Annotated in this window: 52 protein-coding genes (1 of these 52 running past the window's edge); 27 read left to right on the top strand and 25 right to left on the bottom strand. The window is 40.1% G+C overall.

Translation table 11 applies throughout. The features are described from left to right. The 3 genes from H9X96_RS09140 to H9X96_RS09130 form a co-directional block, all read right to left on the bottom strand. A protein-coding gene (locus H9X96_RS09140; protein WP_187665995.1) for a Gfo/Idh/MocA family protein crosses the window boundary here: on the bottom strand, window positions 1–507 show its 5' portion. It extends 654 nt beyond the left edge of the window; only the first 507 of its 1,161 coding nucleotides appear in the window; the start codon lies at window positions 505–507; its stop codon lies beyond the left edge, outside the window. 102 nt (window positions 508–609) lie between these two features. Then, entirely contained in the window at window positions 610–2,313 is a 1,704-nt protein-coding gene (locus H9X96_RS09135) for a GMC oxidoreductase (RefSeq protein ID WP_187665994.1), read from the bottom strand. Window positions 2,314–2,332: 19 nt separating this feature from the next. Beyond that, complete coding sequence (locus H9X96_RS09130; RefSeq protein WP_187665993.1) at window positions 2,333–2,992, bottom strand: gluconate 2-dehydrogenase subunit 3 family protein; 660 nt, start codon at window positions 2,990–2,992, stop codon at window positions 2,333–2,335. 405 nt (window positions 2,993–3,397) lie between these two features. Here H9X96_RS09130 and H9X96_RS09125 point away from each other — a divergent pair, with 405 nt between their 5' ends. Together H9X96_RS09125 and H9X96_RS09120 are read left to right on the top strand one after the other, a co-directional pair. Then, entirely contained in the window at window positions 3,398–4,348 is a 951-nt protein-coding gene (locus tag H9X96_RS09125; protein ID WP_187665992.1) for an NAD-dependent epimerase/dehydratase family protein, read from the top strand. Between the two features lie 28 nt (window positions 4,349–4,376). Further along, complete coding sequence (locus H9X96_RS09120; protein WP_062546875.1) at window positions 4,377–5,102, top strand: YebC/PmpR family DNA-binding transcriptional regulator; 726 nt, start codon at window positions 4,377–4,379, stop codon at window positions 5,100–5,102. A 6-nt stretch (window positions 5,103–5,108) separates the two neighbouring features. Here H9X96_RS09120 and H9X96_RS09115 read toward each other — a convergent pair whose 3' ends face one another. From H9X96_RS09115 to H9X96_RS09065, 11 genes are all read right to left on the bottom strand, one after another. Then, window positions 5,109–5,900 carry a dienelactone hydrolase family protein gene (locus H9X96_RS09115; protein WP_187665991.1) on the bottom strand — a complete coding sequence of 264 codons (792 nt, stop codon included), beginning with the start codon at window positions 5,898–5,900 and terminating at the stop codon, window positions 5,109–5,111. 77 nt (window positions 5,901–5,977) lie between these two features. Then, window positions 5,978–8,275 (bottom strand): beta-glucosidase BglX, encoded by a 2,298-nt coding sequence (gene bglX / locus H9X96_RS09110; RefSeq protein WP_187665990.1) that lies wholly within the window; start codon window positions 8,273–8,275, stop codon window positions 5,978–5,980. Between the two features lie 23 nt (window positions 8,276–8,298). Continuing rightward, window positions 8,299–8,958 carry a GDSL-type esterase/lipase family protein gene (locus tag H9X96_RS09105; RefSeq protein ID WP_187665989.1) on the bottom strand — a complete coding sequence of 220 codons (660 nt, stop codon included), beginning with the start codon at window positions 8,956–8,958 and terminating at the stop codon, window positions 8,299–8,301. Between the two features lie 106 nt (window positions 8,959–9,064). Then, complete coding sequence (locus H9X96_RS09100) at window positions 9,065–10,414, bottom strand: glucoamylase family protein (protein ID WP_187665988.1); 1,350 nt, start codon at window positions 10,412–10,414, stop codon at window positions 9,065–9,067. 12 nt (window positions 10,415–10,426) lie between these two features. Further along, entirely contained in the window at window positions 10,427–12,055 is a 1,629-nt protein-coding gene (locus H9X96_RS09095) for a glucoamylase family protein (RefSeq protein ID WP_187665987.1), read from the bottom strand. Window positions 12,056–12,128: 73 nt separating this feature from the next. Next, window positions 12,129–12,956, bottom strand: coding sequence for a LamG domain-containing protein (locus H9X96_RS09090; protein ID WP_187665986.1), 828 nt, complete (start codon window positions 12,954–12,956; stop codon window positions 12,129–12,131). A 19-nt stretch (window positions 12,957–12,975) separates the two neighbouring features. Next, complete coding sequence (locus H9X96_RS09085) at window positions 12,976–14,463, bottom strand: RagB/SusD family nutrient uptake outer membrane protein (RefSeq protein ID WP_187665985.1); 1,488 nt, start codon at window positions 14,461–14,463, stop codon at window positions 12,976–12,978. Between the two features lie 11 nt (window positions 14,464–14,474). Continuing rightward, window positions 14,475–17,507: a TonB-dependent receptor gene (locus H9X96_RS09080; RefSeq protein ID WP_187665984.1), complete on the bottom strand. Its 3,033-nt coding sequence runs from the start codon at window positions 17,505–17,507 to the stop codon at window positions 14,475–14,477. 249 nt (window positions 17,508–17,756) lie between these two features. Then, window positions 17,757–20,660, bottom strand: a complete 2,904-nt coding sequence (locus H9X96_RS09075; RefSeq protein WP_187665983.1) for a triple tyrosine motif-containing protein — start codon at window positions 20,658–20,660, stop codon at window positions 17,757–17,759. 15 nt (window positions 20,661–20,675) lie between these two features. After that, window positions 20,676–21,614 (bottom strand): rhodanese-related sulfurtransferase, encoded by a 939-nt coding sequence (locus H9X96_RS09070; protein ID WP_187665982.1) that lies wholly within the window; start codon window positions 21,612–21,614, stop codon window positions 20,676–20,678. A 73-nt stretch (window positions 21,615–21,687) separates the two neighbouring features. Continuing rightward, window positions 21,688–22,473, bottom strand: a complete 786-nt coding sequence (locus H9X96_RS09065) for an SDR family oxidoreductase (protein ID WP_187665981.1) — start codon at window positions 22,471–22,473, stop codon at window positions 21,688–21,690. 148 nt (window positions 22,474–22,621) lie between these two features. Here H9X96_RS09065 and H9X96_RS09060 point away from each other — a divergent pair, with 148 nt between their 5' ends. Continuing rightward, complete coding sequence (locus H9X96_RS09060) at window positions 22,622–23,818, top strand: aminopeptidase C (protein ID WP_187665980.1); 1,197 nt, start codon at window positions 22,622–22,624, stop codon at window positions 23,816–23,818. A 106-nt stretch (window positions 23,819–23,924) separates the two neighbouring features. Further along, window positions 23,925–24,896 (top strand): D-glycerate dehydrogenase, encoded by a 972-nt coding sequence (locus tag H9X96_RS09055; RefSeq protein ID WP_187665979.1) that lies wholly within the window; start codon window positions 23,925–23,927, stop codon window positions 24,894–24,896. On the opposite strand, the gene H9X96_RS09050 is transcribed toward H9X96_RS09055, so the two are convergent. Beyond that, window positions 24,887–25,573, bottom strand: a complete 687-nt coding sequence (locus H9X96_RS09050; RefSeq protein WP_187665978.1) for a helix-turn-helix transcriptional regulator — start codon at window positions 25,571–25,573, stop codon at window positions 24,887–24,889. The genes H9X96_RS09055 and H9X96_RS09050 overlap by 10 nt on opposite strands. A gap of 122 nt (window positions 25,574–25,695) precedes the next feature. On the opposite strand from H9X96_RS09050, the gene H9X96_RS09045 reads away from it, so the two are divergent. Further along, window positions 25,696–26,430 carry a hypothetical protein gene (locus tag H9X96_RS09045; protein ID WP_187665977.1) on the top strand — a complete coding sequence of 245 codons (735 nt, stop codon included), beginning with the start codon at window positions 25,696–25,698 and terminating at the stop codon, window positions 26,428–26,430. Between the two features lie 58 nt (window positions 26,431–26,488). On the opposite strand, the gene H9X96_RS09040 is transcribed toward H9X96_RS09045, so the two are convergent. Then, complete coding sequence (locus H9X96_RS09040; RefSeq protein ID WP_187665976.1) at window positions 26,489–28,939, bottom strand: DUF5686 and carboxypeptidase regulatory-like domain-containing protein; 2,451 nt, start codon at window positions 28,937–28,939, stop codon at window positions 26,489–26,491. 141 nt (window positions 28,940–29,080) lie between these two features. Here H9X96_RS09040 and kbl point away from each other — a divergent pair, with 141 nt between their 5' ends. The 7 genes from kbl to H9X96_RS09005 all read left to right on the top strand — a co-directional run bounded on the left by kbl (window position 29,081) and on the right by H9X96_RS09005 (window position 34,900). Beyond that, complete coding sequence (kbl, locus tag H9X96_RS09035) at window positions 29,081–30,268, top strand: glycine C-acetyltransferase (RefSeq protein ID WP_187665975.1); 1,188 nt, start codon at window positions 29,081–29,083, stop codon at window positions 30,266–30,268. 104 nt (window positions 30,269–30,372) lie between these two features. After that, window positions 30,373–31,410, top strand: coding sequence for a phenylalanine--tRNA ligase subunit alpha (pheS, locus tag H9X96_RS09030; protein ID WP_187665974.1), 1,038 nt, complete (start codon window positions 30,373–30,375; stop codon window positions 31,408–31,410). A 5-nt stretch (window positions 31,411–31,415) separates the two neighbouring features. After that, window positions 31,416–31,829: a hypothetical protein gene (locus H9X96_RS09025; protein WP_187665973.1), complete on the top strand. Its 414-nt coding sequence runs from the start codon at window positions 31,416–31,418 to the stop codon at window positions 31,827–31,829. Continuing rightward, the gene (locus tag H9X96_RS09020; RefSeq protein ID WP_062546894.1) at window positions 31,829–32,404 is read left to right on the top strand and encodes a TetR/AcrR family transcriptional regulator; all 576 of its coding nucleotides are present in this window, start codon (window positions 31,829–31,831) and stop codon (window positions 32,402–32,404) included. The genes H9X96_RS09025 and H9X96_RS09020 overlap by 1 nt, the downstream gene beginning before the upstream one ends. A 284-nt stretch (window positions 32,405–32,688) precedes the next feature. Next, entirely contained in the window at window positions 32,689–32,799 is a 111-nt protein-coding gene (locus H9X96_RS09015) for a phenylalanyl-tRNA synthetase subunit alpha (protein ID WP_187665972.1), read from the top strand. Window positions 32,800–32,977: 178 nt separating this feature from the next. After that, window positions 32,978–34,486: a 23S rRNA (uracil(1939)-C(5))-methyltransferase RlmD gene (gene rlmD / locus H9X96_RS09010; RefSeq protein ID WP_187665971.1), complete on the top strand. Its 1,509-nt coding sequence runs from the start codon at window positions 32,978–32,980 to the stop codon at window positions 34,484–34,486. A 6-nt stretch (window positions 34,487–34,492) separates the two neighbouring features. Next, a complete protein-coding gene (locus H9X96_RS09005) occupies window positions 34,493–34,900 on the top strand; it encodes a hypothetical protein (RefSeq protein ID WP_062546896.1) in 408 nt (135 codons plus the stop codon). A gap of 66 nt (window positions 34,901–34,966) precedes the next feature. Here H9X96_RS09005 and H9X96_RS09000 read toward each other — a convergent pair whose 3' ends face one another. Continuing rightward, a complete protein-coding gene (locus H9X96_RS09000; RefSeq protein WP_187665970.1) occupies window positions 34,967–35,683 on the bottom strand; it encodes a head GIN domain-containing protein in 717 nt (238 codons plus the stop codon). Window positions 35,684–35,817: 134 nt separating this feature from the next. Between H9X96_RS09000 and H9X96_RS08995 the strand changes: the two genes are divergently transcribed. The 5 genes from H9X96_RS08995 to hemH all read left to right on the top strand — a co-directional run bounded on the left by H9X96_RS08995 (window position 35,818) and on the right by hemH (window position 39,977). Further along, window positions 35,818–36,327, top strand: coding sequence for a phosphoribosyltransferase family protein (locus H9X96_RS08995; RefSeq protein WP_182961830.1), 510 nt, complete (start codon window positions 35,818–35,820; stop codon window positions 36,325–36,327). A gap of 136 nt (window positions 36,328–36,463) precedes the next feature. Continuing rightward, window positions 36,464–36,988, top strand: a complete 525-nt coding sequence (locus H9X96_RS08990) for a 1-acyl-sn-glycerol-3-phosphate acyltransferase (RefSeq protein WP_255431062.1) — start codon at window positions 36,464–36,466, stop codon at window positions 36,986–36,988. Continuing rightward, window positions 36,985–37,944, top strand: a complete 960-nt coding sequence (locus tag H9X96_RS08985; RefSeq protein WP_187665968.1) for a hypothetical protein — start codon at window positions 36,985–36,987, stop codon at window positions 37,942–37,944. Before H9X96_RS08990 ends, H9X96_RS08985 begins: the two co-directional genes overlap by 4 nt. Before the next feature lie 77 nt (window positions 37,945–38,021). Further along, a complete protein-coding gene (locus tag H9X96_RS08980; RefSeq protein WP_187665967.1) occupies window positions 38,022–38,870 on the top strand; it encodes a 4-hydroxy-3-methylbut-2-enyl diphosphate reductase in 849 nt (282 codons plus the stop codon). Window positions 38,871–38,960: 90 nt separating this feature from the next. Further along, on the top strand, window positions 38,961–39,977 hold the full coding sequence (hemH, locus tag H9X96_RS08975; protein ID WP_187665966.1) for a ferrochelatase: 1,017 nt from the start codon (window positions 38,961–38,963) through the stop codon (window positions 39,975–39,977). 45 nt (window positions 39,978–40,022) lie between these two features. On the opposite strand, the gene H9X96_RS08970 is transcribed toward hemH, so the two are convergent. Further along, window positions 40,023–41,240: a 3-deoxy-D-manno-octulosonic acid transferase gene (locus tag H9X96_RS08970; RefSeq protein ID WP_187665965.1), complete on the bottom strand. Its 1,218-nt coding sequence runs from the start codon at window positions 41,238–41,240 to the stop codon at window positions 40,023–40,025. Between the two features lie 63 nt (window positions 41,241–41,303). On the opposite strand from H9X96_RS08970, the gene H9X96_RS08965 reads away from it, so the two are divergent. The 5 genes from H9X96_RS08965 to rfbB are packed head-to-tail and all read left to right on the top strand — an operon-like array spanning window position 41,304 to window position 46,292. Next, on the top strand, window positions 41,304–42,614 hold the full coding sequence (locus H9X96_RS08965; protein WP_187665964.1) for a UDP-glucose/GDP-mannose dehydrogenase family protein: 1,311 nt from the start codon (window positions 41,304–41,306) through the stop codon (window positions 42,612–42,614). Next, entirely contained in the window at window positions 42,614–43,603 is a 990-nt protein-coding gene (locus H9X96_RS08960; RefSeq protein ID WP_187665963.1) for a UDP-glucuronic acid decarboxylase family protein, read from the top strand. Before H9X96_RS08965 ends, H9X96_RS08960 begins: the two co-directional genes overlap by 1 nt. A 9-nt stretch (window positions 43,604–43,612) precedes the next feature. After that, on the top strand, window positions 43,613–44,635 hold the full coding sequence (gene galE, locus H9X96_RS08955; RefSeq protein ID WP_187665962.1) for a UDP-glucose 4-epimerase GalE: 1,023 nt from the start codon (window positions 43,613–43,615) through the stop codon (window positions 44,633–44,635). Next, a complete protein-coding gene (locus H9X96_RS08950) occupies window positions 44,636–45,202 on the top strand; it encodes a hypothetical protein (protein WP_187665961.1) in 567 nt (188 codons plus the stop codon). A 34-nt stretch (window positions 45,203–45,236) separates the two neighbouring features. Beyond that, a complete protein-coding gene (gene rfbB, locus H9X96_RS08945; RefSeq protein ID WP_187665960.1) occupies window positions 45,237–46,292 on the top strand; it encodes a dTDP-glucose 4,6-dehydratase in 1,056 nt (351 codons plus the stop codon). Between the two features lie 74 nt (window positions 46,293–46,366). On the opposite strand, the gene H9X96_RS08940 is transcribed toward rfbB, so the two are convergent. Together H9X96_RS08940 and H9X96_RS08935 are read right to left on the bottom strand one after the other, a co-directional pair. Next, window positions 46,367–47,599, bottom strand: a complete 1,233-nt coding sequence (locus H9X96_RS08940; RefSeq protein WP_187665959.1) for an ABC transporter permease — start codon at window positions 47,597–47,599, stop codon at window positions 46,367–46,369. Window positions 47,600–47,710: 111 nt separating this feature from the next. Next, complete coding sequence (locus tag H9X96_RS08935; RefSeq protein WP_062546909.1) at window positions 47,711–48,064, bottom strand: iron-sulfur cluster assembly accessory protein; 354 nt, start codon at window positions 48,062–48,064, stop codon at window positions 47,711–47,713. 88 nt (window positions 48,065–48,152) lie between these two features. On the opposite strand from H9X96_RS08935, the gene H9X96_RS08930 reads away from it, so the two are divergent. The 3 genes from H9X96_RS08930 to dnaA all read left to right on the top strand — a co-directional run bounded on the left by H9X96_RS08930 (window position 48,153) and on the right by dnaA (window position 51,855). Next, window positions 48,153–48,680: a hypothetical protein gene (locus H9X96_RS08930; RefSeq protein WP_187665958.1), complete on the top strand. Its 528-nt coding sequence runs from the start codon at window positions 48,153–48,155 to the stop codon at window positions 48,678–48,680. 2 nt (window positions 48,681–48,682) lie between these two features. Next, window positions 48,683–50,230, top strand: coding sequence for a methylmalonyl-CoA mutase (locus H9X96_RS08925; RefSeq protein WP_187665957.1), 1,548 nt, complete (start codon window positions 48,683–48,685; stop codon window positions 50,228–50,230). A gap of 194 nt (window positions 50,231–50,424) precedes the next feature. After that, on the top strand, window positions 50,425–51,855 hold the full coding sequence (gene dnaA / locus H9X96_RS08920) for a chromosomal replication initiator protein DnaA (protein WP_187665956.1): 1,431 nt from the start codon (window positions 50,425–50,427) through the stop codon (window positions 51,853–51,855). Window positions 51,856–51,939: 84 nt separating this feature from the next. Here the strand turns inward: dnaA and H9X96_RS08915 are convergent, their stop codons facing one another. The 5 genes from H9X96_RS08915 to H9X96_RS08895 form a co-directional block, all read right to left on the bottom strand. Next, on the bottom strand, window positions 51,940–52,491 hold the full coding sequence (locus H9X96_RS08915; protein ID WP_187665955.1) for an NUDIX hydrolase: 552 nt from the start codon (window positions 52,489–52,491) through the stop codon (window positions 51,940–51,942). Between the two features lie 8 nt (window positions 52,492–52,499). Then, the gene (locus tag H9X96_RS08910) at window positions 52,500–52,892 is read right to left on the bottom strand and encodes a hypothetical protein (RefSeq protein ID WP_187665954.1); all 393 of its coding nucleotides are present in this window, start codon (window positions 52,890–52,892) and stop codon (window positions 52,500–52,502) included. A 5-nt stretch (window positions 52,893–52,897) separates the two neighbouring features. Next, on the bottom strand, window positions 52,898–53,671 hold the full coding sequence (locus tag H9X96_RS08905; RefSeq protein ID WP_187665953.1) for a YgcG family protein: 774 nt from the start codon (window positions 53,669–53,671) through the stop codon (window positions 52,898–52,900). Beyond that, window positions 53,668–54,117, bottom strand: a complete 450-nt coding sequence (locus H9X96_RS08900; protein ID WP_187665952.1) for a TPM domain-containing protein — start codon at window positions 54,115–54,117, stop codon at window positions 53,668–53,670. The genes H9X96_RS08905 and H9X96_RS08900 overlap by 4 nt, the downstream gene beginning before the upstream one ends. Window positions 54,118–54,198: 81 nt before the next feature. Then, entirely contained in the window at window positions 54,199–54,780 is a 582-nt protein-coding gene (locus tag H9X96_RS08895) for a LemA family protein (protein ID WP_187665951.1), read from the bottom strand. A gap of 308 nt (window positions 54,781–55,088) precedes the next feature. Here H9X96_RS08895 and H9X96_RS08890 point away from each other — a divergent pair, with 308 nt between their 5' ends. Together H9X96_RS08890 and H9X96_RS08885 are read left to right on the top strand one after the other, a co-directional pair. Continuing rightward, on the top strand, window positions 55,089–56,630 hold the full coding sequence (locus H9X96_RS08890) for an NAD(P)/FAD-dependent oxidoreductase (RefSeq protein WP_187665950.1): 1,542 nt from the start codon (window positions 55,089–55,091) through the stop codon (window positions 56,628–56,630). Window positions 56,631–56,823: 193 nt separating this feature from the next. Next, a complete protein-coding gene (locus H9X96_RS08885; protein ID WP_187665949.1) occupies window positions 56,824–57,183 on the top strand; it encodes a CoA-binding protein in 360 nt (119 codons plus the stop codon). Window positions 57,184–57,671 lie beyond the last annotated feature (488 nt).

Raw genomic sequence — 57,671 nt, 5'->3', positions numbered from 1 at the left:
AGGATATTCTACCATTATTTTTCTAATGGCACCCAATTTACCTTCTTTCACCATCGCTTTGGCTTGTTTCACCATTGGATAACCAGAATAAGTATGGGTAAGGCACAAGATCAATCCTGTTTCTTTAACTTTTTCCTGTAATTGTTTAGCTTCTTCCAGCGATAAAGCAATTGGTTTTTCAATCACTACGTTAAAACCATGGTCCAATGCCATCATTGCAGGTGCAAAGTGGGCAAAGTTAGGCGTCACAATTGTGACGAAATCCATGCGTTTATCAGCTGGCAGCTGACTTTCTTTTTCAATCATTTCCTGATAATTCGCATAAATGCGGTCATCATCCAGGAAAAGCTCCTTTCCGGATTGTTTACCAATTTCTGGGTTGACGCTCAAGGCGCCACAGCAAAATTCAACCTGACCATCCATGTTTGCCGCAATGCGGTGAACGGCTCCGATGAAGGCATCTTTGCCACCACCGATCATCCCCATTCTCATCTTTCTGTTGTTCATCAGAATATTTTGTTTTTTGTTGTTTTTAAAGTATCTAAACCGACTTAGCAGTGTTTAAACATAAAACCCGCATACCGGCTTTTACCAGTATGCAGGTTAATATTAAAGGTTTCCTTTTTTAAGTTCACTAACTGCAAAATCACAAGCTCTTGCGGTCAATGCCATATACGTTAATGAAGGGTTCTGACAAGCAGCAGAAGGCATACAAGAACCGTCAGTTACGAATACGTTTTTCACTTCATGCATTTGGTTCCATTTGTTGAGTACTGATGTTTTAGGGTCTAATCCCATACGTGCAGTACCCATTTCATGGATCGCCATACCTGGGGTAGAACCGTTATCATAAGTATTCACATCCTTGATTCCTGCGGCTTCCAGCATTTCAGCAGCATCGTTCATCATGTCTACGCGCATTTTCTGCTCGTTTTCTTTGAATTCACAATCAATTGCCAACACAGGCTGTCCCCATTTGTCTTTTTTACTTTTGTCGATATACACACGGTTTTCATGGTAAGGAAGAGATTCTCCGAAACCACCTAAGCCCATATTCCAGGTACCAGGGACTGTTTGCAGATCTTTGAACTCACCGCCAAATGCCATTTCTGCCACATCAGCATGCCAGTTTCCACGACTTGCACCACCCTGGTAACCGAAGCCCCTTACATAGTCACGTTTGTCGCTGCCAACATTTCTATATCTAGGTACGTAAATACCATTGGCTCTTCTGCCATAAGTGTATTTGTCGTCAAATCCTTCTGCTCTTCCTGAAGCACCGCAACGGAAATGGTGGTCCATTAAGTTGTGTCCTAGCTCACCACTTGCATTGCCTAATCCATTTGGATGTTCTGCTGAAGTAGAGTTTAACAATAGGAAGGTAGAGCCTAAAGTAGAACCGTTTACGAATACAATTTTTGCATAGTATTCAATATGTTCATTAGTTTCAGAATCAATGATCACTACACCTTTCGCTTTTTGTGTTTCTTTATCATAGATGATGGTGTTCACCAATGAATAAGGACGAAGGGTTAAGTTACCGGTAGCTACCGCAGCAGGAAGGGTAGACGACTGCGTGCTGAAATAAGCACCAAATGGACAGCCCCTGCTGCAAAGGTCACGGTATTGACATTTACCTCTACCACCATGCTCTACGGTTAAGTTAGCCGTACGGCCAATGGTCAGGATTCTTGACTTATTATATTTACTTTCAATTCTTTTCTTTACATCTTTCTCCACACAGTTCATATCCATTGGCGGTAGGAACTGTCCGTCTGGGAAGTGAGGATAGTTTTCTGCCTGGCCGCTGATTCCTGCAAATTTCTCTACATAATCATACCATGGAGCAATGTCTTTATAGCGGATTGGCCAATCTACACCATGACCATCTTTTGCATTTTCTTCAAAATTCAGGTCACTTAAACGGTAACTCTGACGGCCCCACATTAATGATTTACCACCTACATGGAAGCCTCTGTACCAATCAAAACGCTTTACTTCAGTATATGGGCATTCCAGGTCATTCACCCAAAAGCTCTCATTGAATTCCTGATAAGGATAATCTCTTTTCTGTACCGGATGGGTTTCTTTCTGCGCTTCGGTTAATCTGCCGCGGTGCTCAAATTCCCATGGCTTTTTCATGGCCGTAGTATAGTCCTTGATGTGTTCTACATTTCTGCCTCTTTCCAGCAATAGAACTTTTAAACCTTTCTCGGTTAATTCTTTTGCAGCCCAGCCGCCACTGATTCCTGATCCTACAACGATAGCATCATAAGTATTCTGCGCCGTTGCTTTAGTATTTAAATTGCTCATGTTTAATTTTTAAAAAGGTTTATGCCCAAACTTTTTGACCTGGTTTTAAATCCACACAACCGTCGTAACGGCCAGGAATCTGCACATAGGCTTTAGCCTGTGTCGCACCAATTTCCGAAGTAAAGTAACCCAGTAAGGTTAAATCTCTCGCAATAGCGAAGAACTGAGGTTTTGTTTTAGGTTTATCCTTTGGCGTCATTGCGTTGCCTGGAGCCTCCTTTTCAGATTTTTTCTGAGTAATGTTTTCTTGTTGTTTCTCTAATTCGTCTTTTTCCGTCTTATTTGCTGCAATAGTCGCTTCTCTTACTTTGCCCAATAGCTCATTGCGCTGTGGTACAGAGATTTCAAGGAATGACTTTTTGTAGGTGTCCTGACATTGTTTTTCAAGATCTTCAAGACCTTTCACGAATGCTTGCTGCGCGTCTTCCGGGTAGCATTCCTTAACCATCATGGCGATGAAAGGACCCACACCAGCTGCTTTTGCTCCTGGCGTACTCGTGGTAGGGATGATGATATCCGCAACTTCCGTGATGACCTTTTCCTGATCGGCAGAAAATAAGTTGGCGGCTGTTTTATTAGATGGTGAAGTGCAACTATCTAAAAATACTCCGATAGTAGTTGCAGACAATGCGCCTCCCATTAAAAAGGCTACACTTTTCACTGCTTCTCTTCTATTCATACTTGGCTGTTTAGGTGTTTTTATATGGTTAAAGTGTGTTTTGTTTTGTAATAATAAGCAAAAAATAATGGTTAGTGTGTGAAATACACAATAAATCTAATATATCATGTTTTTGTTACTTAATCAAGTTTTTACTTGTCAGGAGCAGGAAATGAACAGAAAATGAGGCCAACTTTTACTTGATTTTCAGGCTTTTCCGTATTCCTAAAACGTTATTTCCCTGAAAATAGTCTGCTCTATTTTTTTGAGCAAAATTCTGTCGGTTTATCCCCAGGTCTTAGTTGTTTTTTACCTATAAATAGGGGGCCAAAGGGAGGGTGAAAATTACAAAAACAGATAAATCATAAACATTTTATAGAGGTTTGTTTCGTTTTTTTAACTTTGTCAAAATCCATACAAAAATTCATGATTGAGAAAATATTAGTATTAGGTTCTAACGGTCAGATCGGCACTGAATTAGTAACCGCATTACGTAAGACTTACGGTGAAAGTAATGTCGTTGCTTGTGACATCCGCAGACCAGATTATGACATCAAAAATTCAGGGCCATTTGAGTTCGTAAACGTACTTGAGAAAGACATTCTGAACAGCATTTTTCAAAAGTATAAACCTACTCAGGTTTACTTATTAGCGGCATTATTATCCGCTACGGGCGAGCAGAATCCTAAATTAGCCTGGGACCTGAACATGAATGGCTTATTGAATATCTTGGACCTTTCCATCGTTTATAAAACAGCAAAAGTTTACTGGCCAAGTTCTATCGCTGTATTCGGACCAAATTCTCCAAAAGACATGACGCCGCAATACTGTGTAATGGACCCGAATACGGTTTATGGAATCAGTAAATTGGCAGGTGAACGCTGGTGCGAATACTATCACCAGAAATTTGGCTTGGATGTACGCAGTATCCGTTACCCAGGATTGATCAGCTGGAAAGCTGCTCCAGGTGGTGGAACCACTGACTACGCCATCCATATTTTCCATGATGCGTTAACAAAAGGCAGCTATGCTTCTTTCTTAAATGCAGAAACTGAATTGCCAATGATGTATATGGATGATGCCATCCGTGGTACCATTGAATTGATGGATGCGGAAGCGAGTAAAATTTCTATCCGTTCCAGCTATAACTTTGGAGGTGTTCACTTTACGCCAGAAGTACTAGCTTCAGAAATCAGAAAACATATTCCAGATTTTAAATTATCTTACACAGATAATGATCCACGTCAGGACATTGCCAACAGCTGGCCACGTTCTATCGATGACAGCTTTGCTCAGAAAGACTGGGGATGGAAGCCTGAATTCGATTTGTCGAAGATGACAGCGGATATGTTAAAGAACTTACAGAATAATCATTAATAAGGAAATTCCTTAAATAAAATATACAATGGGTAGAGCATTTGAGTTCAGAAAAGAAAGGAAATTTAAACGTTGGGCTAAGATGGCCGTACAGTTTACCAGGATAGGTAAAGAGATTGTAATGGCGGTTAAAGATAATGGCCCTTCGCCGGAGACCAACTCCCGTTTGCGTACAGCGATCCAGAATGCAAAGGCAGTAAACATGCCTAAACACACGGTGGAAGCAGCAATTAAAAGAGCATCCAACAAAGACGAAAACGGTTACGAAGAGTTTGTTTATGAAGGATACGCACAGCATGGTGTGGCCATCCTGATTGAAACGGCAACTGATAACACGAATAGAACAGTAGCTAACATTCGCAGTTATTTCAATAAAACTGGAGGTACATTAGGTAAAACAGGTTCTCTGGACTTTATTTTCAACCGCAAGTCGATATTCCGTTTCTTACCTGGAGAAAAAGACCTGGAAGAATTGGAGTTTGAATTGATCGACGCAGGTTTGGAAGAATTATATCTGGAAGCTGATGAAGAAGGAAATGAGATCGCAGTAGTACAAACTGCTTTTGAAGATTTCGGAAAAATGCAGAAAGCACTGGAAGAGATTGGCGTAGAAATGAAAAGTGCGAAACTAGAGCGCATCTCTTTATCTACCATTCCTGTAACAGAAGAGCAGGCAGCAGACGTATTCAAGCTGATTGATAAACTGGAAGAGGACGATGACGTTCAAGCCGTTTATCACAATATGGCAGAATAATAACTGCTACTTTTTCTTTTGATTAGAAAATAACCATGGCAATAGATTGGGCTCTGCAAAGGCAGCGTCCCAACTGTTGTGATGGGCATCCGGATACAAAGTGAGCTTAGGCTCTTTTCCCAATACTTTGAGCTGATCCGAAATCATGGTAGAAAATACCACCGGAACTACCTCATCTTTCTCTCCATGAAAGATCCATAAAGGCACATTTTTATATTTCTGAACATTGGCTACATTGTCGCCGCCACAGATGGCAATCGCTGCAGCGAAAAGCTTAGGCTTACGTCTTAACAATTCATAAGTTCCCATTGCTCCCATTGAAAGTCCGCCCACATAGACTTGGTCATGCTTGACGTATGGTTTGTCCATGAAATTATCAATCATACCCAGTAAAGCTTTCATGGATTTTGTAGGTTTCCCTCTCTTTTGAAAATTGAAGGCTCTATTCCCGTTTGCATCCTTATCAAAGGTTACATTTGCCCAGAAACTGTCTTCCGTACATTGAGGGAAAACGATGATAGCAGGGAATTGTTTCCGGATTTCTGGCTTCAGGAATAGCTTTCCACCATGTGTCAATTGCTTTTCATTGTCATTTCCGCGTTCTCCGCTTCCATGTAAAAAGAATAGGATAGGATATTGCTTATCTGCACTAAAATTCTCCGGAAATAAGATGCGGTAAGCCATACTGTCCTTGCCCTTGATAAAGCTTCCTTTATCATATTTCTTGAAATCCTGCGATTTAACATTCAGGCTAAAAACCAGGATTAGGATGGAGAGTGTTGTTTTGATGCCGCTCATAATTCAAAATTAAACAATTTAAGAATCATTTAAAAATAAAGAAACCCTGTTGGATTTGCCAACAGGGTTTAAAGGGATTATTTTGTGAGCTGGAATGGAATTTCTAAATTATCTCTGGAATTGGTTCCTATAAATAATTTGAAATCTCCTGGTTCTGCTGCAAACTTCAGTTCTTCATTAAAGAACTTCAGCTCTTCCTCAGAAATTTTGAAAGTCACTTCTTTGCTTTCGCCTGCTTTCAGCTCGATTTTTTGAAAACCTTTTAACTCCTTAACAGGGCGGGTAATGCTGCCTACCATATCGCGGACGTACATTTGCACCGTTTCTTTTCCAGCATAAGCGCCTGTATTTTTCAGGGTAACTGTAGCAGTAATGGTCTCTCCAGGTTTAAAGCTGTTTTTGCTGAGCCTAAGGTTAGAATAGTCGAAAGTAGTGTAGCTTAATCCGTAGCCAAAAGGATAGAGCGGTTCGTTGCTCACATCCAGGTAATTAGACCTGAATTTGCTGAACCATTTACCTTTTTCCAATGGTCTGCCGGTATTTTTGTGACTATAATACAATGGAATCTGTCCTACATTTTGTGGGAAAGTAGCTGTTAATTTTCCTGAAGGATTTACTTTTCCAAATAACACATCTGAAATCGCATTTGCTGCTTCAGTACCGCCAAACCAAACATTTAAGATGGCAGGAACATTTTCATCTTCCCATTTAATGGTCAATGGACGGCCGGTAAATAACACCAGTACCACAGGTTTTCCGGTTTTCAGCAATGCTTTTAATAAACGCTGCTGGTTCTCTGGGATATCCAGGTTAGTACGGCTTGAGCTTTCACCTGTCATTTCTGAACTTTCACCAAGCGCAGCGATCACCACATCTGCATTTTTAGCAGTAGCTACCGCTTCAGCGATCATTTCTTCTTCAGAACGGGAATCTCTTGGGAGATCTCTGCCGAACATGGTCGCTCTTTTTTGATATTCAGGATCGGTCAATAGGTTAGACCCTTCACTGTGTAAAATCTTAAGGCCAGGTGCTGCATTCGCTTTTAATCCTTGTAATAGGGAAATGGTGTTTGCCAAATCGCTGTTTACACTCCAGGTTCCGGGCATATTTGTGCCTGTATTTGCTAGTGGGCCGATCAAAGCAACCGTTCCTGTTTTCTTTAAAGGCAGGAGTTGTCCTTGGTTTTTAAGCAGGACAAAACTTTGTGCCGCAGTTTCTCTGGCAACTTTCAGGTGTTCTGGTTTAAGGATTTCCTTTTTTGCACGTGCTTCATTGCAGTAGCGGAAAGGATCTTCAAACAGACCTAGTTTATACTTTGCTTCTAATACCAGTCTGCAGGAATTGGTGACTTGTGCTTCCGTGACTTTTCCTTCTTCTACCGATCTTTTTAAGGTGGTCAGAAATCCTTCACCTACCATATCCATATCTACACCTGCATTTAAGGCTAGCGCAGAAACGGTTTGCAGGTCTCCTAACCCATGGTCGATTAACTCGTTTACCGCAGTATAATCCGTCACCACAAGACCAGTAAAGCCCCATTGTTTACGTAATAAATCAGTCATCAGCCATTTATTTGCCGTAGCCGGGACGCCATTAATGTCGTTGAAAGAAGTCATGATACTCCCTGCACCTGCATCCAGGGCAGCTTTGTATGGAGGAAGGTATTCATTGTACATTCTGTTCAGACTCATATCTGTGGTATTGTAATCCCTGCCTGATTCAGCAGCGCCATATAAAGCAAAGTGTTTTACACAAGCCATCATGGTATTATATTTAGAAAGGTCATCGCCCTGGTATCCTCTAACCATCGCTTTACCGATTTCAGCACCCAGGTAAGTATCTTCCCCTGATCCTTCAGAAATACGGCCCCATCTTGGGTCTCTGGAAATGTCCACCATAGGGGAGAAAGTCCAGTTTAATCCATCAGCAGTAGCTTCAACAGCAGCAATTCGCGCAGTTTTTTCGATCAATGCTAAATCCCATGTGGAAGATAAAGCCAGTGGAATTGGGAAAGTAGTTTTATAACCATGGATCACATCCTGGCCAAAAATAATGGGAATCTTTAAGCGGGTTTGCGTGACTGCGATTTCCTGTGCTTTGCGGATTCTAGCTGGCGTAGTTAAGCTAAACATACCACCTACCTGACCTTTTTTAATTTTGCTTTCTACATCAGTGCTGACCACAGAACCTGTAGTGGCTTCACCGCCGGTTAACAGGTTTAACTGGCCAATCTTCTCCTCCAAAGTCATTTTGGACAGCAGGTCTTTTATGAATATATTCATCTGCTGATCGGTGTTTGCTTTTCTCTGCTGGGCGGAACTGCTGCTAAAGCTAAAAATAGCGGCCAGGAAAAATAAGTACTTCGCTTTTCTCATTATTGTTTTGTTAATGGTGTGTATTATGGTTTAACCAGGAATGGTTTGATTTCTTTAATCCAGATGGCATAGCCTTCCGATGTGATGTGCAGCATATCTTTTTCAAAAAGCTCCGGACGTAAGGCTTTTTTATTTAACATTTTGCTGTTCACATCCAGGAATTTTGTGTTCGGGTAATGCTGCAGGTATTCTTGAATCAGCAGATTGGTATGCGCATTTGTAGCGGAATGTTTAGTTCTGGAAGGGCTGTCTTTAATGGAAATGTATAAAACAGGAACTTCCGGATATTTCAATCTGATGTTATTGAAAAAAGTGGCAAACCGGTTTAGCGTTTCAAGCGCGCTTTGGCCGTCTGTCGCAATATCATTTTCGCCGCTATAAATTACCACCTGACGCGGTTGATAAGGATAAACCAGGTCTGCGATATAGTAATTGGCTTGTGCAAGTGTAGACCCACCGAAACCTCTGTTGATCGCCCGATAATCTTTGAACACTGTTTCCAGGTCTTTCCATTTTTCAAAAGAAGAGCTGCCAACGAATACAATGCCGCTTTTAGGTGGCATTGAAATGCTGTCTTTATGTTTGAATTCTTGTATTTCTTTCCAGAATGCTGGTTTCTGCTGCGCTTTAACAAATACTGTACTAAGGACGAATACCAGAAGGAAGTAGTAAAATCTTTTCATTTTTTGTTTATTTAAATCTGTTTTTTTTGCGAGTATAAAGGTTCTTTGGTCTTTATACTCGTTAAACAAGTAAAAATAAGGATACACCATCATCAGCTGCCACAAGCTATTTTATCGCGGGGCTGCTGAATCCTAATTTTGTAAGGCCATTTTGTACTGCTGGACTACTCATGAAAAGCTTCCATAATAAGCCGGTACGGTGGTTTTCTATCATCACGATAATCGGTCCCTGATCTATTGCCAGGTGTGATTTTGCCACCCAATTGTGCTGTTCACTAAAAGCATCAGCAAATCCATATTCCGTCCATAGCTGATCACCTTTGTCTTCATAAAAATGTCTCAATGCCTGCATAGAATATTCCGGTGTATAAGGGAAAGCAGATAAGGCTGCGGTAGGGGTAATCACGCCTAAATCCTCTGTTGGTGAATGTGCCGCGTAACTTTGCCAGCTGTCACTTGCCGTTAAGCCCCAGCTGTTGGCGCCATAACCTTTATAATTTTTCGGGTTTTCGATGCAGTGTGCTCTGTTGATCAGGGTATGATTTCTGTTTTGTTCCCAGTAGTCTGCATAGCGATCTTTTAATCCGCGTGGATCTAATCCTAGATAGGAGTATTGAGAGAAGAATAATGGACCGCCACCATCAAAGCCTAATGGTAAAGTGATGTCATTGAACTTTTTGCCATTTAAAAAAGTGTTGCTCATTGCCCATCCTTCATGGTAAACTCTTGGGTCTATTGAAAATTTTGGGGAAGATGCTGCGAGCACGTAAGTGATCAGACATTCATTGTAACCTCTGATCTGATGGTCCATACTCCAGCCGTTGTTAGGGCTCCAGTGCCAGTAAAGGACTTTCTGACCTTGGGTAAACCAGTTCCATTCAATTCCTTCCCACATCCACTGGATTTTGTTTCTGATGTCTCTTTCTATCGCGTTATCGGCACTGTAATATTGCGCGGCGGTCAATAATCCCTGGAAAAGTAAAGAAGTTTCCACGATGTCAGCGCCATCATCTTTCGGGCTGAAGCGGATCACTTTACCGGTTTCTCCATTTAACCAATGAGGGAAGGCGCCATGGAACATGTCTGCTTTCCAAAGGAAATCTACAATCTTTTTTGTCCTTACTGCGGCTTGCTCGCGACTAATAAACTTTCTTTCTGCGGCTACGATGGTCGCCATTACGCCAAATCCTGTACCACCTGTGGTGACTACTTCATTGCCATATTCAAAAGCAACGTTGCTCCGTTCTCTCGCCATACCACTTACCGGATGGGCGAAATCCCAGAAATAACGGAAGGTCTGTTTCTGAACCAGGTCCAGCAATTGATCGTCAGTTAGGTTTTTCTTTATTTTCAGTTCAGGCTTAATGCTTTCTGTATTTTTTTGCTGGGCATTCAGCTGTTGAGCTGAGCAAACCAGGCATAACAGTAAAAAGGTATGTCGTAAGTTTCTCTTCATTTTAGAGTGTGTTTATAAGTTGGGGCTGCTAAAGCCTAATTTTTTCATTCCTGTTTTTACTTCCGGGCTGCTCATGAAAAGTTTCCATAACAGTTGACTGCGGTGGTTTTCGATCATGATGATGATCGGGCCCTGGTCTATTGCCAATGTAGAACTGGCAAACCAGGCATCATGCAGGGAAAAGGCATCGGCAAAGCCATAGGCTCCCCAGATTTTATCGCCAAGTTTATAGTAGTAATATTTTAAGGCCTGCATCGATTCTTTTGGAGTATAAGGGAAAGAAGCGAGTGCTGCGGTAGGGGAAATGACTCCGTTATCGTTGGCGGGTTCATGGGCAAGATATCCGTTGATATCGTCGCTTGCGGTCAATCCCCAGCAGTTCTCTCCATAGCCATAGAAGCCTTTCACATTTGCTTTAGCATAGTTGTATTGGTTCTGCGCATGGGTCCTGGTTTGGTTTTCATAATTGCCATAAGCATCGGACAGTCCGTTTGGATTGATGCCCAGGAAGGAATAATGGGAGAAAAACAAAGGGCCGTTCATACTGTTTTTCATGGCGCCGTTACTGGCCCAGCCATTGTCGTAAACCGATTTTTGAATCGGGTGACTTTCAGAAGAACCGGCCATGACGTAAGTGATCAAAGCCTCATTCCAACCTTTGATGGGCAGGTTCATTTCCCAGCCTACTGTCGGACTCCAGTGCCAGTACAGGCTGTTGTCTTTCACAAACCAATCCCATTCTACGTCGTTGTAAATGTGGGTAATGTCTGTTCTTAATGCCGTTTCTGCAGGATTAGCTGCATCGAAAAATTGTCGGGCAGTTAACATGCCCTGCATCAATAAGGAAGTCTCTACCAGGTCTGCACCATCGTCTTTCTGACTGAATGGGATCACAGCTCCTGTATTGCCATTCATCCAATGAGGATAGGCGCCATGAAAACGCTGTGCCTTATTTTTCAGGAAGGCAACGATCTTCTGCATGCGTTCCAGACCTTGGTCCCGGCTAATGAAATTTCTATGGATTCCTGTCACCAGGGCCATCATTCCAAAACCCGATCCTCCGGAAGTGACGATATCGACAGAAGTATTCCGCTCTCTGGCCAGGCCACTCACCGGATGTGCGAAATCCCAAAAGTATTTAAAGGTTTGCTTTTGGACTAAATTAAGCAGGGCATCTTCAGAGATTAAAGGGAATTTATCGGCTTCATTTATTGCGGTGATGAGATTTACCGTAATTGGTGTTTTAAGGTTCCTCCCTTTATCGGAGGTTAAATTCGTTTGTACATCCAGAAAGTATTTGGTAATGGGCTGGAGCGGCAGTGCAGGCTTGACAACTAGGGTTCTATCCAGGTCTTCATAGCTCAGCTCTACTTTAACGGGAACTCCATTTTTATCTTTAATCACAACTGCTTTTTCTGTAGAACTTTTATCAATTGCTGTAGAGAAAGAAAGCTTGAATACCGGACTGGTATTGATGCCGTAATAACTGAACCCGGCGGAAAGTTCATTTACTTTTAGGCTGCTAAAGGTAAATGAATCAGGGAGGGGTGCAATAGGCTCAATAGGCGTAGCCGTATCCTGCTTTGAGCAGGAAAATAACAGCAATGTGATGAATACCAGAAGACAGGATCTTAACTGCATGGAGATAGCTGGGCTTTTAGCTTAAAAAGCGTTGCAGAACTAGCCTGCAACGCTTGATGATGGATTTTCTGGGTTATTTTCCTTTACTCTCTAATTTAGATAAGGCACCGATTTCATCAGCAGTCAATGCTTTGTTGTAGATACGCACTTCATCCAGCTTACCGGTTAAGTTAGCTGCCCAGCTTTCTTTGCCAGCGGCAGAGGTTAAACTTGGTGTGGTTTGAAACTGTAGTGTTCCAAAGACCATTTTCGTTGCATTCTGGAAAGTTAAGGGCCCGTTGTTAGGAACAGTAAGTGCTTTTAATTTCCCTCCATTGATGTAAATGATGAAAGTAGAACTTACCTGATCATAACTCAAAGCCAGGTGCGTCCATTTTTTCCAGATACCTGGAACCTTAAAGTTTTCGGATTGTGTCAGTACGCCGTTGTTGTTCACACGGAATTGAAGGACTCCATTGGCAGCATCGCCACCATTCTCCAGGAAGATGACTAAATTACCCCATCCTGCTGCTGAGTTTGCAATGTCAATCAAACCCGTTGCACCAGTATTCAGGTCAGAGTTAAACCATAAAGTAGTGGTAAAACTTTTTAGTTTCTGTACTTCTGCTGGCGTATCAGAAATCACGTATCCTGCTGCGGATCCTTGTAAAGCACTGCCCTTCGTTCCTAAGGCAAAAGAGGTGCTGGTAGATACACCGCTAACTTTAGATACACTGTCAATTAAGCTGCCTTCGAAAGCCCAGTGCGCAACCAGGTTTTTTGAAGCCACTTCTTTGCTGCTGGTATAGCCACCAATATTTAATGCTGGTGCATAACTGGAAGGATCGAATTTTTTTGTACAGGAGCTAACCGCTAAGGAAAGGGCTGCTGCTGACAATATATAGAATAATCTTGTTTTCATTTCTTTTCGTTGAATGAGATTAATAACCTGGGTTTTGTGTTAGGACACCTACACTCAGTTCAATCTGAGTATTTGGAATTGGCCATACTTCATTTTTATTCGCTTTCCAACCTTTAGGACCAAATACTGCAGCTGCACGTCCCTGACGGATCACATCGAAATAACGATCTGATTCCATCGCCAATTCTACATGTCTTTCATGATAGATCGCTGTGCGAAGTGCAGTCTGGTCTGTAGTAGTTACTTTTGGCAAGATTGCTGGATTTCCCTGTCTTGCTCTTAACCTTACTTGTTCTAAAGAAGAAATGGCCTGACCAGAATTTCCCAATTCATTGGCAGCCTCTGCATTCATTAACAATACATCTGAGTAACGGATCACCCTTACATTTTGCTGTCCACCTCTTGGGTTGTTACTGTCGAAAGGTGTCGCAAAAGGAACATATGGTTTGTGGTTGTATCTTGTAGGATCTCCAGGAGCTGAAATGATTAAATCACCTTGAGGAGTGGTGTTGCCCACAAAAAGAATCGTACCTTCTTTACGTGGATCACCATCTTCAAAAGCACTTACTAAGGCTAATGAAGGCGTATTGAAACCCCAATAACCGGTTTGATCTCTTACGCCTTGTACCTGTGCATACTGACTATTACTCGCGTCTTTTGTACCAGGGTTATACTCACATTGAATCTCAAATATAGATTCTGAGCTGTTCTCATGGTTCAAACGGAATAAAGATTCGTAATCTGGAAGGAGGCTATATCCTAAGCCCATTACTGTATTGGTTAAGCTCAACACCAATGGCCATTTTTGTTGATACATGGCTACTTTTGCATGCAGGGCTAATGCGGCCCCTTTAGTTGCACGACCAAGATCTGCTGTTGGATAAGTTGCCGGCAATACTGCTGCAGCATCATCAAGATCTTTTTCAATAACTGCGTACACTTCTGCTTTGGAACTTCTTGGCATGTTAAACTGTTCCGGAGTTTTTGGAACGGTCAGGTGTAACCTTACGCCCCCAAAAGCTCTTACCAGTCTGAAATAAGAATAAGCCCTTACAAATTTAGCTTCCGCAAGGAGGCGACTTTTTAAATTCGCATCCATTTCTATGGCTGGGACATTATCCAAAACCTGATTACAAAGATTGATGTTCTGATATTGACCTTCCCAGAATCCAAGTACCTGTCCATCGGTAGAGGTAACAAGAAAGTTTTCAAAATCGTTCAGGTAACTGGCGTCATTTGTAGAACTTCCTTTATCAGCTTCATCAGAAGCAATGCTCTCTACGGCAAGTGCTGGAAATGCAGTGTTCGCCCAGCTGCGTAAATTGCCATAAATGGCATATACACCGGCTTGTGCATCATCCTGAGATTTCCAGAAGGTTTCAGTGGGTTGTTTGGCTTGCGGTGGAACATCTAAAAAGCTTTTTGTACAAGAAGTACTGAGTAAGATCGTACCTGTGATGACTATTGCACCTGCTTTACGCAGCGCATTAAGGTTATATATTTTCATTTCCGAATCAATTAAAAAGTAACGTTTAGACCTAAGTTATAAGTAGCATACAAAGGGTATACATTTGCATCTATACCTGCACTTGTTGGAGAATAGTTACCCACGGTAGGTTTTCCAATTTCCGGGCTAAAGCCTTTGTATCCAAATAGATTTACTGGGTTTTGAGCATTAGCAAATACCCTTACCTTTTGCATTTTCCACTTGCTCATTAAGTGAGCAGGTAAGGTATAGCCGATTTGTACATTTCTTAACCTGATATAATCCCCTTTTTCGACAAAGAAGGAGTTTGGCGCCGAATTTTTAGTGGTTCCTATGTTTGCTGAAGGGTAGGTATTAGAGGTACCTTCACCATGCCATCTGTTTTTAAAGAAGTCTTCAGTGAAATTCTCATTGCCATATCTAACGCCTAGGTTTGCATTGTAAATGCTGATTCCTGCAACACCCTGGATGTCCAGAGACAGGTCGAAATTTTTATAAGCAAAACTAGTATTTAAAGCATAATTGAATTTAGGGTTTGCACTGCCAAGAGTGATGCGGTCTTTCCCATCAATTACACCATCACCATTTTGATCTACATATTTGAAATCTCCCGGCTGCGCATCTTTTTGAACAGAAGCCAAAACTTCTGCTGCATTTTGGAAGATTCCCTCCACTTTATAGCCATAGAACTCGCCAATCGCACCTCCTAGAATAGTACGTGTCGCAAGAGAGCCATTCGCTAATCCTTCACCACCACTGTAAATTGGGTTTTTACCCGTTACTACTGAAAGAACTTTGTTTTGGTTGTAACCGAAGTTTCCACTGATGGAATAAGTTAAACCGCCCTCAGTTTTATCTCTCCAGTTTGCGGTGAATTCGAATCCACGGTTTCTAAGGTCAGCCTGATTGCCCACTTGCTTTGCTGCTCCTAATCCCAGATCTGCTGATACTGGAATTTCAAAAATAGCACGTTCAGTTACTTTGTTATAATAATCTGCTTCAATGCTCAATCTGTTGCTTAAAAATCCAGCTTCTAAGCCTATGTCAGTACCTGAACTGCGCTCCCAAACGATAAACGGTGGGGTAAGCTGATCGATAGATTTACCAGTATAAGGAATGCCATTGAAATAAGCTACATAACCACCTTTTTGAGATATAGTTTGCAGCGTTGGATTTGTAGGAACTCCTGCATTTCCGATTTTACCCCAGCTACCGCGAATTTTCAAATTGCTGAAAATCTGCTGACCTTGCATGAAAGATTCATTGCTGATGACCCAACCTGCTCCAATAGAAGGGAAATAACCCCATGGATTTCCATTAGAATAGAATTTTGAGGAACCATCTGTACGCATCGAAGCATTTAGCAGGTAACGGTCTTTATAAGAATAATTTACACGACCAAAATAAGAGGCTGCGGTATACAGATTACCATCATCAGATATAGAACGTCCTGCTGCATCTCCTAAACTCAGGTAAAGATCTCCTTCACTAGAGTAAGGAACATTTAAGGATCTAGCATTGAGTATGTAATTTTTGTTGCGTTGTGCAGTTTGTCCTGCTAATACCGTTAAATTATGGTCACCAAAGGTGTTTTTGTAAGTCAGCGTGTTTTCAACGATCCAGTTTCTATCTTCTGTTCTGTCGATTCCTAATGCACTGGTTTCATTACGCTGTGCATTCGTTGCTTTATAAACCGGAGTATAGCTTCTTACTTCAGCCTGTGAGAAATCACCGCCAAAACTGGTTTTGAAAGTAAAGTTTTTAAGAATTTCCAGTTCTGCATAGATATTTCCAGTGAATTTATAGTTTTTCGACCTTCTATTGAAGTAATCAATCGTTGCTTGTGGATTGGCACCTGCGCCACTACCCAGACCAAAATCATTAGGATCTCCGTAAGTACCATCTGCATAATAAACAGGGACTACAGGTCCGGCAGTAAACATCTGACGAAATATAACGTTGTCAATATCTTTAGAATTACTTGCGGTTCCTGAAACATTGTAACCTACTTTTAAAGGTTTTAGTACCTGGAATTCGCTGGTTAATCTTGCAGTATATCGGGTGTAATTGTTGCCTTTTACGATACCGTCCTGATCTAAATAACCAAGGGACAAATTGTAAATGTTTTTCTCACCGCCACCGCTGATGGATAGCTGATGGTTATTTACCTGTGCGTTTCTAAGGATTTGACCATACCAATCTGTCCCTTTTCCAAAAGAAGCAGGATCTTTAAAGAGCGGGTCTTCTTTTTTAGAAGCGTAAATTTCATTAATGATGGTAGCATATTGGGTGGCATCCGCCATTTTTACGGGATTGGTTACACTCTGTAAGCCAAATGTTCCGTTGTAATTCACGATCGCATTGCCCTTTTTACCTCTGTTAGTCGTTACTAAAACCACACCATTGGCAGCTCTGATGCCGAAGATGGATAAACTGGAGGCATCTTTCAGGATACTCATGTTGGAGATGTCTGCTGGATTTAGAAAACTAATGTCGTCATACCAAACACCATCTACTACATAAAGCACACCTGTATTGCCATAAATGGTACCAGTACCACGGATCGTGATGAGTGGAGCCGCACCTGGAGCACCATTATTGGTGATCGAAACCCCGGCCACTTTACCTTGTAAAGCACTTACTGGATTTACAGAAGCTTGCTTGGAAATTTCCTCTCCTTTAACGGTGGCTACGGAACCTGTCACATCGATTTTTCTTTGTGTACCGTAACCGATTACCACTACCTGTTCCAGGTCCTGTGAAGAAGAAGCCATGGTCACATTAATCGTAGTTCTGTTGTTTACCGGAACCTCTTGTGTGGTATAGCCGATATAGGTGAACACCAAAGTGGCCGTTGCCGGCGCGCTGATGGAATAGTTTCCATTGGCGTCTGTTTGTGTTCCTGTTGCTGCTCCTTTTACCTGTATACTTACAGCTGGAATAGTAGTTTTATCACCGCCGTCTGTTACCTTCCCTTTTATAGTAATCTGCTGTGCAAATGCAGAATAATTAAAAAGAAAACAGAGAAATGCTAAAACAGAAAATTTTGTAAAGATTCTTTTCATGCTCGTTTAGGTTATGTTTTATTTGATGGTTAAATCTCTATTACTATTCGGGTTATTGCAAAATTTCGACCTATACATGAATACGTCAGCAGCTGTGTGTAGTGTCTTTAGCCTGTTTTCTATGGCGGTTTTTGGTCCAAAAACCTCATTCATGAGATTTAAATGAGATAGATAGGGCTTTCTGCTCCATGAAAAAAAATGAAGGTTTGTGGGGTTGAAATAGATGCTTTGTGTAGTAATGATGTAGTGTTATAGCTCCATTAAGAACTCTACAAGGTTCTTATCATGGGGTATTTCAAGCTTTTTCCGTAGCCTGTATCTGCGGATTTCTACTCCTCTCAGAGAAATGTTCAGTAAAGATGCCATTTCTTTACTGCTCATATTCATGTGTAAATAGGCACATAGTTTCAGGTCATTCGGTACGAGATCCGGATGATTACCTTTTAGTTTTTTGAAGAAATTCTCATGGGCTTCATTGAAACTACCTTCGAATAGATGCCAGTCGCGTTCGTCATTCATCCCTTCATCAATTACCTTTTGAATCTTCCTCGACTGATCTTCCGAGAGCGGTTTACCCTGGCCATCTTTTAGTTTAGCAATCTCCTGACTGAGCTTCTGCAGCAATTCATTTTTATAGACCAGACTCATGGCCGAATTTGCCAGTTCCCTATTTTTACTGGCTAGTTCTACCTGTAGTTTTTCGGTCTGCAGTTTGATAATCTGACGTTCATTCGCTTCCGCCTCTTTCTTTAAGAAGATTTCTTTTTCTGCCTGTATTTTCTTCTCAATAGCTTCCTGATCTCTCTTTAATTTGAGTTCATAAAGCCGTTTTGCCGCGATGAACAAGGCAATGCCGCAAAGTCCATAAAATGCGATGGCCCAATTGCTGGCATAGAATGGTGGTAGCACCTGGAATTCAAAGGTAGTTTCTTCAGGCAGCACCTGGTCATTGATTTGAGCACGTACCCGGAAGGTATAGTCCCCCTGACTAAGGTTCGTGAAATCCTTCTGTGAAGCCGTGCTCCATTCGGACCACTGTTTTGAATAGCCCTCTAAAAAGTATTGAAACTTGATTTTTGCCTGTCGGTAATAGGGTAGGGCATAGGAAATGCGGATATTATTTCTGGAATAAGGGATTTGCATTTTGGAGGCTGTACTTCCAATTTCAGTCAGTACCTGATAAGTATCTGTGATGTCTTCTATTTTCCTGATCAGTACTGCTGGTAAGTTTTGTTTCTTCAGATTTGCAGGGACGTTGTTCCCATTGTAAATCACGAAACCATCATCAACGCTGATCAGATAGATATTTTCACTGATTTTGCTGATGTTTTCATAATACTGAACCATTCTCCCATCCAGGATGTTGAACCTGTTGGAGTCAATACTGAGTTTGCCGGATTCTGTGAGGTTCACTAAGGCCATTTTGCCCCGGTTGATGAACCAGTATTTAGCTTTACCAGCACTAATAATTTTGTTGGCAGTGGCAAAGCCTTTTAGCTCCTTATTGAGTTCTTTGTAGTTCTTAAAGCGGTTGCTGATGTCATCATAGATATAAAAGCCCTGATCTGAAGAAAAGACAAGGTTATTTTCGATCTTGAAGATGTTGATGTTGTAGTCGTCAGGCAAACCGTTTTTCTCGTTGTATGTTCTTGTGGCGATTACTTTACTCAGGTCTGCACTCAGCGTGAGTTTATACAGTCCTTTGTAAGCATGGCTCACCCAAATGTCGCCTTTACTATCTCGTTCCACATATCTGGAAGGCGCATCAAAATTGGCTACCTTGTTGTGGTAGCGCCACAATCCCTTGGCATCTTTCTTGTAAATGACCAGACCGTTATAGGTACCCTGAATCAGACAATCCTGTCCGTCATCGAGTTTCTTGATAGTCCAGCCTCCATTGGCACTGGATATTTTCTCTAACTTATTGCCGGTTACATTAAAAGTTCCATTGTTATGTCCGCAGATCAATTGACCATCAATGACCGTCAGCTCCCATACCTGTCCCTGAGAATGTGGAATCAATTTGAAATCAAAAGAATTGAAGGTATTTTGTGTACCGGATTTCCAGGGACTATAGAACAAGCCCTGATTGGTTCCTAAGTAAATCGTATTGTGGTAAATCAGACTGGAGTAAACAGTTCCAAACTGACCGGTTTTATCGAAGTAAAAGTATAAAGGAGAGTTTAATTCTATGCGGTCTATTCCATTATCGAGCCCTGCCCAGAGGTTCTGATCCTCATCGGCATAAAGACTCAGCACGGTATTATTTTGCAGACCGCTGGATTTGTTGATCTGCTGAACCACATTTCCCTGATCATCAAGAATGATTAATCCGTTTAAGATGGTACCATAAGCGTAATACTTATTTAAAACCTTTACCCCATTGTTGAGCTGGAAGGTTTTTAGGAAGTTATTAGCGGGGGTGTTAAATTGGCTGAAAGTCTGACCATCATAGAGGAATAAACCATCCTTACTGGTGCCAATCAGCAATTTATCCTGCTGATAAGGTAATATGGACAATACATCTGTTGAATTTGCAGGGGTACTGCCTTTTAATGGGATCAGCTGATCGCCTTTTAATTCAAATAAACCACTGCTCAAGACCTCCACAAAGAACCTTTTTCCCACTTGATGTAGGAATAGAAAAGGCTTGGAGGCATTAATCGCTTTTATTTTATTGTTCTCGTAGATGTAAATGGTAGAGAAAGACTGAAAAATGACCTTTTTTCCGTCGGAACAGATTTTCCAGATCTCGTCTTTTACCGGGTGTTCCTTAGGAACAAGTTTCGTTAAAGAGGTATAGGTTAATTTATCGTTTTTATAGGACCAATAACCTAATTCTCCAAACCCCCCGGTATAGATGATTTCAGAAGGGGCAGCAAGCACAGACCTTACAATTTGTCGGTTGGGCAACTTGTACTGCTGCCAGTATTTGCCGTCGTAAGTAAGTAAACCCTGTGCATTTCCAAAATAAAGGATGCCATTTTTACCTTTACTGATCGACCAGTTTTGGTTGCCGGAAAGGTAAAGTGACTTTGGATAGTTCTGGACATAAGGAACCCCGATACTTTTAATATCGTCTGCTTTAACAGCAAGGGAAATCAGCGCAAATAAAATATATAATATAAGGTATTTCCCTTGGTTGTTCTTCATGAATGCGGATAACGTCTATTTAGAAGCAGTATTTACTGGCTGAGGTACTTTAACGTAATAACCGGTTCCATCGTATTGACGTTTTCTTGGGTGTGTAGTACAAGCTGCAGAACAGCAGCCTTCCAATTCTTCTCCACAGGCATCACATTGTGTAATGTGCTCATTACATTCTGGATTTGCGCAGTTGATCATTTTCGGTGTTACCACTCCACAAGAATAACAGGTAGATACGACGCTCGGGTTTACCGAATTCACATCCACTGCAATTCTGTTGTCGAAAACATAACATTTACCATCAAAATCTTCTCCGCCGGCTTCTTTACCATATTTGACGATTCCGCCATGTAATTGATATACGTCATTGAAACCATGGTGCAGTAGGAGTGCAGATGCTTTTTCGCATTTGATCCCGCCTGTGCAGTAGGTTAGGACTTTTTTGTCTTTGTATTTGGCCAGTTCATTGATTTGTTCCGGGAAGTCCCTGAAGTTCTCAATGTCAAGTGTGATGGCATTTTTGAATCTGCCTAAATTGTGTTCATAGTTAGAACGCACATCAAGGATGATCACGCCTTCCTCTTTAATCATCTTTTGAAATTCTACTGGCTCCAGGTGTTTCCCTGTACGCTGATTAGGATTGATGATGTTCGGATCTTTTAATCCCGAATGCACTATTTCGTCTTTATAACGGCAATGCATTTTAATGAAGGAAGGCTCATCTACTTCGTCAATCTTAAATTCAGTTTTTGCAAAACGTTCATCCGCATGAATGGCCGCCATATAGGCTGCTACATTTTTTGTGGTTCCCGAGATGGTACCGTTGAGGCCTTCATCAGCCACGATAATACGGCCAACAAGGCTTAAAGATTTACAAAAAGTAAGGTGAGTGGCAGCAAATTGTTCTGCGTTTGCTATAGGACTATAGCAATAATAAAGTATGGTCTGGAATTTTTTCATATCATCATTGATACTGTTGCATACAGCGTTTAATGTGGCACAAAGTTAAGAAAGATAAACGAGATTGAAAAAGCTAAATCGCAGGGGTTCTGCCTCCATCCACTCTGATACTGGTTCCGGTGACATAGGAAGCTGCCGGAGATGCCAGGAAGGCAATCACATTGGCAATTTCTTCTGCTTGTCCGAATCTGGCCATCGGGATACTGGAAATCATACCTTTTTGAATGGTTTCTACATCCGTTTGCTGGCTTGCAGCCGTACTTTCAATTAAACTGCCCAGTCTGGTAGTATCTGTTAATCCTGGTAAGATATTGTTGACGGTGATCTGGTAGATGCCTACTTCATTGGATAAAGTTTTTGCCCAGGAGGCCACTGCTGCGCGGATGGTATTGGAAACGCCAAGATTTGGCAAAGGTGTTTTGATAGAAGTAGAAATGATATTGATGATCCTGCCGTAGCCTAATTTTTTCATCCCCGGAAGTACAGCTGTAGCCAGCAAATGATTCCCCACCAGATGCTGCTGAAAGGCAGATTCAAAATCTTCAGGGCTCGCTTTAGTAATCGGGCCGGCTTTTGGACCTCCTGTATTGTTGATTAAAATTGCAACAGGGTGACTCGAAGTAATGTTATGGATGGCATCCGATAACTCCTGCTTTTGAGAGAAATCCGCAATGGCATAGCTGTGCTGCTGCTGTCCATTTTGCAAGAGTTGCGCAACAGCCGCTTTCAATGCATCTTCATTTCTAGCCATTAAGATACAATTGGCTCCTAAACCCGCTAAAACTTTTGCCGTCGCCAATCCAATGCCTTGAGTACTACCACAGATTAACGCGTATTTTCCTTTTAATGAAATGTTCATCTTGATGTTTTATTTTAAACTTATAGAAAATTTATGAGGTAACAATGTTTTTATCCTGTTGTTGGAGGATTGGAATATTGTTAAGTTTGCCTTCGTCATTATAAATCAGCGGGTGATTTGTGAGACGGAATAAATTTAAACACAAAAAATGACCAAAATTTCTATGAAACCAGTGCTGTTGGCAGCAGGCCTTTTGTTTAGCGCAGGTAGTGTATTTGCTCAGGATAACCTGGTAAATGCACTGAGCAACAATCACAGTACAGATAGTAAAAATAGCTTCACTTTTACCCCAGTAATCAATGCAGAAGCAACTTCTGTAAAGAACCAACAGTCTTCAGGAACTTGCTGGAGCTACAGCACCAACTCTTTCTTAGAATCAGAAATGATTCGCGCAGGTAAAAAGCCAGTAGATCTTGCCGATATTTTTACTGCACGCAATGTGTATGTTGAAAAAGGAATCAATTACGTACGCATGCATGGTGCTTTAACCTTAGGTGATGGCGGTGCTTGTCATGATGTCATCAATATGTTTGCTTTATATGGCGCAATGCCACAATCTGCTTATGACGGTAGAAATTATGGTACAGCAGCTAATAAATCGGATGATATGAACAAGTTGACTAAAGCTATTCTTGAAAAAGCAGTAAATGCACCTTCAGGAAAGTTTGATCCAACCTGGAAAACTAAATACATCGCTACAATCGATTCATGTTTAGGTGCCGTTCCAGAGAAATTCTCATTCGAAGGAAAAGAATATACGCCTAAAACTTTCGCTAAAGAAGTAGTAGGGATCAACCCAGCTGATTATGTAGAACTATCTTCTTTCACTACTGCTCCTTACTATACTAAAGCGGTATTAATGGTGCCAGATAACTGGTCTTATGATCAGGTTTACAATGTACAGATGGACGACATTACTAAAGTGATCGACAATGCATTGAAAAAAGGATATACTGTAGCATGGGCTACTGACGTAAGCGAAAAAGGCTTTAGCTGGAAAAATGGTGTTGCCTTTGTTCCGGAAAAAGATTTCGAAGATATGTCTAAAGAAGAACGCGCTACGATGTTCAACGGTCCTAAACCAGAGAAAGAAATTACTGTGGAGATGCGTCAGGCAGCTTTTGATAACTATCAGACTACAGATGATCACGGTATGCAGATTACTGGTATCGCTAAAGATCAAAATGGTAAAGAATATTACATCGTGAAGAACTCATGGGGTGTAACTAACGATTATAAAGGATACTTATACGTAAGCAAGAACTTTGTGAAATACAAAACCACGGCTTTCTTATTAAACAAAAAAGGTCTTCCTTCAGATATTCGTAAGAAATTAAGTCTTTAATTCCATAAAGATGGAGGAGAAAGGCGGTTCCATGATTTGGACCGTCTTTTTTATTTTCTGAACATTTGGTGGGGCTGGTTGTTGATTTATATATAAAGTGAGATTTATGAAGGTGTTTATAACACGGGTCATTCCTGAAGAAGGTCGGGTATTATTGGAAGAAGCAGGGATTGAAATTCAGGAATGGAAGGAGAAAAGGCCATTGTCCCGGGAGGAGCTAATTGCTTATTGCAAGCAAAGCGATGCTTTATTGAGTGTGAGTACAAATCTGGATGCAGCGTTTCTTCAGGCTTGTTCCCATTTGAAAGTAATTGCATTACACTCGGTAGGCTTCGACCACGTAGATGTTGCTGCGGCAACCTCTTTAAATATACCTATCGGAAATACGCCGGGAGTATTGAGTGCTGCAACAGCAGATACCGCCTTTTTATTGATGCTGGCTACTTCCAGAAAAGCATTTTACCTGCATAAAACTATTGAAAAAGGAGAATGGGGATTTTTTGATCCTACAGCCAATCTGGGTATAGAACTCCGTGGGAAGACACTTGGTGTTTTCGGGCTGGGGAAAATTGGTTTAGAAATGGCTAAATGCTGTAAAGCCGCATTCGGAATGAATATAATTTACCATAACCGCTCAAGAAATGAATCCGCAGAGCAGGAGCTTGGTGTAGAATGGGTATCCTTCGAAACATTATTACAGGAAAGCGATGTGCTTACAGTGCATACTGCCCTAACTCCGGAGACGGAGGGTAAGTTTGACTGGGCCGCATTTAATCTCATGAAGCCCTCTGCGATCTTTATCAATACCGCAAGAGGAGCCATTCACCAAGAAGAAGACTTGCTAAAAGCACTGGTAGAAAGAACGATCTGGGGCGCAGGATTGGACGTCACCAACCCTGAACCCATGAGACCTGATCATCCACTATTGCAAATGCCCAATGTATCTGTACTGCCGCATATCGGTTCCGCCACCCAGGAAACCCGTGCCGCCATGTCTATTTTAGCAGCCAGAAATGTCATTGCAGGTTTAAAAGGAGAACAAATTCCTTTTCCTGTAAATCCAGAAGTCTATAAATGATTTCTGGTCACCTTGCCCTTCACTAGAAATATACGTTTGATCGCCTTCCGCTGAAGGACCGTATCTCCCATATAATCCGGATTTAGGGAGCGCAGTATAATCTGCTCCGGATCCTGATGTTCAAAAAGAAGCTTTACCGTCGTGATGTTGTTGGAAACTTCATCCGTTACCATCAGATAGGCTTCTCCCCATTGAATCACCTCCCTGTTTTTAATCTCCTTGATAATAATGATTTCCCCATTGCTGAATTTAGGATACATACTGTCTCCATAAACAGGGAGATAAGCATCGCAGTCATTAAAAGGCAGGTAATTAACGTAGTACTCCGGTGGTTCCTGAAATACATTGAGTTCTCCTACAGTAATCTCACCAAGGTTTACATTAAAATAAGGTACACCTTCTTCTACCTGTGGCAAATGCTCATTCGAATCTGCCGACCTTAAAAACATTTCACCCATTCCTGTATTTAAATATCTTGGGTTGATCTTGTGGTAATCAATGAGGTCTTTCGATAACCTTTTTCCGATATTCCTTCTTCCGCTTTCTATCGAAGAACAATTTCCAATGTGTTTGGTGATCGGATGGTAGAATTGTATCAGGGTCATTTGCTTAGCATAACGGATTTCCCTGAGTCTGGCGCCAGCTTGGTCGCTCTCTGAATAAATGTTTTTCCTCATAGCTTTAATTTTATACACATTAATTTTTGTTACAATTAATTATATGTAATCTTGTATTAATTATTTAGCTAATATAATATTTTAAAGCTTACAAGTTATACTATAAATTAATTAAATGTATTATGAGAAGAAGATATGATATGCTGAGCGTACCTGGATTCAGGTACCTGGAAGATGAAGAGTTAGAAAACCCTTTGCTGGTGGTAGAAGAATTTTTTGAAGCCACAGATTTAGAGTTGTTCAGGCAGGAACTCAGGCTGTTCTTTGCATTGGCCTTTAGTAATAAAGCGTATAAAAGTGGCAAGTTATATGAACCTGCCCGGCAGGCTACGATTCACCAGCGCATCACACGCTTTCTGGAGATGGCCTGGCTGATCCTAAGTAACGACCGGATTGACCTGTCCATGAAGGCAGGAGATCCCTTATTCCAGGTTTCCGGAATGTGGCGAAGGAAAGGCTTTATTGAAGTTGGGAGAAGAATGAAAGACGACAAGATGAAATATTGCCGGGTATTAGAAGACGAGGAGATCAACAATGTGAAACTGGTATTTGAACAGCTCTTTAAATATCAATCCTTAGCCGCATGGCAGGATGAACTGGACATGGTGTTGTTCTATAGCCTTGGCGATATTCCGATGTCTGATGAATGCGAAAATGGTCAAGTATCCTTTCCGATGCATGAGCTTCTGGAGCGGTTGTTGGAAACGGTTCATGTCATGTATGAACTCCGCATCAAAGGAGATGAAGGATGGAAAGTACTGCCGGTAGATGTCGCGATTCAGAACAAGGATTATCGGTTTTTTCCACCTCATTTGATCATGAGTATTGTTCAGCAACATGGATTAACACCGGTTTAAGCTGATTTATTGCTGAGGCTGTCCTATAGCCTCAGCAATAAATATTTCTTAAAGGTTTTTAGAATCCGTAAGACAATCGGAATCCATGATTGATTCTTTTATTACCATCATAAGCAAAGCCGTAAGCAGCTCTAAAGATCAGGCGCTGCAATCCGAAGTAAAACTCCGTATAATTTCTCTTTAATGGCTGGCTCAGGTAACTTACCCCTAACAATTCTTCCAGTTTCAACTTACGAAGAATCGGTATTTTGCTGCTGAACCTTCCGGAGAAGTTATGCTCAAAATGTGCCTCGAAATATTCGCGGTCGGTACTGAACAAATAGAAATCAAGAAATAAGAATTTTCTCATATTTGGTACACTGAACAAAGAATTGTTACCGCTGAAATGTTTAAACTCCGGATAATACACTTGGTTATTGTTTAAAAACTTACCCGCACCAATCACCATAGAAGAGTACCCCCATAATCCGGCACTTATTCTATTTTGGAAGATTTCAGCAGAGATGAGGTCATAATCCACATCACTGCTCATCAGGCCCTTGATGCCTTTCTTATAGGATAAACTAAAGGTTGGGTATTTTGACTCCAGGTAGATCTTCCGATCAGGCATCGTCATATATTTTTGCCCTAGTGTATATTTTAAGGAAGCATCAACACTGAACGATTCATAAGTGGGGAATAAAGGTGTCTCCGTTTCAGGAGTAAATGGGTTATTGGAGGTAAATTCCTCATCCTTCAAATCCCTGATTTTATAACTACTGGTATTTACTAAATTGTGATTTTTGCTGTAATTTACTTTTAGGCTACCCATTAAACCATTGGCCAGCTCCCTTTCGGTTCCAATGTTTACAAATTCTTTCTTATAAAATTTAGAGAAGTTGGTTTCAAAGAGGAGGGAGTTGAAGGAGTTTCCGATCAAACTCATACTACCAAGGTTGTTCAAATCGAAGATTCCAGATCCGCCGCTAGCCGTAATGCTAGCACGTTTAACCGCATCATAATAATAAGTTCCACTAATGGATGCCGTTAGTTCTTTGTTAGATAGGCCATAACGTACCTCAGGTCTGATTTGATAATATTCACCATATTCCAGACGTTTTGTATACGTAATGCCATACCTCATCCCAAAACCTTCTACTGTATTGTAAAATAAAGCCGGCAAGATCGGGTCAAACCTTAAACTTTTCTTGTCATAGCGGTTGTTTAAGGTATAACCACCAATCAATAGCTTAAAGGGTCCCGGTTTATTATTTGCCCTTTCTAAAGAATCCAGGAAACGTTTGGATGTCTTTAAGGCAGCAAGGCTATCTTTTCTGATGTAATCACGACTTTCATCCTGGGTAAGGGGGATAGGCCGGTTATTTAACCAAAACAAAGAGTCTTTTTTATTGACTGCCTTGGTCACTTTTAAAATCTCCCCATTAAAGTAGTTTTTTGGGAATTTTGGATGCGTGTCATAATTGCTGTAAACTCCTACGTAATAGCCTTCGAATTTAAAGCCAAATACATTCCCATTAAATTGGAAGTTGATATTGGAAGGCAGATAGGCCTGTTCAACCTTCAGAAATTGCTGGGAAATTTTTAAGGTATCTATTAAATTGATACCGGAACTTTTGGTCAGGTATACATCCGCATTCACTAAATGCCAATTGTCATCAATGATGTAAATGATCCCATGGAAAACTGGATCATGGTCTCTTTTTGGGGTGACTTCAATCTTGTTCACGGTTTTCCCATTTTCAATCACCACACCCAATAACTTATATTTATAAAAGGATAGGGCATTATCGGCAATAGGTGATACAAAGCCGCGTGCGCTGAGTGTATTTTCCAGCAAAATATTCTGATAGAAATTAATGATCAAATCTGATGCTTTATTGAAACTGAAGGCATTGTTTCTGCCGGCTACCTTAGAGGAAATCATCTCTTCATGTATTTTATCCGGGAGTTCGAAAGAGAATAGAGAAGTAGATTCTGATAAATAAAGGATTCCTTTTCTATTGGTATCCAGATTGAGTGTTTTCTGAATGTCTCTGCCAAAGAATTTCTTTGGGGCACCAACAAGCTTTTGAACGCCTTTAATGTATACATCAGCGGTATAAGCCGGGATTTCTGTTAAATGCTGTTTTCTTTTTTTGATGGCCTGACGGATAATTTCGTAGGCAGGATCTTCTGCATTTCCATCAATGGTGACCCCGGACAGGCTGTAGGATTCCTGGTTTAAAACCGCATTTTCTATAGTTTCTTCCGTAATCGTAACGTTCTTTTCTACGGCCTTATAACCAATGGCTTTGTAGACAATCGTAAAGCTGCCTTTATTTAAAGCAAGCGCATAAATACCATCCACATTTGCAGAAGTACCTTTTGTGGTGTTTTTAACATATACAGAAGCAAAAGGAACGACATCTCCATTTGTATCTTTAATATTGCCTTTTAATTTGAATTCCTGAGCAAATAGTGCGCTGGTTGCGACAAACATCAGTAAAAGCGTAAATTGGATTTTCTTCATAAATGGATTAATGCCTAAATATCGGATATGTATTGCTAGTTAACAGCAAACTTTTGTTAAAGTTTGTTAATGGGTATTGTACAAGGTTGTTCAGGTAAGACGATATTTTTATAACTTTGGTTGCAACAAGCAAATAATAGTATGTATAAAACATTACAACCTGTTCTTCAACAAGAATTGGAGCAAATAGAAAAAGACGGTTTATTTAAGCGTGAACGTGTGATTGTTACCCCACAAGGTGCAGATATCAAAATTAGTACTGGCCAGGAAGTGATCAACTTCTGTGCTAATAACTACTTAGGTTTATCTTCTGATCCACGTGTAACGGAGGCAGCTAAGAAAGCTATCGATAAATATGGCTACGGAATGTCTTCAGTACGTTTCATCTGCGGTACTCAGGATGTACATAAAGAGTTGGAAGAGAAATTATCTAAATTCTTAGGTACAGAAGATACCATTTTATACGCTGCGGCTTTTGATGCAAATGGTGGTGTTTTTGAACCGCTGCTAAATGATCAGGATGCCATCATCTCTGATGAATTGAACCACGCTTCTATTATTGATGGCGTACGTTTGTGTAAAGCAAAACGTTTCAGGTATAAAAATGCGGATATGGCTGATCTGGAAGCACAATTAATTGCTGCTAAAGATGCAAGACACCGTATTATCGTTACCGATGGTGCTTTTTCTATGGACGGTGTGATCGCCCCATTAGATAAAATCTGTGATTTAGCAGATAAATATGAAGCATTGGTGATGATTGATGAATCACACTGTACAGGTTTTATCGGAAAAACTGGTCGTGGAACCCATGAGCATTTTAACGTGATGGACAGAGTAGACATCATTACAGGTACTTTAGGTAAAGCTTTGGGTGGTGCATCCGGAGGTTTTACTGCTGGTAAAAAAGAAATTATTGACATGTTACGTCAGCGTTCACGTCCATATTTATTCTCTAACACTTTGGCTCCGGCAATTGCAGGTGCTTCTGTTGCAGTATTGGATATGTTAAGTGAAACAACTGATTTAAGAGATAAATTAGAAAGTAACACGGTTTATTTCCGTAAGAAAATGACCGAAGCTGGTTTTGATATCAAAGAAGGTGCTCACCCGATTGTTCCGGTGATGCTTTATGATGCGAAATTAGCACAGGAATTCGCTGCTAAAATGCTGGAAGAAGGTATTTATGTGGTTGGTTTCTACTATCCAGTAGTGGCGCAGGGCAAGGCTAGAATCCGCGTACAGCTTTCTGCTGCTCATGAGCAGCATCATTTAGATAAAGCAATTGCAGCATTTACGAAAGTAGGTAAAGCACTTGGTGTGATCTAAAACATTAACGCTGAGTCCAATTTCTACTCGGGCATGACGTTCAAGTTGATTTTTGGACTCAGCGATTATAAAAATATTATATAAATAGCTGTATATTTGACCTCATGTTACAAGAGAAGATAACACAATATACAGCTGAAATAAATGCGTTTTCTACGGATAACGCGGATGAGTTAGAGCAATTCCGAATCAAGTTCCTGGGTACAAAAGGAATCATCAAAGATATTTTCGATGAGTTTAAGGCGGTTTCACCTGAGGAAAAAAGAGTCCTGGGTAAAGTTTTAAACGAATTTAAACAATTGGCGGAAGCTAAATATCAAACGCTTAAAGATCAAACTGAAGTAATCGATACCCATACAGATCTAGGTTTAGACCTGAGCTTACCTGGTGAAGGTTTCGAAATCGGTGCCCGTCATCCACTGGCATTGGTGAGAAGAGAGATCGTCGAAATTTTTAACAAATTAGGCTTTATTGTGGCTGAAGGTCCCGAGATTGAGGACGATTGGCATAACTTCTCTGCATTGAACTTCCCTGAAGAACATCCGGCACGTGATATGCAGGATACTTTCTTTATTAAGAAAGGTGGAGAAAAGGGGGATATCGCTTTGCGTACCCATACCTCCTCAGTTCAGGTGAGAATGATGGAAGAAGGAAAACCGCCATTCAGAGCGATTATGCCAGGTCGTGTGTATCGTAACGAAGCGATCTCGGCAAGAGCACACTGTTTCTTCCACCAGATAGAAGGTTTGTATGTGGATGAGAATGTTTCATTCGCCGACTTAAAGCAGACGTTATTCTATTTTGTACAGGAATTGTATGGAGAGGGAACAAAAGTTCGTTTCCGCCCTTCCTATTTCCCTTTTACAGAGCCTTCTGCTGAAATGGATATCTCTTGTACAATATGTAAAGGTGCTGGATGTCAGCTGTGTAAGCAAAGTGGCTGGGTAGAGATTCTCGGCTGCGGTATGGTAGATCCGAATGTATTGGAAAACTGTGGCATCGATTCAAAGAAATTTAGCGGTTTTGCTTTTGGAATGGGAATCGAACGTGTAGCTAACTTAAAGTTTGAAATCAAAGATCTGAGGTTGTTCTCTGAGAATGACGCTCGCTTTTTGAAACAATATAAAACATCGTTGATCTAACCTAAATGATTAAAAAGATAACCGGCGCATTTGTAGTCTTACTGCTTTTTGTAGGTTGTGGCAAGGATGAAGGAGTGTACATTCCTAATGTTCTTGTCAACTTCCAGATTACAGAAGCAGAATTCAGTATCAAAGCAGATGACAATATCTTATTAGTCGACAATCAGGGGGTTGCAGGTTTGATGATCATTAAACTTGCTCCTGGTAGTTATGTTGCCTTTGATCGCTGTAGTTCAGTAAATGCTGAACAGCGTTGTAAAGTAGTTCCGGATGATAACTTGATTACGGCAACTGATCCCTGCAGCGGTGCTAAATTTTTACTGCTTGACGGCAGTCCGCAGAAAGCGCCGGCTGTTCGTTATTTAAAGGTATATCGCACCTCTGTTGGAAGCGGTGGAAGGATAAACGTATCTAATTGATGGAACCAGAGAAAATAAAAGAAAGCATAATCAGGGCTGCAAAGGAGTTGTTTAGAAAATATGGTTATCACAAAACTAGTGTTAACGAAATTGCAAAGAAAGCCAGAATTGCGAAGGCCACTATATACAAATACTTCGAAAGTAAAGAACAGGTTTTAGATGCAATCTTAATGGATTATCTGGATTTAAACCTCCATGAAATTCTAAAGAATAAAGCGCAGTTTTCTAATGAAGAAGAGCATTTGACGGCATTGGTGATGAAAACCTGCAGGTTAACCTATACTGTTTGTAATGAATTTATTGGCTGGGACTTTGTAAGGGAGAACGCGAATTCCCAAGAGTTTCTAAAACACTTGTCAGACCAATTAGAATCTCTATTGCTGTCTGCTTACCTGGAACTGGATCATTTCAAAAATAACCCTTCACGTAAAGAAGGGTTGGCTTTTTTATTGAAAGCAAGTAAAAGCATCGTGTTTTCATTTGCCTTTACTTCAGTAAGTGATTCTGATGTGAGAAAGAACTTTGTAAGTTTCCAAAAAGAACTCCTGCCTTTTTTGGTAAAAGCAGCGTTGTAAACTACTGGAAATGTTCCATTATATTGAAAACCTCTTGCTAGCTCAGGAGGTTTTTTTGTGCATACCCGACCACAACCCCGTCTTTTTATTCATTTCTGGTCGTTAATTTTTACAGTTCCTAAATGAAAGCATTCAGTTAGAACAGGAAGATCACAAATTCTAAAACAAATTCCTTTAAACTATCTACCTAAACTTAAAACAATCTTTATAAATTGATAACGTATACCGTTTTGGTATTCGGTATAAAAAGACTTATCTTAGCGAAGTTATCAACTTGTAAGACAATGAGTAAAGAGGTTTTAGAAATTTCTATTTTGGTTGATGAGAAGTTTGATATGAGCTTTAACCTGGTTGAAGGCATCTTTGGTTTTATCCTTCGTGTTTTTGATAAGTAAAAGATAATATTGAATTTTCTTGTTGAATAGGCTTTAAAAGCCTCATTGAAACCTCTATGTCTTAAAATTTCATTTTTTCTTCTTGACCATAACTGCGGCTCAATTTAGAACTGATCTACCTGATCATCATTGAAAAACATTTACAACGCAATGAAAAAAAACTTAAATTTGCGGCATAATGAGTAGAAATAGAAAATCCGGAACGGTAACCATTATCCCCAATTTAAGTATTATTGATATTGCCGAAGAAGGCAAGGGAGTAGGTAAAGCAGATGAGTTGGTGGTATTTGTGGATAAAGCCGTACCCGGCGATGTCGTTGATGTTCGTGTTGTAAAAAAGAAAAAGAATTTCGCCGAGGCCGTAATTGAGGCTATACATGTAAAATCTGAGTTGAGAACAGAGGCATTTTGCCAGCATTTTGGTACTTGTGGTGGCTGTAAATGGCAGCACATGGACTACAGCGCCCAATTGACATTTAAACAGAAAAATGTAGAAGCCGCTTTGCAAAGACTGGCTAAAATTGATATCTCCTCTATGGAGCCGATTTTAGGATCAGCAGAGAACAAATACTATAGAAATAAATTAGAATATACCTTTTCAAATAAACGCTGGTTAAATAAGGCAGATATGCCGGTGATTGCAGATGCTGAAGTTCCAGCTGATGAAAATGGTGTGCTTGAAGAAGTAGCTGCTCCTGAAAAGGCAGAAATGGAAATGAATGCATTAGGTTTCCACGTTCCTCTGCGTTTTGACAAAATATTAGACATTGAGCATTGCTATTTACAGGCAGAACCTTCTAACACTTTGAGAAATAAAGTGAGAAGTTATGCTTTGGAAAATGGAATCAGCTTCTATGATCTGCGTAACCATGAAGGTGCTTTAAGAAACCTGATCATCCGCACTTCCTCTACAGGTGAAGTGATGGTAGTGGTAGTGTTCGCTTATGTGGAACAAGCACAGGTGGATGGTATGATGGAATATCTGAAAGTTAACTTCCCGGAAGTGACTTCTCTTTTATACATCATCAACCAAAAGAAAAATGATACCATTTTCGATCAGGAAGTGATTACCTACGCAGGTAGAGACCACATCTTTGAAGAAATGAACGGACTGAAATTCAAAATCGGTGCGAAATCATTCTATCAGACCAACTCTTTACAAGCCTTTGAATTGTATAAGATTACGAAAGAGTTTGCTGGTTTCGGCGGAGATGAACTGGTATACGATTTATATACTGGTGCCGGTACGATTGCCAACTTTGTAGCAGGCAGCGTGAAGCAGGTGATTGGTGTTGAATATGTGCCTACGGCAATTGAAGATGCTAAATTCAACTCGAATTTAAACGGAATCAACAATACCACCTTCTATGCAGGTGATATGAAAGATATTTTAACCACTGATTTTATTGCAATACATGGTAAGCCTGATGTGGTGATCACAGATCCACCAAGAGCAGGTATGCATGCAGATGTTGTCGCCAGATTGCTAGAGATGGAAGCAGAGAAAATTGTGTATGTGAGCTGTAATGCAGCGACTCAGGCAAGAGATTTAGCCCTGTTAAAAGATAAATATGAAGTAGTACGCATCAAGCCTGTAGATATGTTCCCACATACACAGCATGTTGAAAACGTAGTGCTTTTAAAATTTACCGGTCTGACTACTGTTGAAGTAGCAGAAGCTAATTAGATAAAAATGGATATTGAAGAGTTATTGCCTCTACAGGACCCTGAAGAAGGTAAAAAAGAGGATAAAAAGAAAGTAAGTCCATTGGTGAGTTTAGAAAAAGATCTCGAATTGTATTCAGATTCTATCAAGGAGGTTTCCATTGCGATCCTCAATGAAGGAATTTCTACGCACCCGATCTTTGTGGCGCACCAACATACGGTTTCAATAGGAGAGATGATCCTGGACAGAACAGAATTAAATACCGACTGGACCATTCAGGCTTCTACCTTAGATGAGTTTGTGCAGAAAGGAATTATTAATCCTGAAAAGAAAGCACTATTCTTAAAAAGCTATAAGAAGCCACAAGAATTTATGTGCGTATTTGTGATTGTTCCAGAAGGAGCAAATTTCATTTACTACCCGTATAAAAAATAATAGACCATAAAAAATCCCTACCAGGTACTACCTGTGTAGGGATAAACTAAAAACTAATGGTCTAAATTATTTTACATGAATTACATCTCCACTTTTTGAAGAAGAGGTTTTATTCAATGCTGCATTTCCTTTATAGTGGACATCGCTGCCACCACTGGCACTCGCTTCCAATCCTTTGTTTACAAATACATTCGCATCTGAACCACCACTGGCGGTTACTTTTGCATAATCACTGATCAATTGATAAGCGTGTACATCACTGCCGCCACTGCTTTCAACAATCATATTTTTTACTGTTCCTTTAAGTTTAGCATCTGAACCGCCGCTTATCGTCACTTCCAGATCATCCGCTTGGATATCTAAAGAAAGGTCGGCTCCGCCAGAAGCACGCAGGCTCAATTTTGGTGTTTTAATGGTATTCTGACTATAAACATCACTGCCGCCGCTAGCGGTAATGGCTTTCAATGTTTTATAGTTCACATAAACTTTAACGCTTTGTCCCTTAAACTTTCTTCCCCAGCCTTGATTATCCTTGTATTTGATGTTTAAGGCTGAACCATTCTTTTCAACCACTATATTTTTTAAAAGCTCTTCATGAGCTGTCACTTTAATGTTCTCTGAATTACTCTGCGTAAGATAAAGGTCTATTCCGCTGGAAACAGTGACTTCATTGTAATTCGTTAAAGGGATATTTTTGTCTTGCTGTGCTTTTGCTGGTATCGTAAATATGGAAAAAGCTAAAAGAACAGGCAGTGCTGATTTAAATAGTAAAGTGCTTTTCATGGGATTTGTGATTTGGTTACATGGATTAGACACCATTCCTACCTAAACGTTGCAGGATTTGGAATTTATTTTTTAAATATTTGAATATACCCCTTAAAATCGTTCTTTTTGTAGTATAAACTAGTAAATAACAAATGGCAGAATCTCAATTGCTTATTCTTGACAAGAAGCAGATACAACAAAAGATTAATAGGATTGCTTACCAGATATTGGAAGATAACCTGAATGAGAAGGAAATTGTATTGGCTGGAATATGGGATCGTGGGTATAAAGTGGCCCTGCGACTAAAGAAAGTATTGGCTAAGATTTCAGACCTGAAAATTACCATGTTGAAAATTGAACTGGATCGATTAAATAGCAAGCTGGTAGCCAATACAGATCTTGATGAGAGTCATTGGAAAAATAAAGTGATTATTTTAGTGGATGATGTACTGAATAGCGGTAAAACATTGGCTTATGGATTAGGCGTTTTCCTGAATACCCCGCATAAAAAGATCAGAACTGTGGTATTGGTAGATAGAAGCCATAAAATATTCCCTATTGCAACGGATTTCGTTGGTCTGCAGATGGCTACCGTTTTAAAGGAGCATGTAGATGTAGTGATTGATGTAGAGGGAGAAGAGGACCGTGTTTATTTAAGTTAATCTTGGATTTAAGGCATATTTTTCTCATTTTAGAGAGATGTACCCGTCCCGCAAAAGCAAGTTAATTTTTCAATTCTTTTCCTGGTATAGCGCTTATATCATAAAAAAGGATTTTTCAAGCTATACTTACAACCGGTTGCAGCTGAAGGAGGGGGAGGCCATACTGCTCCTCGCTAATCATTTTAGCTGGTGGGATGGTTTCTTAATGTTTCAATTGAATAAGGTAGTTTTTAAGAAAGAATTCCATGTGCTGGTCAGCGAAGAAGATTATCAGCGGCGATGGTATTTAAAATATCTCGGTGCTTTTGCTTCCAAAGTGAAAGGGAAAGATGTGGTAAAAACACTAGCCTATGCCGGACAGCTATTAGACGATCCCCAAAACTTAGTGCTTTTCTTTCCACAGGGTAAGCTGTACACCAGTTATGTGAGCAATATTTCTTTTGAAAAAGGAGTGATGCAATTGATCAATGCTTCAAAGAAGAAGTTTCAAGTGGTATTCTCTGCCACACTTACCGACTATTTTGACAAAAGAAAACCAATGGCCAAAAGTTACCTTTCTACCTGGGAGGCGGAAGAATACATCAGCTTGCAGCTGTTGAAAAGAGAGTATAACAAACATTACAGTGAGGCCATCCATCAACAAAGTAAAAAGTCTGCATGATTTTTTTCCTTTATATAGTACTCGTCTTTTTAGTCCTTCGTTTTTCGGTTACCCTATTTAATTTTCTTTCTAATCCTAAAATGGGGAATTATGGTAGGTCTTTTACAGATAAGGTGCTGATCATTATAAATGTTCAGCAGTCTGAAGAAGAAGCAGAGAAACTGATCGCCAGCATCTCCGAACAGGATTATCAAAATTATGAAATCCTAATTCAGCCGATCCATAGTCCGGATGCGGTTGCCACGGAGAAAGCCGCTTACTTTCTATTTCTGGATGCAGATACTGTAATTCAAAGAGGATTCATTAATAGTCTGATTTATCGGACTACCGTATTTAAACTCGCGCTGCTGAGTGTGATTCCTACGCTGCGGATTTCTGGATTTATAGCCAACTGCATGTATCCCCTGACAGATTTTGTGTTATTGAATTTATTTCCTTTAAGATTAGTTCGACTGTTGAAACATCCTTCATTTTCAATGGCAAATGGCGCTTGTTTATTCTTTGATGCAGACATTTGTCGCCAATACGAATGGGTTGACACCCTTAAGTCTTCTAATCAAGCTGCGCTCGAAATTATGAAAATGGTAAAACAGGAAAAGCTAAATGCGGACCTGCTGCTGGGAAACAAATTGATTTACCTGGAAGAAAGTAAACCTGATGTGGCTGGTATTTCCGGGCATCTGATGCTTAATTTCAATCAGCAGCCGATCGTTGCCCTTGCCTACCTGATATTAGTAATCGGCGGGCCAATTGCGATGGCGCTCACTTTAAACCCGGTATTTCTGCTGCTGCCCTATGGACTGATCTTTTTATCAAGGATGATGATCGCTTATTTGACGGCTCAAGAACCTTTTCCTTCCATCTTGTACCATCCATTACAAATGATCAGTTTAATCTGGCTACTGATTCATCGATGCTGGAACAGCTTTCCTGGACTATCTAAGTCTAAGAAATAGTATATCAGGTGCTAGAAATAGCATATGAAACTCTTTTTATGTAATTTTGTAAATCAATAGGTTCCATATCATTAATTATGAAATACGATTTAGCCGTCACGATAGATAAAGCATCAGGATTTTGTTTCGGAGTAGTATATGCAATCGACATGGCTGAGGATATTTTAGACCATGAAGATTATTTATATTGCCTCGGCGACATTGTGCACAATGATGAAGAGGTGAAGCGATTAACTGCTAAAGGACTTCGTATCATCGATCACGAGCAGCTGCAGACTTTGAAAAATGAAAAGGTTTTGATCAGAGCACATGGGGAAGCGCCAGCAACTTATCAGTTGGCGATGGAAAATAATTTGATCCTAATTGATGCTTCCTGTCCGGTAGTGTTAAAACTGCAGAATAGGATCAAGAATTCACATGACGACGACGAACAGATTCTGATCTTCGGAAAACATGGTCATGCGGAAGTGATCGGTTTACAAGGACAAACAGATGGGAAAGCCATCGTGTTTCAGGATCTCGCAGAATTGGATGACGTGGATTTACCTTCGAAATTCACTTTATACAGTCAGACCACCAAAAGCACAGATAAATTTTATCACATCAAAGAACAACTGCTGAGTAGGGGGTATGAAGTGAAAGCAAATGATACCATTTGCCGACAGGTTTCTAACCGTTATGGAGATCTGGAAAAATTCGTCGTTGATTTTGATAAGATCATCTTTGTATCCGGTAAGAAATCTTCCAATGGAAAGGTCTTATATGATGTCTGCAAAAAATACAATCCTAATGCCTACTTTATTTCAAATGTGGAAGAAATCGATCAAAGTTGGTTTGCTGCAAATGATAAAGTCGGGATTTGTGGAGCTACGTCTACACCAATGTGGCTAATGGAACAGGTAAAATCAACTTTAGAATCTTATTAATACAATATAACATCATAAAAAAGTAATTATTGGTTTTCCGAGTAGAGATACCGAGTTATAATCATTTGATTAATTATTTTTGCTAAAATTATGGGAAAAAAGGGCATACTGCTAGTGAATTTAGGAACTCCGGATAGTCCGGAAGTAAGTGATGTAAGAACATATCTTGACGAGTTCTTGATGGATGAGCGTGTGATTGATATCAGCGCTTTTCAGAGAACATTATTAGTGAAAGGAATTATTGTTCCTTTTCGCAGCCCTAAAACTTCTAAATTATACAAGGAGATATGGGATGAAAATGGATCGCCTTTATTGTATTACAGCAAGATTCAGGCAGCCATGCTACAGGAGAAACTTGGCGATGAATATCAGGTTGAATTGGCCATGCGCTATCAAAATCCTTCTATTGCTTCCGGTCTGGACAGACTAAAAGCTGGGTTGGTAGAAAGCATTCAAGTGATTCCTTTATTTCCGCAATATGCCTCTGCTAGTACAGGTTCGGTGATCCAAAAGGTGATGGAACTGGTGAGTAGATGGCAAACGGTTCCGCCAATTAGCTTCATCAACTCTTTCCATGATAATGAATTGATGATCGATACTTTCGCTGAAAATGCACAAAAGTATCAGCCGGAAAGTTATGATCAGATCTTATTTAGTTTCCATGGCTTGCCAGAAAGACAATTAAAGAAATGTGACCATACCGGCCAGCATTGCTTGAAAAAAGAAAATTGCTGTAGTACCCTAACCGATGTGAACAAGTTTTGCTATTCTGCACAGTGTCATGATACCGCCAGACTGATCGCTAAAAGATTGAACATTTCTGCTGAGAAGTATTCCGTATGTTTCCAATCGAGATTAGGGAAAGACCCTTGGGTACAGCCTTATACCAGTGATGTTTTAAAAGAACTTGCGGAAAAAGGTAAAAAGAGACTTTTGGTATTCTGTCCGGCCTTTGTGGCAGATTGTTTAGAAACACTGTACGAAGTCAGCGTGGAATATCATGAAGAGTTTAGAGCCCTTGGAGGTGAAGAAGTTCAGTTGGTCGCCAGTTTAAATGACGACCCCAAGTTTATTGAAGCACTAGTTGAAATGGTGAAACCATCATAAGCATCACTTCGTAACCGATAGAAAACAATAGTTTCTGCCGAAGAATTAGAAATTACGAGCAATATAATCCAGGATCTGGCGGGTAGAACCGGTTTTGTCCTGTACATATTTCTGAGCGATCTTTCCCGCAGCTGCATTCTTCTGGAATTGCAGAAAAGCGGCAGAAAGATCGCTTTCTGTTTCAATACTAATAGCTGCTCCAATTTCAATTAGGTCTTTTGCCTCTTGGAACTTAGCATACTTAGGGCCAAAAATTACGGGAATTCCATAAGCAGCAGCTTCGAGGGTGTTGTGAATGCCTGCCCCGAATCCTCCACCGATATAGGCAATGGTGCCATATTGATAAAGCGAGGAAAGCATGCCGATGTTGTCTATGATTAGGGTTTGGGCAATTTTTTCACTTCCTTTTAATAGTTCGGAATGAGTAATTGCTGCAGGAATATTTTTTTTTAGCGCTGCAATATGTGAATCGTCTGTTTCATGCGGTGCAATGATGAATTTCCAGTCTGGATGCTGGGCAATAAGTCCAGCGATCAACTGCTCGTCAGCCGGCCAGCTGCTGCCAGCAATAAACACCGGATCTGACCCGCAGAAATCTGCGACCTCCTGAATGGTTTTTGGCGATTGGGCATTTTCTGCCACCCGGTCGAAGCGGGTATCTCCGCTTAGACTTACATTTTCCAAATGGATACTTTTTAATAAGTCAACACTCTCTTGGTTTTGAACAAAGAAATGATTGACGAAACTTAGAATTTTCCGGTTAAAGGAGCCGTACCATTTGAAAAATATCTGATCTGGCCGGAAAATCCCAGAAATTACATATAAGGGAATGTTTTGCTGATGTAAGACTTTGAAATAGTGGTACCAATATTCATACTTAGTGAAGATGGCGATTTCAGGTTTGATCGCCGCAACAAATTTTCTGGCATTCGCCGAAGTATCCAAAGGCAGATAAAAAACACCAGCTGCCAAAGCATAGTTTTTTCTGATTTCATATCCCGAAGGAGAGAAGAAAGTAACCACAATATTCTTATGGGGATAGAGGTTTTTTATTTTTTCCAAAACGGGTCTTCCTTGCTCGAATTCGCCCAGTGAGGCAAAATGAAACCATATATTGGTTATCGAAGGATCCAGCGTTTTTTCAATATGCTCAAAAAGTTGAGTTCTACCCTCGATAAACAGTTTAGCTTTTGTGTTGAATAAGGAAAATACGCGCAGCACTAATCCATAAAAAGAGATTCCTATATTATAAAGCCAAAGCATTTTGTGTGTTTATTTATTATCTTAGCCGAAGATACTTCATTAAAATTAAAACGTAATTAATATATGAAAATAGCTGTTATTGGAACAGGATATGTGGGTTTGGTAACTGGTACCTGCTTAGCAGAAACAGGAAACAAAGTAATTTGTGTAGATATAGATGCTGCTAAAGTTAAAAAGATGCAGGATGGTCAGGTACCCATCTATGAACCAGGACTTGACGTGTTATTTCATAGAAATATTGCTCAGGGGAGGTTAACTTTTACGACTGATCTGGCACATGGTATTCAGGATGCACAGATTATATTTATGGCTTTACCAACTCCTCCTGGAGGTGATGGTGCTGCTGATCTTTCCTATATCCTTGGTGCGGCAAAAGATATTTCTAAATTGGTTACGGAGTACAAAGTGATTGTCAACAAATCTACCGTACCAGTAGGGACAGCAGATAAAGTGCGCGCGGTTTTTGAAGCCAACACAAACATAGAAATTGATGTGGTTTCTAACCCCGAATTTCTTCGTGAGGGGGTAGCTGTAGAAGATTTCATGAAGCCAGACCGCGTGGTGATCGGTACAACAAGTGAAAGAGCACAGAAGTTAATGGCAGAATTGTACGGTCCTTATGTGAGACAAGGCAATCCAATCCTGTTTATGGATGAGCGTTCTTCGGAGCTGACAAAATATGCAGCCAATTCTTTCCTGGCTACGAAAATTACATTCATGAATGAGATCGCAAACCTTTGTGAGATTGTGAATGCAGATGTAGATGCTGTACGAAAAGGAATTGGTTCTGATGCCAGAATTGGTAAACGTTTCCTTTTCCCTGGAATCGGATACGGAGGAAGCTGCTTCCCTAAAGATGTTCAGGCTTTGGCTAAATCTGCTGATGAACATCAATATGATTTCCAGATCCTAAAAGCGGTGATGGATGTAAATGAAAAGCAAAAGACAGTTTTGGTAGATAAGCTGCTGAAATATTATAAAGGTGAACTGAAAGGCAAGCATTTTGCTTTATGGGGATTGGCTTTTAAGCCAGAAACCGACGATATTCGTGAGGCACCAGCCTTATACATTATCGATGAGCTGATCAAGCATGGCGCTACTGTTGCTGCCTTCGATCCGGAAGGAATGGAGAATGTGAAACGTCTTTTAGGCGATAAGATCAGCTTTGTTGCCGATCAGTATGAAGCGCTACAAAATGCGGATGCATTATTGATCGCTACAGAATGGTCTGTTTTTAGAAATCCTGATTTTGAAAAAATGGAAGAAAACCTGAGTAATAAAGTAATTTTTGATGGACGTAATTTATACGATCTGGAAAAAATGATCGATTTGGGTTATTATTATAATAGTATTGGTCGTAAATTAATAGGGTAATGGGACGTAAAAGAGTATTAATCACCGGAGCTGCAGGCTTCCTGGGTTCACATTTATGTGATCGTTTTATTAAAGAAGATTATCATGTGATCGCAATGGACAACCTGATCACCGGAGATCTTGCGAATATTGCACATTTGTTCAAACTTGAAAACTTTGAATTTGCACACCATGACGTATCAAAATTCGTTTATGTAGCAGGTGATTTGGATTATATCTTACACTTCGCCTCACCGGCAAGTCCGATTGACTATTTAAAAATACCGATTCAAACGCTAAAAGTTGGTTCATTAGGTACACACAATTTATTAGGTCTGGCGAAAAGTAAAAATGCCAGAATGCTGATCGCTTCCACTTCGGAAGTATATGGAGATCCAAATGTAAACCCACAGCCGGAAGAATATTGGGGCAATGTAAATCCTGTTGGTCCGAGAGGTGTTTACGATGAGGCGAAACGTTTTCAGGAAGCAATGACCATGGCTTACCATACTTTCCATGGTTTAGAAACCAGAATTGTAAGGATATTCAATACGTATGGTCCAAGAATGCGCCTGAATGATGGCCGTGTTTTACCTGCTTTTATCGGACAGGCATTACGTGGTGAAGACCTGACCGTATTTGGTGATGGTTCTCAAACCCGTTCTTTCTGTTATGTGGATGATTTAGTGGAAGGTATTTACAGGTTATTGCTGAGTGATTATGCAATGCCAGTGAACATCGGTAACCCTGATGAGATCACCATCAAGCAATTCGGTGAGGAGATTATTAAGCTAACCGGTACCACACAGAAATTGGTACTGCGTGATTTGCCAGTGGATGATCCTAAACAAAGACGTCCGGATATTACCAAAGCCAGAGAACTTTTAGGCTGGGAACCTAAAGTGAGCAGGGCGGAAGGTTTGAAGATTACTTATGAATATTTCAAATCTTTGCCTGCAGAAGCATTGGTGAATAAAGAACACAAAGATTTTACAACTTATAACCGTTAATATATAATAATGTCGAAAATACTAGTAACTGGTGGTACCGGTTTTATTGGATCACATACTGTCGTTGAGCTTTATAATGCTGGATATGACGTAGTGATCGTTGATGATTTTTCTAACTCTAATCCGAAAATCCTTAAACAGATTGAAGTCATTACCGGAAGAGTACCTGAGTTCGTTGAATTGGATTTATGTGATGAGGTAAAAGTGAAAGCATTTGCTGAGGCAAATACTGACATCTCAGGTGTAATTCATTTTGCTGCATTTAAAGCAGTTGGTGAGTCTGTTCAACAACCTTTAAAATACTACAGAAATAATTTTTATTCTTTAATTAATGTCATCAATGGCTTTAATAGTAAGTTAAATCTTGTGTTTTCTTCATCTTGTACAGTTTATGGTCAGCCAGATGTGCTGCCAGTAACAGAAGTTGCACCAGTTAAAAAAGCAGAATCTCCTTATGGCAACACCAAACAGATCGCAGAAGAGATTTTGCAGGAAAGCTGTGCCGTAACTCCTGAATTAAATGTGATTGCTTTGCGTTACTTTAACCCGGTAGGTGCACATGATTCCGCATTAATTGGCGAATTGCCAATCGGAGTTCCTCAAAATTTGGTTCCTTTTATTACACAGTCTGCCATTGGAAAACGTGGACCAATTACGGTTTATGGAAATGATTATGATACTCCAGATGGCAGTGCCATCAGAGATTATATCCATGTAGTAGATTTAGCTAAAGCTCATGTGGCGGCTATCCAAAGGTTAGAAAGCAATCAAGCGGAAACAAATTATGAAGTTTTCAATTTAGGTACGGGTACAGGTACTACCGTATTACAGGTGATTGAAGCCTTTGAAAAGGCAACGGGCCAAAAATTGAGTTATACTATTGGTGCGAGAAGAGAAGGTGATATTGAAAAAGTTTGGGGTGATGTGACTAAATCAGCTAAAGATTTAGGTTGGACAGCTGAACGTGATATCAATATCATGATGTCTTCTGCATGGAATTGGGAAAAATATTTAAAAGATAACTCTTTTTAGATGTTACTGAGCGAGCATAAAGACCTCAAGCTGGAAATTAAATCCCTTCCTGAAAAGGAAAAGGATAAGCTGTTGCTCCGGTTGATCGCGAAAGATAAAATCCTGACGGAACACTTACATTTTTTATTGATGGAAGGGGAGCAGGATTTGGTAGACAGGCAGGAGCAGCTTAGCGCCCGCATTGATGAGGAAATTGAAGAGCTGATGTCCAATAGAAGAAGAAATGCTAAAGAAGCGTTACTTAAAATGAGGAAGCTAAACGGCAGCATTACCCACCATTTTAAGGTGACGAAAGACTTGAATTCTGAAATAGAATTACGAATTCATCTTTTCAAAGGAATTCCCATCGATTTTAATGAGGGCGTATTTTCTACGCTGCATAAGTTCAATGAAAAGTTAATGATCTATTTTGCCAAGTCTGTATTTTCTGTATATAATAAGTACCTGAAAATGCATGAGGAAACTCAATTTGACCTTAAACCAAGTTTTAATGAGGTTTTGGCAAAATTATATCAGCATAAAACAGCTCCTGTTGCTGAAGAATTAGGTTTGCCTAAAGAAATTTAAGGTACACTGAGTATTGAAAATGAAATCTATTGAAATGAAAAAGAAAATATTAATCACGGGTGGCGCTGGATTTATTGGCTCACACGTAGTACGTCGCTTTGTGCGCAATTATCCGGATTATGAAATCCTAAATCTGGATGTTTTAACTTACGCCGGAAACTTGGCAAACCTAACCGATGTAGAAGATTTGCCAAATTATCGCTTTGTGAAAGCAGACATCACTGATGCTGTAGCCATGAATGATTTATTTGAAAAGGAGAATTTTGATGCAGTCATACATTTGGCCGCAGAATCTCATGTAGACAGATCAATTGCTGATCCAACAGCATTTGTGATGACCAATGTAATCGGTACTGTAAACCTTTTGAATGCTGCAAGAGCCCATTGGAAAGGTGATTATGATAAAAAACGGTTCTATCATGTGTCTACTGATGAAGTATATGGTGCATTGGGCGAAACAGGAATGTTTACAGAAACTACCGCTTATGACCCGCATAGTCCTTACTCCGCATCAAAAGCATCTTCTGATCATTTTGTAAGGGCTTATCATGATACTTATGGCTTAGATGTGGTGATTTCTAATTGCTCAAATAACTATGGTTCAAACCATTTTCCTGAAAAATTGATCCCATTAGCGATCAATAATATCAAAAATAATTTGCCTGTTCCAGTTTATGGCAAAGGAGAGAATGTGCGAGACTGGCTTTGGGTAGAAGATCATGCACGTGCAATTGATGTGATTTTCCATGGAGCAAAAACTGGTGAAACGTATAACATCGGTGGACATAATGAGTGGAAAAACATCGATTTGATCCATTTACTATGTGACATCATGGACCGTAAACTGAACAGAACACCAGGTGACTCAGCGAAGTTAATCACTTTTGTAACTGATAGAGCTGGACATGACCTGCGTTATGCGATTGATTCTACGAAATTGCAAAACAAATTGGACTGGGTGCCTAGTCTTCAGTTTGAAGAAGGGCTGGAGAAAACAGTGGAATGGTACCTGGAAAATGAAGAATGGCTTTCAAATGTGACTTCTGGAAACTATAAAGCTTATTACGAAACACAATACCAAGGTAGATAAAGTCTACTATATATCAACAAGAAAGGCCAGCTTATAAAGCTGGCCTTTCTTGTTGATATATAGCGTTTTTATAATTACTCATATCTTAAAGCTTCCACAGGATCTAATTTAGATGCTTTTTTAGCTGGGTAATAACCGGACATGATTCCTACGAGCACACAAAGTACGAATCCTCCAAAGATCCACAGCCATGGAATGATAAAGGAGCCGCCCATGGCCAGCGAGATTACGTTGCCTATGGTGATCCCGAGGAAGATTCCAAATGCACCTCCCATCAGACAAATAATCACAGCCTCAATTAAAAATTGTTTACGGATCACAGATGGATTGGCACCAATTGCTTTCCTGATCCCTATTTCTCTTGTTCGTTCTGTTACAGAGACTAACATGATGTTCATTAAGCCAATAGAAGCGCCAATTAGAGTAATCGCCCCAATCGCAATTCCACCCCATACCACATATTTTAAGTTTTCAAATAGGGTTTGGGCAATGGCATCACTTTTTATGATCTCGAAGTTATTTGGTTCAGCAACCTTAACTTTTCTGATGTTTCTAAATTCAGCAGTAGCTTCTCCAATGATGTCTTCCTGCATTTCATTGTTGGGCACCATTACCACTATGTTATAAGAAGGGTTGCCATTTGAATTGATTTTCTTAGCCTTTAATAAAGGAACATAGACAGCTCTATCTCCGGAGAAGCCCATACTGGATCCTTTTGAAGCCAGCAAACCGATCACCTTTAACCGGGTACCGCCAACGTTAATGATTTTATCTATAGGAGATTCTTTTTTGAATAGTTTTTCACTGACCTCACTTCCGATAATACAAACGTTATTCCCATTCTCCACTTCTGTGGTGGTAAAATTCCTGCCCGATGTGAGTTCAAGTCCCATGGAATTCATACCATTTTCATCGATTCCCTGAATATTGATATTGGGATTGGTCTTTTCCGTTCCATATTTGATAGTGGCACCATAAGTTACCATTACATTGATCGCTACTGTTGCTGGGGTTTTTAGCTGGTTCTTAAAGGCAATGGCATCTTCGTAACGAATGCTCTTGAAGGGTTTTGGTCTTTTTCCGCCGCCTCCAATCCGAATGCCTACTCCACGATTTCTAATGGTAAAGGAATTAGCTCCCATGCTTGAGAAAGCTTCTGTCATGCTAGTTTTTACTGCATCCAGGGTGGTTAGAATGCCTACTAAAGCAGATAAGCCTATCGCAATGATCAACGCGGTCAGCATGGTGCGCAACCGATTACTTTTTATAGATTGTATGGCAATTCTTACGTTTTCTGTGTAGGTCATTCTTTAGAAATAAGATTCTTGAAGGGATAAAAATAAAAAGTCCCGTTGTTAAGACAACGAGACCTGTTATAATGTTACAAAGGAAACCTAATTCCCTATATAAAAATCTATTTATGCAGAGAAGCTGGTACCGCAGCCGCATGTGCTGGCTGCATTGGGGTTGTTGAACGTAAATCCTCTTGAATTTAGTCCGTCTTGCCAATCTACCTGCATTCCCATTAAATACATTTGGTGTGCTTTGTGCATGAAAACCTTAATACCATCAATGATGTATTCCTGATCTCCTTCTTTCTTTTGATCGAAACCTAAAACATAACTCATTCCTGAGCAGCCACCACCTTCTACTCCTACACGTAAGCCGAAGTCGTCAGCGATTTCTTGTTGGTCTTTTAACTTAAAAAGTTCTTTTACAGCAGTTTCTGTAAACGTAACCGGTGCAAATGCGGTATCAACTGTATTACTCATGTTATTTAAAATTAGGAACAACAAATATAAATAAAATGTACATTTTTGTCAGGGTTATCGCTAATTATTACGGTATTTAAACAAAGGAATGAGTATAGAATCTATATTAACAACAGTAGTGCCAATAACAGTTGCCGGTGTAGTGACCGTTTCTGTAGGTTACTATCTGATCAAGAACGACATTGATAAGTATTTTAGATTGAGATTTGCCGGAAAGAAAGACGAAAGAACACAGCTATTTGGCTTACGCCTCCAAGCGCATGAACGCTTAATTATATTTGTAGAAAGAATTAACCCAAGTAACTTACTGCTTCGGGTATATATGCCTGGGATTTCAGTGCCAGAGCTACAGGCTTCGATTTTGAATGAAATCAGGTCTGAATATCAGCACAATGTGACGCAGCAATTGTATGTTTCTGAAAGAATATGGAATGTGATCCGTAAACTAAAGGACGATACTTTAGCGATGGTAAATAATGGGGTGCAGGGATTACCTGAACAAGCTACAGGGATGGATTTAAGTAAAAAAGTGCTGCAGCAGATGGCAGAAATACCAGACAATCCTTATGATTTGACGCTGGATCTGATTAAAAAGGATATTCATCAATTGTTTTAATTATGGAAGAGAAGAAGATTACGACCACTTCAGGTATAGCAATCAAAGAATTATATACCAGCGCCAGACCCATGACGGAATTGCCTGGAGAATTTCCTTATACCAGAGGAATTCAAAAGGATATGTATCGGGGCCGTCTTTGGACCATGCGCCAGTACGCTGGATTTTCTACTGCTGAAGAATCGAATAAACGCTACCACTACCTGTTGAAACAGGGAACAATGGGATTGTCCGTTGCATTCGACCTGCCTACTCAGATTGGATATGATTCAGATCATGAAATGTCTGAAGGGGAAGTCGGAAAAGTAGGGGTAGCAATAGACTCTTTGAAAGACATTGAAATCTTATTTGATGGAATCGAACTTCAAAAGATTACCACCTCCATGACGATCAATGCCACGGCGTCTATTCTGCTGGCGATGTATATCGCCCTGGCAAAAAAGCAAGGTGCCGATATCAGACAGATTTCCGGAACGATACAGAACGATATTTTAAAGGAATATGCGGCAAGGGGCACTTATATCTATCCCCCTAAATCCTCTATGCGAATCATTACGGATATCTTTGAATACTGCAGTAAAGAGGTGCCAAAATGGAATACGATCTCTATTTCAGGATACCATATTCGGGAGGCAGGATCTACAGCGGTGCAGGAACTGGCTTTTACCTTGGCAAATGGTAAAGCTTATCTAAATGCTGCTTTGGAAAAAGGGCTGGACATTAATGTCTTTGCCAAACGCCTTTCTTTTTTCTTTAATTGTCACAATAATTTCTTTGAAGAGATTGCGAAGTTCCGTGCAGCCAGACGGATGTGGGCCAAAATCACTAAGGATTTAGGAGCTACAGATGAAAAAGCACAGATGCTGCGTTTTCATACCCAAACCGGCGGTTCTACGCTAACAGCACAACAGCCTTTAAATAACGTGGTCAGAGTGACTAGTCAGGCCATGGCAGCGGTGTTGGGCGGTACACAGTCTTTACATACAAATGGTTACGATGAGGCGCTTTCACTGCCCACCGAAGCAGCAGCTAAAATCGCCCTGCGGACGCAACAGGTCATTGCCTTTGAAAGTGGAATCACAGATACAGTAGATCCTTTAGCCGGTTCTTTTTTTGTGGAAAACCTAACAGATGAAATTGAAGCTACCGCACAGCTTTATATTGATAAAATTGATGCCATGGGCGGATCCGTAAATGCCATAGAAAATGGATATATCCAGAATGAAATCGGCAATGCCGCTTACCAATACCAATTAGAAATTGAAGATGGCAGCAGGGTCATTGTTGGTGTCAATAAGTTTACTCAGGAAAAAGAAGGAATCAATGAGGTGTTTACTATTGATGAATCCATAAGAACCATTCAGACAGACAAGCTAAATAAGTTGAAATCTGAGCGAGATTCAGCAGCTGTGGAAAAAGCTTTAAACGATTTATTACGCGCTGCAAAAGGAACAGAGAACTTAATGCCTTTTATTCTGGTGGCAGTAGAGGCGTATGCGACACTCGGAGAGGTTTCTGATGTGATGCGTAGTGTTTTTGGTGAATACTAAAGGGTATGTTAAAAAATAGTTATCCACATAATAAATTCAGGTTAAGTATGCTAATCCTCTGCTATTTAAGTGCTTACTGAATATATTAAAATTTAGTTTTTTTTGTTGATAATTTTTTGAATATTCGATATCTCGAAAGGGCATTATCAATGTGCCTATATCGTCTCTGTTAACCAACTAATTGTGTCATAAAAATGGAAAAAACTTGTACCGAAGTATGGAAAAGCTGTCTCCAAATTATAAAGGATAACATACCCGGCCAGAGTTTTAAAACCTGGTTCGAGCCAATATCCGCTCTCAAGTTGGATGGCAATGTTTTAACAATACAAGTACCGAGTTTATTCTTTTATGAATGGCTGGAAGAACACTATGTCGGACTGCTGCGAAAGACGGTCAAGAAGCAGCTTGGTGACGACGGTAGACTGGAATATAATATTGTGGTAGACAAGTCTTCTAAAAGCGGTTCTCCTTATACTACGAATATGCCAAGCAATGGCAATGGGGCGGAAGCGAAGTTTCAAACGATGCCTATTCCAGTTTCTATCAATAAAGACATCAGGAATCCATTTATCATACCTGGATTAAAGAAACTGACAGTAGATCCTCAATTGAATTCGAATTATACTTTCGATAATTACATTGAAGGCGATTGTAATCGTTTGGCTCGTTCGGCAGGTTACGCGGTTGCCGCTAAACCAGGTGGAACTTCCTTTAATCCTTTAATGATTTATGGAGGAGTAGGATTGGGTAAAACGCATCTTGCTCAGGCGATTGGCAATGAGATCAAACGAAACCTGCCTGATAAATTAGTCATTTATGTTTCTTGTGAAAAATTTTGTCAGCAGTTTGTTGATTCGTTAAAAAATAACACGATTAATGATTTTGTGAATTTCTACCAGGCAATGGATGTGATTATCATGGATGATGTACATAATTTTGCTGGAAAGGAAAAAACTCAAGATATATTCTTTCATATTTTCAATCATCTACATCAGTCTGGAAAACAAGTGATCCTTTCTTCTGATAAAGCGCCTAAAGATCTGGCTGGGTTAGAAGAGCGGTTACTGAGTCGTTTTAAATGGGGATTATCGGCAGACCTTCAGATTCCAGATCTCGAAACCAGAATTGCGATTCTGAGAAAGAAGATGTATGCCGATGGTATTGAACTGCCTAATGAAGTTGTTGAATATGTAGCGCACAATATTGATAATAATGTACGTGAGCTGGAAGGTGCAATGGTTTCGCTTTTAGCACAGTCGACCTTAAACAAAAAAGATATTGACCTGAATCTTGCGAAGCAGATGTTGAAGAACTTCATCAAGAACACTTCAAAAGAGATTTCCATGGAATATATTCAGAAATTAGTTTGTGAGTATTTTGAAGTTCCGGTTGATATGGTGAAATCTCCTACAAGAAAACGAGAAATTGTTCAGGCCAGGCAGATTTCCATGTATTTGTCTAAGAGTCATACGAAGTCTTCTCTAAAAACTATCGGTGCATTTTTTGGCGGCAGGGATCACTCAACAGTGATTTATGCTTGTCAGACAGTAGAAGATCTGATTGATACTGACAAAAAATTCAAAGGCTATGTACATGATATTCAAAAGAAATTAAAAATGACCTAGTATTTTTGGGTGGTTTACAATAAAAAAGTGCTGCTAAAGTTTTTAAACTTCAGCAGCACTTTTTTATTAAAGGATAAATTTCACTTATTTGATCGCTTCCAGCTTCATCAGTCCATAAAATAGGGCAGAAGCATGTAGAGATTGGGCAATTTGATTGTCCATTAAGAGTTGTTTAACTGCTGGAATGCTGTATTTTTCTACCGTCAGGATTTCATGTTCATCTAAATGCTGTTCCTGTGTTTGAATACCTCCTGTAAGAAGGTAGGTAAAAGTGACATTATCTGAGGTCGCGGGATTCGGATAAAGTGTAGCCAGATGGCTGATCGTTTTAAAGCTATAACCAGTTTCTTCCAGTAATTCTCTTTTTACTGCATCTTCTGGCTTTTCATCTCCATCAATCACCCCGCCTGGGATTTCCAATGAAATAATATCTGCACCATGACGGTATTGACGCACCATGATGATCTCATTGTCTTCTGTTAATGCCACTGCATTCACCCAATTTGGATATTCTAATACGTAATAATCATCTTTTGTAGTTCCATTTTGGAGCTTACAGGTATCTACGCGTAAAGTTGCCCATCGTTCTTTCACCAGGTATCTTGATGAAATCTTTTGCCATTTTAATATTTCCATGTTAGGGATTAAAGGTATTGCTGGATCTTTTTTTGTCGATCCATGTTGGTCATACTGATGATATGGTGTTGCTCCTCCAGCATTTGATAAATGAGTTGTAGTTTCTCAGCAATTAGCTTATTCCTTTCTGTTTGTTGGAAAGAAGTTAAGTCTGCATAAAGGAATTGGCTGAACATATCCAGTTTTTCTGCTGGAAATTCTTTAGAAATTATTAAGGTGTTGAATTCCTCATTAGGATAATATAGCAGCTCCTCTTCGGTGATTTCAAATTCCTTAGGTAAAGATTCTTTGAAAAGATCGTCAGCTTCTTCTAATTTTCCTTCTAATTTTAGCCCCATAATTCGGGCGAGTACCTGCGCGAGTTTTTGAATCTCAGCGGTCATTAAGTCTCTTCTAAGCATAATATTTACCAGCTTCCGCTACTGCCTCCACCACCAAAACTACCTCCGCCGAATCCACCAAAACCGCCGCCGCCGCTACTGCTGCCACCACCGAAACCACTTCCGCCAGAACCTCTTCCTCCGCCTAATAACATGCTCCAGAAAAGTGCATCTGCAACACCGCGGCTGCCGATAACCTGGCCACCTCCACCATTGCCGCCGCCTTTTTTAAGAACTATGATGACCACGATAACAATGATGATAATCACAATGATGCCGCCTGCTCCACCTTCACTTTTTCCAACTTTAGGTTTGTCGTTTTTGTATTCGCCTTTAGTATAACTGATGATGGCATCGGTACCAGCTTGAAGGCCTCCAAAATAATCGCCTTTTTTAAAATAAGGCTTAATGTCATTGTCTATGATCCTGCGAACGTATAAGTCAGGAAGTACTCCTTCCACGCCATAACCAGTCTGGATAGATATTTTTCGGTCTCCCAACGCTGCAACGATCATGATGCCATTGTCTTTGCCTTTTCCACCTACGCCCCATTTTCTGCCTAGTTCTAATGCATATTCACCAATATCATAGTCGCCTACAGATTTTACGATCGCAATGGCAATTTGTGTAGAAGTGGAGTCGTCAAAGGCTACGAGCTTTTGTTCGAGTTGTTGGAGCTGACCAGGAGTTAGTGTTCCTGTGTAGTCATTCACTAATTTATTTGGTTTAGCTGGAAAGTCCTGGGCAAAACCTAAAGTTGAAACGAGGATAAATAAGAAAGCTATGATTAATTTTTTCATGGCTTTACGGATTTATACTGGTCCATAAAGATAATTTCATTGGGTAGCTCATTGATATCTCCTCCCTCATAAGGAAAAAAAGTAGCTAGCTTTTCTCCTGCTAACATGATACCGGCAATAATACCCTGAACCAGGTTTCCCCCAGAGAAATGTGCACCCATGGCCACCTTGGTAGTTTCCCAAAAGTCTTGAGGTACTACTTTGTTGATACCGCTATCGCCAATGATGGCAAATTTATGGTCAATATAAGCAAGGTAGATGAGCACGCCATTGTGCCTTGAGGTTTTTTCCATGCCTAATTTCGCGAAGTAGGAAGTTGCTTTTTCAAAAGGATCGCCTTCGCAATGTTTATCTACTGCGATTCTGATTTCGCCTGAAGTCGCTTTTTCAGCTTCTGAAATCGCATTGGCTATTAATTCTTGTTCTTGTTCTGTGAAAATTCCCATAATAGGATAACTGTATAAAGATAAGGGTAATCTGTGTTTTTAACTAAAACACAGATTACCCTTAAATGTTGTGACGGTATTTTAGAATTCTACTTTTGGTGCTTTTTCTGCGCCAGCATCAGCTTTAAATCCTGCTTTTTGGCTAAAACCAAAGATGCCAGCAGTTAGGTTATTTGGAAATGACCTTACTTTGGTGTTGTAGGTTTGTACAGCTTCATTGAAATCTTTACGCGCTACAGCAATTCTGTTCTCTGTTCCTGCGAGTTCAGCAGATACATCTCTGAATTGTTCTGTGGCTTTTAATTCAGGATAGTTTTCAGTGACCATTAATAAGCGACCAAGGGCCTGGCTTACCTGTCCTTGTGCTGCCTGGTATTTTTCAATGTTTTCTGGTGTTAATTTATCAGGGTCAATAGTTACCTGAGTAGCTTTAGCACGTGCTTCTGTAACCTGGGTTAAAGTAGATTGCTCGAACTTAGCAGCACCTTTAACGGTATTTACAAGGTTAGGAATTAAATCTGAACGTCTTTGGTATTGGGTTTCTACCTGGTTCCATTTTGCCTTCACATCTTCATCTAATTTAACCAATCCATTGTAGCCACACCCGCTTACGACTACCAATAAAACTAAAATACCGACTATTGCTACTACTGTTTTTTTCATAATTTCTGTTTTTAATTGTCCTGAGCGTTAACTATCGTTATGTTCAGGTTTTTCGTTTTTGTTTTTCTATTGTTAATTTACACATTAGAACTCAATTTCCGTACCTTTGTTACTAATCAGTATAAAAACATGACAGGTTTTTGCAAAAATGACGAATCAGCCTGTAATTCTCAATTAAATGGTATTTCTGTCAGTCAATTGATCATTCTTTAAGTCTTACTTATGCTGTTTTGCTTAACCAGCATTCCTATCATCATCCCAGGATTTCCTATATTTGCAGCGGTTCAGGATAAAAACCTGACATATTTATGCAAAAAGAAATAGAAATTACGTTGGCTCCTGAAGATGTGCAACAGGAAGCTATCTTAAAAAGTGCTTTATCTGAGGCCTTAGAAATAAAACAAACACGAATTAAAGGATATAAGATTTTAAAACGATCTATCGATGCACGCTCAAGAAGGGTGATTTATCGCCTGCAAGTGAGGGTGTTTATTGATGAAGAGCCTGTGAAAGACGTTTTTCAGGTAGACTACCCAAATGTGAGCGATAAAAAGCCTGTAATTATTGTTGGAGCCGGTCCTGCGGGTTTGTTTGCTGCTTTACAATGTATTGAAAATGGGTTTAAACCTATCGTTTTAGAACGTGGTAAAGATGTAAAACAGCGTAGAAGAGATCTGGCGGCAATAAATAAAGAGGGTATTGTAAATACAGAATCCAATTATTGTTATGGGGAAGGTGGTGCAGGAACCTATTCGGACGGTAAACTCTATACCCGATCCAATAAACGTGGCGACATCAATAAAGTGCTGCAGATATTTGTAGAACACGGAGCAACTGAAGACATTTTAGTAGATGCCCGTCCACATATTGGGACAAATAAACTGCCTCAGATTATAACTGCTATTAGGGAACGTATCCTTAGTGCAGGTGGTGAGGTACGCTTTGATCAGAAAGTAACTGACATCTTAATTGATTTTGGAAAAATTAAAGGTGTGGTGATCAACGGAGAAGAGAAACTGATGGCTGATGCGGTTATTTTGGCCACCGGACACTCGGCCCGAGATATTTATGAGTTATTAAACGGTAAAAATATTCTTGTAGAAGCTAAGCCATTTGCACTTGGTGTGAGGATCGAACATCCTCAGGCCATCATCGATGCTGCTCAATACCATTGCGATATTCGCAGTGAGTTTCTGCCCCCAGCTTATTACAGCTTGGTGGAACAGGTTGGTAGCAGAGGTGTTTTCTCCTTTTGCATGTGCCCAGGTGGAATTATTGCCCCTTGTGCTACCCACGACAATGAGATTGTGGTTAATGGGTGGTCTCCTTCTAAAAGAAATAATCCATTCGCCAATTCAGGAACCGTGGTGCAGATCACATTGGATGATGTAAAAGGAACGGATCCATTGAGAATGATGAACTTTCAGGCAGAAATCGAGCGTACAGCTTTCCAGCTCGGGGGAGGAAATCTTGTTGCACCTGGACAAAGAATGGTGGATTTTGTAGAGAGTAGAGTTTCCATTGATTTGCCTAAAAACTCTTATCTGCCAGGAACAAAAAGTATGATGTTAAAAGATACTTTACCTGATTTTGTGGCTTCAAGCTTGAGAAATGCGTTGCCGCTTTTTGGAAAGAAAATGAAAGGTTATTATACAAATGAAGCTATCCTTGTGGGAGTGGAAAGCAGAAGTTCCTCTCCAGTTCGTATTCCAAGAGATAAAGAGACTTTTCAGCATCCGCAAGTTGCAGGTTTATTTCCATGCGCTGAAGGTGCTGGCTATGCCGGAGGGATTGTTTCTGCCGCAATTGATGGGGTGAACTGTGCAAATGCGATTCTTAAATTAGCTTAATAGAAACAGATTTGTGGTTTTGTTGTTTATCTCGATCTGAGGATTGCTCCTGAATAGGAGCGCTTATGGATGGAGCTGGATAGCTGGCGGCTTGGCCTGATTACTAGTGAACCAGTTTTATTCCTGAAGATACTTGAATACTGATTGTTGCTTCTAAGTTGCGATCAGTATATTAAACCTAATATTTATAACTATGAAAAATACATTAATTATTGGGGCTTCCCCAAATCCTATGCGTTATGCTTTTAAAGCTGCTCACATGTTGAAGGCAAAAGGGCATCCCTTTGTTAATGTTGGCATTAAAAAAGGAGAAGTAGCAGGAGTGGCCATTGAACAGCCCGGAACGGTGCATGAGGATATCGATACCATTACTTTATATATAGGACAGGATATACAGCATAACTATTACGATTATATCCTTCAGACTAAACCTAAAAGAGTAATATTTAATCCAGGGACAGAGAACGAAGAATTTGAATCTCTTTTGAAAGAGAATAATATAGAGCCAGTAGAGGCTTGTACTTTAGTTTTGCTTTCTACGGGGCAATATTAAACAGAGGCTGTTTATATCTGTGTAGGCTGAGTGTTCTTATGCTATCGTATAGATACTATAATACTATTATAGAGCGCTACATTATTCTGGGTAGTTGAAATGCAACATCTTTTTCTAATTCTACTAACCTGTGTTAAATCTATGTTATTTTTTTAATACTGTAATTCATGCAGTTAGGAGATTTATACAATTATAAGGATGATATTGTTTGTGGGGGCGTTAAATTTTCTTACTTTTGCATCCCGCTTCGGAGGAAGGGTTAGTGTGAAGGATATCGTGAGAAGAATTTGAAAGATTGCAGTAGAAGGATGTCAGAGGTTGTTTTGACGGTTAACTAACCAGAAAGGACAAAAGAAAAAAGTTTAAATAAAGCTTGACAATAACAAAAAGATTTCTACCTTTGCAGTCCCAACAAAAACGGGGGTTACTAAACGGAGTTTAGTAACAAAAACAAAAAGACTGAAACAATCGAAAATCGATTGCAACAT

It is taken from the genome of Pedobacter sp. N36a (genome assembly GCF_014472395.1).
In the GTDB taxonomy this organism is placed as follows: Bacteria; Bacteroidota; Bacteroidia; order Sphingobacteriales; family Sphingobacteriaceae; genus Pedobacter.
Note: the sequence above shows the minus strand (reverse complement) of the source record. Positions and strands in the feature narration are given on the sequence as shown.

Coding starts and splice junctions, on each gene's coding strand:
- H9X96_RS09065 (WP_187665981.1), bottom strand. CDS start 22,473: ATGAACATTTCATTAAAAGGAAAATACGCGTTAATCTGTGGTAGTACT.
- H9X96_RS08960 (WP_187665963.1), top strand. CDS start 42,614: ATGGGACGTAAAAGAGTATTAATCACCGGAGCTGCAGGCTTCCTGGGT.
- H9X96_RS09040 (WP_187665976.1), bottom strand. CDS start 28,939: ATGAAGAAAATCCAATTTACGCTTTTACTGATGTTTGTCGCAACCAGC.
- H9X96_RS09050 (WP_187665978.1), bottom strand. CDS start 25,573: ATGAGGAAAAACATTTATTCAGAGAGCGACCAAGCTGGCGCCAGACTC.
- H9X96_RS09130 (WP_187665993.1), bottom strand. CDS start 2,992: ATGAATAGAAGAGAAGCAGTGAAAAGTGTAGCCTTTTTAATGGGAGGC.
- H9X96_RS08915 (WP_187665955.1), bottom strand. CDS start 52,491: ATGGAAATATTAAAATGGCAAAAGATTTCATCAAGATACCTGGTGAAA.
- H9X96_RS08935 (WP_062546909.1), bottom strand. CDS start 48,064: ATGAGTAATACAGTTGATACCGCATTTGCACCGGTTACGTTTACAGAA.
- H9X96_RS08930 (WP_187665958.1), top strand. CDS start 48,153: ATGAGTATAGAATCTATATTAACAACAGTAGTGCCAATAACAGTTGCC.
- H9X96_RS09090 (WP_187665986.1), bottom strand. CDS start 12,956: ATGAAAACAAGATTATTCTATATATTGTCAGCAGCAGCCCTTTCCTTA.
- H9X96_RS09100 (WP_187665988.1), bottom strand. CDS start 10,414: ATGAAGAGAAACTTACGACATACCTTTTTACTGTTATGCCTGGTTTGC.
- H9X96_RS09000 (WP_187665970.1), bottom strand. CDS start 35,683: ATGAAAAGCACTTTACTATTTAAATCAGCACTGCCTGTTCTTTTAGCT.
- H9X96_RS09060 (WP_187665980.1), top strand. CDS start 22,622: ATGACCAAAATTTCTATGAAACCAGTGCTGTTGGCAGCAGGCCTTTTG.
- rlmD (WP_187665971.1), top strand. CDS start 32,978: ATGAGTAGAAATAGAAAATCCGGAACGGTAACCATTATCCCCAATTTA.
- H9X96_RS09075 (WP_187665983.1), bottom strand. CDS start 20,660: ATGAAGAACAACCAAGGGAAATACCTTATATTATATATTTTATTTGCG.
- H9X96_RS08885 (WP_187665949.1), top strand. CDS start 56,824: ATGAAAAATACATTAATTATTGGGGCTTCCCCAAATCCTATGCGTTAT.
- H9X96_RS08970 (WP_187665965.1), bottom strand. CDS start 41,240: ATGCTTTGGCTTTATAATATAGGAATCTCTTTTTATGGATTAGTGCTG.
- H9X96_RS08965 (WP_187665964.1), top strand. CDS start 41,304: ATGAAAATAGCTGTTATTGGAACAGGATATGTGGGTTTGGTAACTGGT.
- hemH (WP_187665966.1), top strand. CDS start 38,961: ATGGGAAAAAAGGGCATACTGCTAGTGAATTTAGGAACTCCGGATAGT.
- bglX (WP_187665990.1), bottom strand. CDS start 8,275: ATGAGAAAAGCGAAGTACTTATTTTTCCTGGCCGCTATTTTTAGCTTT.
- H9X96_RS08925 (WP_187665957.1), top strand. CDS start 48,683: ATGGAAGAGAAGAAGATTACGACCACTTCAGGTATAGCAATCAAAGAA.
- H9X96_RS09085 (WP_187665985.1), bottom strand. CDS start 14,463: ATGAAAATATATAACCTTAATGCGCTGCGTAAAGCAGGTGCAATAGTC.
- H9X96_RS08905 (WP_187665953.1), bottom strand. CDS start 53,671: ATGAAAAAATTAATCATAGCTTTCTTATTTATCCTCGTTTCAACTTTA.
- galE (WP_187665962.1), top strand. CDS start 43,613: ATGTCGAAAATACTAGTAACTGGTGGTACCGGTTTTATTGGATCACAT.
- H9X96_RS08890 (WP_187665950.1), top strand. CDS start 55,089: ATGCAAAAAGAAATAGAAATTACGTTGGCTCCTGAAGATGTGCAACAG.
- H9X96_RS08895 (WP_187665951.1), bottom strand. CDS start 54,780: ATGAAAAAAACAGTAGTAGCAATAGTCGGTATTTTAGTTTTATTGGTA.
- H9X96_RS08985 (WP_187665968.1), top strand. CDS start 36,985: ATGATTTTTTTCCTTTATATAGTACTCGTCTTTTTAGTCCTTCGTTTT.
- H9X96_RS09020 (WP_062546894.1), top strand. CDS start 31,829: ATGGAACCAGAGAAAATAAAAGAAAGCATAATCAGGGCTGCAAAGGAG.
- H9X96_RS09115 (WP_187665991.1), bottom strand. CDS start 5,900: ATGAGCGGCATCAAAACAACACTCTCCATCCTAATCCTGGTTTTTAGC.
- H9X96_RS09005 (WP_062546896.1), top strand. CDS start 34,493: ATGGATATTGAAGAGTTATTGCCTCTACAGGACCCTGAAGAAGGTAAA.
- H9X96_RS09055 (WP_187665979.1), top strand. CDS start 23,925: ATGAAGGTGTTTATAACACGGGTCATTCCTGAAGAAGGTCGGGTATTA.
- H9X96_RS09095 (WP_187665987.1), bottom strand. CDS start 12,055: ATGCAGTTAAGATCCTGTCTTCTGGTATTCATCACATTGCTGTTATTT.
- H9X96_RS09135 (WP_187665994.1), bottom strand. CDS start 2,313: ATGAGCAATTTAAATACTAAAGCAACGGCGCAGAATACTTATGATGCT.
- H9X96_RS08995 (WP_182961830.1), top strand. CDS start 35,818: ATGGCAGAATCTCAATTGCTTATTCTTGACAAGAAGCAGATACAACAA.
- H9X96_RS09025 (WP_187665973.1), top strand. CDS start 31,416: ATGATTAAAAAGATAACCGGCGCATTTGTAGTCTTACTGCTTTTTGTA.
- H9X96_RS09120 (WP_062546875.1), top strand. CDS start 4,377: ATGGGTAGAGCATTTGAGTTCAGAAAAGAAAGGAAATTTAAACGTTGG.
- dnaA (WP_187665956.1), top strand. CDS start 50,425: ATGGAAAAAACTTGTACCGAAGTATGGAAAAGCTGTCTCCAAATTATA.
- rfbB (WP_187665960.1), top strand. CDS start 45,237: ATGAAAAAGAAAATATTAATCACGGGTGGCGCTGGATTTATTGGCTCA.
- H9X96_RS09080 (WP_187665984.1), bottom strand. CDS start 17,507: ATGAAAAGAATCTTTACAAAATTTTCTGTTTTAGCATTTCTCTGTTTT.
- kbl (WP_187665975.1), top strand. CDS start 29,081: ATGTATAAAACATTACAACCTGTTCTTCAACAAGAATTGGAGCAAATA.
- pheS (WP_187665974.1), top strand. CDS start 30,373: ATGTTACAAGAGAAGATAACACAATATACAGCTGAAATAAATGCGTTT.
- H9X96_RS08900 (WP_187665952.1), bottom strand. CDS start 54,117: ATGGGAATTTTCACAGAACAAGAACAAGAATTAATAGCCAATGCGATT.
- H9X96_RS08980 (WP_187665967.1), top strand. CDS start 38,022: ATGAAATACGATTTAGCCGTCACGATAGATAAAGCATCAGGATTTTGT.
- H9X96_RS09125 (WP_187665992.1), top strand. CDS start 3,398: ATGATTGAGAAAATATTAGTATTAGGTTCTAACGGTCAGATCGGCACT.
- H9X96_RS08910 (WP_187665954.1), bottom strand. CDS start 52,892: ATGCTTAGAAGAGACTTAATGACCGCTGAGATTCAAAAACTCGCGCAG.
- H9X96_RS08940 (WP_187665959.1), bottom strand. CDS start 47,599: ATGACCTACACAGAAAACGTAAGAATTGCCATACAATCTATAAAAAGT.
- H9X96_RS09045 (WP_187665977.1), top strand. CDS start 25,696: ATGAGAAGAAGATATGATATGCTGAGCGTACCTGGATTCAGGTACCTG.
- H9X96_RS09105 (WP_187665989.1), bottom strand. CDS start 8,958: ATGAAAAGATTTTACTACTTCCTTCTGGTATTCGTCCTTAGTACAGTA.
- H9X96_RS08950 (WP_187665961.1), top strand. CDS start 44,636: ATGTTACTGAGCGAGCATAAAGACCTCAAGCTGGAAATTAAATCCCTT.
- H9X96_RS09015 (WP_187665972.1), top strand. CDS start 32,689: ATGAGTAAAGAGGTTTTAGAAATTTCTATTTTGGTTGATGAGAAGTTT.
- H9X96_RS09070 (WP_187665982.1), bottom strand. CDS start 21,614: ATGAAAAAATTCCAGACCATACTTTATTATTGCTATAGTCCTATAGCA.